We start from the raw sequence: 57671 nt of genomic DNA, 5'->3' as shown, positions 1-57671 counted from the left end.
GCCCGCCGATGATGCGGTCCGCTCGGCAGTGGAATCGCCGCAAGAAAGTGGCGGCCGAATAGTTACGCAAATGATCCGCGCGTCGCGCCGGCCAGAGTTTCGCCGATTAGCTACTGTCCAGTAACATATGTGGGACTTGATGCCATAACGCGCGTGAACACGAGGAGGTCATGGCAGTGGAGGTGCTGGTTACCGGCGGAGACACGGACCTGGGGCGCACGGTGGCCGAGAGCTTCCGCGATGACGGCCACAAAGTGACCCTCGTGGGCGCACGCAAGAGCGAACTGGAGATCGCCGCCAAGGAGCTCGAGGCCGAGGCGATCGTCTGCGACACCACCGATCCGGCCAGCCTCGAAGAGGCCCGTCCCCTGTTCCCGCACCATCTGGACACCATCGTCAACGTGCCGGCCCCCACCTGGGACGCCGGCGACCCGCGCACCTATTCGATCGCCGACACGGCCGGCGCCTGGCGCAATGCCCTTGACGCGACCGTGCTTTCGGCGGTGTTGACCGTGCAGGCCGTGGGTGATCACCTGCGCTCGGGCGGCTCCATCATCAGCCTGGTGCCCGAGAACCCGCCGGCGGGCAGCGCCGACGCCGCCATCAAGGCCACGCTGTCGAACTGGACCGCCGGGCAGGCAGGCATTTTCGGCACCCGCGGAATCACGGTCAACGTGGTGGCGAGTGGGCGCAGCGCGGAGGCCGGCTATGACGGGTTGTCGCGTACGCCGCCGCCGGTGGCCACGGAGGCCGCCCGGTTGGCGCTGTTCCTGACCACGTCGGCGGCCCGCCACATCACCGGCCAGACGCTGCACGTGAGTCACGGCGCGCTGGCTCGTTTCGCCTGAGGCGTAGCGCGCACCCTTCTCCCGGGCGAGACCGATCGCTACGGTAATTCTCGTGGCTATTCGACTCGGTCTGCAGATTCCCAACTTCTCCTACGGCACCGGGGTTGAGCAACTCTTCCCCACCGTCATCGCCCAGGCCCGCGAGGCCGAATCCGCCGGATTCGATTCGGTTTTCGTGATGGACCACTTCTACCAACTGCCGATGCTGGGATCGCCGGATCAGCCGATGCTGGAGGCCTACACCGCCCTGGGGGCGCTGGCCACCGCCACCGAGCGGGTGCAGCTGGGCACGTTGGTCACCGGCAACTCGTACCGCAACCCGTCCCTGCTCGCGAAGACCATCACCACGCTCGACGTGGTGAGCCAGGGCCGGGCGATCCTGGGGATCGGCACCGGCTGGTTCCAGCTCGAGCACGATCAGCTGGGCTTCGAATTCGGCACCTTCACCGACAGGTTCAACCGGCTCGACGAGGCCCTGCAGATCATCCTGCCGATGATCAAGGGCGAGCGGGCCACGTTCTCGGGCAAGTGGTACCAAACCAACGAGGCGTTCGCCAATCCCCGCTTCCGGGAACGCATTCCGCTGATGATCGGCGGCAGCGGCGAGAAGAAGACGATCCCGCTCGCCGCACGGCATTTCGACCACCTCAACGTGATCGCAGGGTTCGACGAGCTGCCACGCAAGCTGGACGCGGTGCGGCGGGCCTGCGACGAGGTGGGCCGCGATCCCGCCAGCCTGGAAACCAGCACGCTGACCACGGTGCTGATCGACGAAAACGCGAGCCTCGACCAGATTCCCGCCGAGATGACGCAGCGCATGGTGGTCGGCACGCCGGATTCGGTCGCCGATCAGATCAAGACCAAGGTGATCGACGCGGGCATCGACGGCGTGATCATCAACCTGCCCTTCTACACCCCCGGCGTCATCGAGGCGGCCGGAGCTGCGCTGCGTCCGCTCGTGGGGCTGTAGGGATTTCGGCACCTTTGCGGACCGGTCGGTCGAACATGACCAGTATCACGTTCAACGACCAGCAGTGATACTGGCGATGTGTTTGATTACACATGTTGCCAGCTAGGTTTGCGGGTATTCGCCTGACTAGCGTGGTGGCTAATCGCAGTCGCGCGTCCAGAAGCCCCCGTCAGGAGCAGCGGAAACATGAGCCCCCAGCCAGGTACCACAGCTGGACCGGAGCGCCGTCACCAGGTTGTCATCATCGGCTCCGGGTTCGGCGGACTGAACGCGGCAAAGAAACTCAGGCACGCCAACGTCGACATCAAACTGATCGCCCGGACGACGCACCACCTCTTCCAGCCGCTGCTCTACCAAGTGGCGACCGGCATTGTGTCCGAAGGCGATATCGCGCCGCCCACCCGCGTCGTGCTCCGCAGGCAGCGCAACGTTCAGGTGCTGCTCGGCGACGTCACCCACGTCGATCTGGAGGGCAAGTTCGTGGTGTCCGACCTGCTCGGGCACACCTACGACACTCCCTACGACAGCCTGATCATCGCCGCCGGCGCCGGCCAGTCGTATTTCGGCAACGACCATTTCGCCGAGTTTGCGCCCGGCATGAAGTCGATCGACGACGCCCTCGAGGTGCGAGGGCGCATCCTCAGCGCGTTCGAACAGGCCGAGCGGTCGCGCGATCCGGAACGGCGGGCCAAGCTGCTGACGTTCACCGTGATCGGGGCCGGCCCCACCGGCGTCGAAATGGCCGGGCAGATCGCGGAATTGGCGAGCTACACGCTGAAGGGCTCCTTCCGCCACATCGACTCGACGAAGGCGCGGGTGATCCTGCTCGATGCCGCGCCTGCCGTGCTGCCGCCGTTCGGCGACAAGCTCGGTCAGCGCGCGGCGGCCCGGCTGGAGAAGATGGGCGTGGAGATCCAGCTGGGTGCGATGGTCACCGATGTCGACCGCAACGGCATCACCGTGAAGGATTCCGACGGCACCGTCCGGCGCATCGAGTCGGCGTGCAAGGTGTGGTCCGCCGGCGTGTCCGCCAGCCCGCTGGGCCGCGACCTCGCGGATCAGTCGTCGGTCGAGCTGGACCGGGCCGGCCGCGTCAAGGTGCTGCCCGACCTGTCGGTCCCCGGCCACCCGAACGTGTTCGTCATCGGCGACCTGGCCGCGGTCGAAGGCGTGCCGGGCGTGGCGCAGGGCGCGATTCAGGGCGCCAAGTACGTCGCGAGCACCATCAAGGCCGAACTCGGCGGCGCCAACCCGGCCGACCGGGAGCCGTTCCAGTACTTCGACAAGGGCTCCATGGCCACGGTGTCGCGGTTCTCCGCGGTGGCCAAGATCGGCCCGGTGGAGTTCAGCGGCCTGTTCGCCTGGTTCGCCTGGCTGGTGTTGCACCTGGTCTACCTGGTCGGGTTCAAGACCAAGATCAGCACGCTGCTGTCCTGGACGGTGACGTTCCTGAGCACCCGCCGCGGCCAGCTGACCATCACCGAGCAGCAGGCGTTCGCCCGGACCCGGCTCGAACAGTTGGCGGTAGTCGCCGCGGAGGCCAAGCGGCCGGCGGCCAGGCGGGCCAGCTAGCCGATCGCCGCGACCAACCTCCAACACGGTTGCCGGACAACGCATTTCACCGCGGCCCCAGGTGGATTGATCAGCCCTCGCGAATTTCGAGATTCTGCAGCCGCACCTGACCGCGGGCGACCACCCGGTCGTCGCCGTCGGTGATGGTGACCAACCACAATTGCTGGCTACGGCCGCGGTGGATCGGCTCGACGGTGCCGTACACCATGCCGGAACCGATCGAGCGCAAAAAATCGGTGTTGTTGTTGACGCCCACCACATTTCCGCCGCCGCGGGTGGCCAGCCACGTGTAGGCGGCCACGCTGGCCATGCTCTCGATCATCGAGCAGTAAACGCCACCGTGAACCAAACCCATCGGCTGCAGCAGCTTGGGCGTGACCTCCAGCTGGGCCCGCGCGCCGTCGGGGCTGAGTTCGGTGAATTGCAGCCCGATCTCGCGGTCGAAGGGTGCGGCGAAGTCCGGCGGGAGGATCGTTTTCTGCGGCTCTGGCACGTCCATGTGTCTACACCATGGCCCCGGCACGCCCTCGCGGCGGATTCTGGACCGGAAAACGGCTGAGCCCCGTGCCTCGAAGGCACGGGGCTCGCCGATCGAGTAGACCGGGGGTCGCTGCAGCCCTCAGGACTCTCACACGGTCCGTTATCGCTCGACCCGATCAGCATAGGCAAGGCTGCCCTAACTTTGCAAGAGGTAGTGTTCTTCTTGTCCGCGGCGGGGCGCGCGGTGGCCGGCACAGTGATTTGTCAGCCTTTCGTACGACCGTCGGTAGTAAGCCGGAGTACGCTTGATTCGACGCTCAGGAGATGAACGAACTATGGCCAAACTGACTCGGCTGGGGGACCTGGAACGGGCCGTCATGGACCACCTCTGGTCCACGCCCGAGCCTCAGACCGTTCGCCAGGTCCATGAGGCGTTGTCGGCGCAGCGTGACCTGGCCTACACCACGATCATGACCGTGCTGCAAAGGTTGGCCAAGAAGAATCTCGTCTCCCAGATCCGCGACGACCGGGCGCACCGGTACGCGCCGGTGCACGGTCGCGACGAGCTGGTCGCCGGACTCATGGTGGACGCGCTGGCCCAGGCCGAGGATTCCGGCGGCCGTCAGGCCGCCCTGGTGCACTTCGTCGAACGCGTCGGGGCCGACGAGGCCGAGGCGCTGCGGCGCGCACTCGCCGAACTGGAAGCCAATCAACGCAATAACTCGCCATCTGCTGGCGCTGCACCGGAGGGCTGAGGGACACTAACTGTGTGTCCGCGCTGGCTTTCATCATTCTCGCGGTGCTACTGACCGGCCCGGTGCCGGCGATGTTGGCACGCGCGCGCTGGCCGCTGCGCGCTCCCCGCGCCGCGATGGTGCTCTGGCAAGCCGTCGCGCTGGCCGCGGTGCTGTCGGCGTTCAGCGCCGGCATCGCGATCGCCACCCGGTTGCTGGTGCCCGGCCGCGACGGGCGCCCCACGACCAGCATCCTCGGCGCCGCTGATCGCCTCGGCTGGCCGCTGTGGACGGTCTACGTCAGCGTTTTCACCCTGACCGTGCTGGTCGGCGCCCGGTTGATGGTCGCGGTGGTCCGGGTGGCCATCGCCAACCGGAAAAGACGGGCCCACCACCGCATGGTGGTGGACCTGGTCGGGGTCGGCCACGGCGCGGCGCTGTCCCAGCCCTGCGCCCGCACGCGCGATCTCCGCGTGCTCGACGTGCCGCAACCGCTCGCCTACTGCCTGCCCGGCGTGCGCAGCCGGGTGGTGGTCAGCGAGGGAACGCTGAAGGCACTCGCCGACGCCGAGGTCGAGGCAATCCTCACCCACGAGCGCGCCCACCTGCGGGCGCGGCACGACCTGGTGCTGGAAGCCTTCACCGCGGTGCATGCCGCTTTCCCGCGGCTGGTCCGCAGCGCCAACGCGCTCGGCGCGGTCCAGCTTCTGGTCGAGTTGCTCGCGGACGACGCGGCGGTCCGCGCCGCGGGTCGCACTCCCCTGGCCAGGGCGCTGGTCGCGTGCGCATCGGGGCGGGCCCCGTCGGGCGCGCTCGCGGCGGGCGGCCCCAGCACGGTGGTCAGAGTGCGCCGCCTGGGCGGACGCGGCAACAGCCCGCTGCTGTCGGCGGCCGCATACCTGGCCGCGGTGGCGGTGTTCGTGGTGCCCACCATCGCGCTGGCCGTGCCGTGGCTCACCGAGCTGGAGCGCTTGTTCAACCTCTGACGCAGCCGCGGGCCGATCACCCCGGACGCCCAACTGTTCGCTGTGCCACAGTGTCACCGAAAGCTTTTCGGAAGAGTTCTCCAAATTGAGAGGCGAAAACATGAGTTCGTCGGATGCCCCCTCGAGTTCCAAGACCGGCACCGCACAGATCGGCGTCACGGGCCTGGCCGTCATGGGATCGAACCTCGCCCGCAACTTCGCCCACCACGGCTACACCGTGGCGCTGCACAACCGCTCGATCGCCAAAACCGATGCGCTGCTCAAAGAGCACGGCGACGAGGGCAACTTCGTCCGCTCCGAGACGATCGAGGAATTTCTGGACGCGCTGGAGAAGCCGCGCCGGGTGATCATCATGGTCAAGGCGGGCGACCCCACCGACGCCGTCATCAACGAGCTCGCCGACGCCATGGAATCCGGCGACATCATCATCGACGGCGGCAACGCGCTCTACACCGACACCATCCGCCGCGAGAAGGCGATCCGCGAGCGGGGCCTGCACTTCGTCGGCGCAGGCATCTCCGGCGGTGAGGAGGGCGCGCTCAACGGCCCGTCGATCATGCCGGGCGGCCCGGCCGAGTCGTACAAATCGCTGGGCCCGCTGCTCGAGGAGATCTCCGCACACGTCGACGGCGTGCCGTGCTGCACCCACATCGGCCCCGACGGCGCAGGTCACTTCGTCAAGATGGTGCACAACGGCATCGAGTACTCCGACATGCAGCTGATCGGCGAGGCCTACCAGCTGTTGCGCGACGGCCTGGGCAAGACCGCTCCCGAGATCGCCGACGTGTTCGCCGAGTGGAACAAGGGCGACCTGGACAGCTTCCTGATCGAGATCACCGCGCAGGTGCTGCGCCAGACCGATGCCAAGACGGGCAAGCCGCTGGTCGACCTCATCCTCGACGAGGCCGAGCAGAAGGGCACGGGACGCTGGACCGTGAAATCGGCGCTCGATCTCGGTGTGCCGGTGACCGGTATCGCCGAGGCGGTGTTCGCCCGCGCGCTGTCCGGCTCGGTCGCCCAGCGCAAGGCCACCACCGGCCTGGCCTCCGGACACCTCGGCGAGAAGCCAAGCGACGCAACCCAATTCATCGACGACGTGAGCAAGGCGCTGTATGCCTCGAAGATCATCGCCTACGCGCAGGGCTTCAACCAGATCCAGGCGGGCAGCGCCGAGTACGACTGGGGCATCACGCCCGGCGACATGGCGACGATCTGGCGCGGCGGGTGCATCATTCGGGCGAAATTCCTCAACCGGATCAAGGAGGCGTTCGACGAGAATCCCGACCTGCCGACCCTGATCGTGGCGCCCTACTTCCGCAGTGCCATCGAGGAATCCATCGACAGCTGGCGTCGCGTGGTGGTGAAGGCCACCGAACTCGGCATCCCGATCCCCGGCTTCGCCTCCGCGCTGTCCTATTACGACGCGCTGCGCACCGAGCGGCTGCCGGCGGCACTCACCCAGGGCTTGCGGGACTTCTTCGGCGCACACACCTACGGCCGCATCGACGACGACCCGGACAAGCGCTTCCACACACTGTGGAGCGGAGACCGCTCCGAAGTGCCCGCGTAGCCGGGCGACACCAGAGGGCGCGAAGGGGGCTTGAGTTGGTGGGGCGACTGCGATGAGGTTTCTCGACGGGCACAGACCCGCATACGACCTGACGTACAACGACGTGTTCGTGATGCCGAACCGCTCGGAGATCGCGTCCCGCTTTGACGTCGACCTGTCCACCGGTGACGGCTCGGGCACCACGATCCCGGTGGTCGTCGCCAACATGACCGCGGTGGCGGGCCGGCGGATGGCCGAAACCGTCGCGCGGCGTGGCGGACTCGTCATCTTGCCGCAGGATCTGCCGATCACCGCGGTGCAGCAGACGGTCGAGTTCGTCAAGAGTCGCGACCTGGTTCTGGACACCCCGGTGGTGCTCGGACCCGACGACTCGGTGTCCGACGCGACGGCCCTGATCCACAAGCGTGCGCACGGTGTCGCGGTGGTCGCCTTCGAGGGCCGTCCCCTGGGCCTGGTGAGCGAATCGTCGTGCCTGGGGGTGGATCGCTTCACCCGCGTGCGCGACGTCGCGATGACCGACTTCGTCACCGCGCCGGTGGGAACCGAGCCGCGCAAGGTCTTCGACCTGCTCGAGCAGTCATCCATCGGTGTCGCGGTCGTGACGAACGCCGACGGCACGCTGGCCGGCGTGCTGACCCGCACCGGCGCCATCCGTGCGGGCCTGTACACCCCGGCCGTCGACGCGCGGGGCCGGCTGCGGATAGGCGCGGCCATCGGCATCAACGGCGACGTCGGGGACAAGGCGCGATCGCTGGTCGAGGCCGGCATCGACCTGCTGGTCATCGACACGGCGCACGGACATCAGGTCAAGACGATCGAGGCGATCCGGACGGTCGCGGGGCTGCAGCTGGGCGTTCCGCTGGCGGCGGGCAACGTCGTCTCGGCGGAGGGCACCCGCGACCTGCTCGGCGCCGGGGCGAACATCGTCAAGGTCGGCGTCGGACCGGGCGCGATGTGCACCACCCGGATGATGACCGGCGTCGGGCGCCCGCAATTCTCCGCTGTCGTCGAATGTTCTTCGGCAGCAAGGGAATTAGGCGGACATGTGTGGGCCGACGGCGGTATCCGGCATCCCCGGGACGTGGCGCTGGCGCTGGCCGCCGGGGCATCCAACGTGATGATCGGGTCGTGGTTCGCCGGCACGTACGAGTCGCCCGGCGACCTGATGCGTGACCGCGAGGACCAGCCGTACAAGGAGAGCTACGGCATGGCCTCCAAACGGGCGGTGGTCGCGCGCAGCGGGGCGGAGACCGCGTTCGATCGGGCTCGCAAGGCGCTGTTCGAGGAAGGCATTTCGACGTCCCGGATGGGGCTGGATCCCGCCCGCGGCGGTGTCGAAGATCTGCTCGACCACATCACCTCGGGCGTGCGCAGCACCTGCACCTATGTCGGCGCGGCCAACCTGGCGCAGCTGTACGACCGGGTCGTGGTCGGCGTGCAGTCCACCGCCGGCTTCGCCGAGGGGCATCCGCTGCCGCAGGGCTGGTGACACGCTGGGGTAAGCCTGCATGCACATTTTCGGCGGGTCGGGATATCTCGTCGATGAGACGCCGCCGGGCTCATGGTGGCGCGACATGAAGCCGGCCCGCGTCGGTGGCGGCACCGACGCGGTGCTGTGGGAGTTGGTGGCAGCCGGGATGGCGCCCGACTACAGCGGCTACGAATCGGTGATCGGCGCCTCGAGCGCGTAGAGCGCCATGCGCCGGTTCGTCGTGTCGTGCTCGCCGAGAAACTTGCATCCGGCGTACTCGCACAGCCGGCGCGCGGTGGTGTTGCGGTGATCGGGGTCGAACATGATCCGCCGGCACCGCGGCTCCGCCGAGAAGACGCTGGCCACGATCCGGGGCAACAGCATCGGGCCCAGGCCGCGGTTCACCAGGTTCAGATCGGCGATGGCGGCGTGCAGCCCCAGGTCATAGGGCTCGGCGTCGTAGTACCGGGATATCAGATCCTTTGCGCCCCAATAGAGTTCGAGGTAGGCGCGCGGTATGCCCCGCAAGCTGCCGAGCAACGGCAGCGAATACGTCCCGTCCAGCTGGGCGCTCAGGTGCTGTCGCCACCGGGGCGCCGGCCAGTCGTATTCCCACGCCTGCGCCAAATGCGGGCGGTTCATCCACTCGGTCACCCTGTCCGCGTCCTCGAGCCGCGCCACGCGCATACCGAACGGTGGATCGAGGGTGGGAACCGGTGGGCGGGGAATGCGCGCTACCTCGTCGGGAATGTCGAAGCGTTCGCGCGGGAGGACCTGAATGGACGGCGTCTGAGCGTCGGGCATAGTGCGCAGAGCGTACCTGAGTAAGGTTAGCCATACTTTAGTTGGCCCGGGTCGGCCGCGGATTCGAACGATCGAGCCCGTAGCCAGGGCCGGGCAGCGCCGCACGCCCGCGGCCCGGGCTAGCATATGACAGCAAAGACGGCCGCAACCGCGGCCGGTCAGCCACCAGGCAGCGAAAGGATCGACGTGCCGCAGGCACCCGTGCCAGCCATCGGCTTGCGGGCGCACGGGCCGTCAGCCGAATCGCCCGATGCGGAGCCTCCTTCCGCGCCGTCTCCGCTCATCAAGCCGTTCCCCTCGGCCGGCCGGCGGCGTCGTTCATGAACGTCACCGTCACCGTGATCAGCGTTGTGGCGATCGCGGTGCTCATCCTCGGCAACGCCGTCTTCGTCGCCGCGGAGTTCTCGCTGACCACCCTGGACCGCAGCGCGGTCGAGGCCAACGCGCGTGGCGGCGGACGCCGCGACCGCTGGATCCGTCACGCGCACCACCGGCTGTCGTTTCAGCTGTCGGGCGCACAGCTGGGTATCTCGATCACCACGCTGGCGGCCGGTTACCTGACCGATCCGATGGTGGAGGACTTGCCGCACCCGTGGCTGGATGCGATCGGCATACCCGACAGGGTCGGCGACGCGATCATGGCCTTCCTGGTGCTGGTGATCGTGACATCGGTGTCGATGGTGTTCGGCGAGCTGGTTCCCAAGTACCTGGCGGTGGCGCGCCCGCTGTCGGCGGCCCGCGCCGTCGTGAGCGCCCAGCTGTTGTTCTCGCTGCTGCTCACGCCGGCGATCCGGCTGACCAACGGGGCGGCGAACTGGATCGTGCGCCGGCTCGGCGTCGAACCGGCCGAAGAGCTGCGCTCGGCCCGGTCCCCGCAGGAGCTGTTGTCGCTGGTGCGTTCGTCGGCGCGCAGCGGCGCCCTGGACGCCGCGACGGCGGCCCTGGTGCGGCGCTCGTTGCAGTTCGGCGCCCTGAGCGCCGAAGAGCTGATGACGCCCCGGTCCAAGATCGTGGCCCTGCAGACCGACGACACGGTCGCCGACCTGGTGACCACGGCCGCCGAGTCCGGGTTTTCCCGCTTCCCGATCGTCGACGGCGACCTCGACGAGACGGTCGGCATCGTGCACGTCAAGCAGGTGTTCGCCATCCCGCGAACCGAACGCGCCCGCACTCGGCTGATCACGGTGGCCCAACCCGTTCCGAACGTGCCGTCAACCCTGGACGGCGACGCGGTGATGGCCGAGATCCGCGCCAACAACCTACAAACCGCGCTGGTCGTCGACGAATACGGCGGCACCGCCGGCATGGTGACCGTCGAGGACCTGATCGAGGAGATCGTGGGCGACGTCCGCGACGAGCACGACGACGCGACTCCGGACGTGGTGCCCGCCGGCTCCGGCTGGCGGGTCTCGGGCCTGCTGCGCATCGACGAGGTGGCCGCGGCCACCGGCTTTCGGGCACCCGAAGGCCCCTACGAGACCATCGGCGGGCTGGTGCTGCGCGAGATCGGTCACATCCCGGTGGCCGGCGACACGGTCAAGCTGCCCGCGCTGGACTCCGACGGCCTACTGGACGCGGTGACGCGTTGGCAGGCAACGGTGATCCGGATGGATGGCCGCCGGATCGACCTGCTCGAGCTGATCGAAGTGGGCAGTCACGGTGACGTTCCCGCGACCGGGGCGCACCGATGAGCGACACCATGGGCCTGCTGGTGGCCTGCCTGTTGATCGGGGTGAACGCGTTCTTCGTCGGGGCGGAGTTCTCGCTGATCTCGGCACGGCGTGACCGCCTCGAGGCGCTGGCCGAACAGGGTAAGGCGGCCGCGGTCACGGTGATCCGCGCGGGAGAGCAACTGCCGGCCATGCTGGCCGGTGCCCAGTTGGGCGTCACCGCCGCGTCCCTGCTGCTCGGGCGGATCGGCGAGTCGGCCGTGTCCAATCTGTTGCGAACGGCGTTGGGGCTCACGGGAATTCACCCGACGCTGCTGCACACGTTGTCGTTCGCAATCGCGCTGGCCATCGTGGTGACGCTGCACGTGCTGCTGGGCGAGATGGTGCCGAAGAACATCGCGCTGGCCGGGCCGGAACGCACCGCGATGCTGCTGGTCCCGCCGTATCTGGCCTACGTGCGGGCGGCCCGGCCGTTCATCGTGTTCTACAACAAGTGCGCCAACCTGGTGGTGCGCGCGTTCGGCGTCGAACCCAAGGAAGAGCTGGAGATCACAGTCTCCCCCGTCGAGCTCAGCGAGATGATCGCCGAATCGGAGTCCGAGGGCTTGCTGGACCGCGAGGAACGCACCCGGCTCACCCGGGCGCTGCAAATTCGCCACCGCGTGGTCGGTGACGTGGCGGTGCCGCTCGCCGGCGTGCACGCGGTACCGGTCGCCGCGGCGGGCTCGGGCCCCACGGTCGGGGCGGTCGAGCAGGCCCTGGCCCAGACCGGCTACTCGCGGTTCCCGGTGGCCAGCGTCGGCGGCGTCTTCCTCGGATATCTGCACATCAAGGACGTGCTGACCCTCGATGACGATCCGCAGACGGTGATCGATCTGGCGAAGGTGCGCCCGCTGCCGCGGCTGTCCCAATCGCTGCCGCTGGCCGATGCCCTGTCCCGGATGCGCCGCAGCAACAGCCATCTGGCGCTGGTGACCGACGAAAACGGGGTGGTGGTGGCCATGGTGGCCATGGAAGACCTGGTTGAAGACCTCGTCGGCACGATGCGCGACGCGTAGCGGCACTGGCCGGCCGGGACGACTATGCGCAGCCCGTATGATCTTTCACGGCTACCAGTTAAGAAAGTGCTGGAGGGCGCGGCACCGTTGGACGCGAAACATGCGTTGCTGGAAACAGATCCCGGTGCTCGCCGCAGCGTCGTTCTTGAAGCTGTCAGCGCGGTCTGACCTGCGCCTGCCGGGTCGGGCGAATAACGCTCACCAGGCTGCGCTCGGTAGGCTTATGGCATTGCCAATCTGGCCCGACGATGGTCCGGTGCGGCCCATGACGGAGGAGAATCATGACTGATCGCGTGTCGGCGGGGAACTTGCGCGTCGCCCGAGTGCTCTATGACTTCGTGAACAACGAGGCCTTGCCCGGCACCGACATCGACCCGGACAGCTTCTGGGCGGGCGTCGACAAGGTGGTCACCGACCTCACCCCCAAGAACCAGGACTTGCTGCGCCGGCGCGACGAGCTGCAGGCCCAGATCGACAAGTGGCACCGGCAGCGTGTCATCGAGCCGCTCGACATCGAGGCGTACCGCGAGTTCCTCACCGAAATCGGTTATCTACAGCCCGAACCCGCGGACTTCACCATCACCACCTCCGGCGTGGACGACGAGATCACCACGACCGCAGGCCCGCAGCTGGTGGTGCCGGTGCTCAACGCGCGGTTCGCGCTGAACGCCGCGAACGCGCGGTGGGGCTCGCTCTACGACGCGCTGTACGGCACCGACGTCATCCCCGAGGATGACGGCGCCGAGAAGGGCACCAGCTACAACCAGGTGCGCGGCGACAAGGTGATCGCCTACGCGCGCAAATTCCTGGACCAGGCCGTGCCGCTGGAATCCGGGTCGTGGGCCGACGCGACGGGACTCAGTGTCGACGACGGACAGCTCAAGGTCGCGACCGCCGACGGCTCCGTCGGCCTGGCCGACCCGGAGAAGTTCGCCGGCTACACCGGCGAGCTCGGCTCCCCCAACTGGTCGGTGTTGCTGGTCAACCACGGCCTGCACATCGAAATCCTGATCGACCCGGAATCGCCGATCGGCAAGACCGACTCCGCGGGCATCAAGGACGTCGTCCTGGAATCGGCGATCACCACGATCATGGACTTCGAGGACTCGGTGGCCGCCGTCGACGCCGACGACAAGGTGCTCGGCTACCGCAACTGGCTCGGGCTGAACAAGGGCGATCTGTCCGAAGACGTCAAAAAGGACGGCAAGACCTTCACCCGGGTGCTCAACGAGGACCGCACCTACACCACACCCGACGGCGAGGGCGAACTGGTTCTGCCCGGCCGTAGCCTGCTGTTCGTCCGCAACGTCGGTCACCTGATGACCAACGACGCGATCGTCTGGAGCGAAGGCGACGAAGAGAAAGAGGTGTTCGAGGGCATCATGGATGCGCTGTTCACCGGCCTGACCGCGATCCACGGGCTCAAGACCGGTGACTCCAACGGCCCGCTGGCCAACAGCCGCACCGGGTCCATCTACATCGTCAAGCCCAAGATGCACGGACCCGACGAGGTCGCCTACACCTGCGAGCTGTTCAGCCGCGTCGAAGACGTGCTCGGGCTGCCGCAGGGCACCCTCAAGGTCGGCATCATGGACGAGGAGCGGCGCACCACCGTCAACCTCAAGGCCTGCATCAAAGCGGCGGCCGACCGCGTCGTGTTCATCAACACCGGCTTCCTGGACCGCACCGGCGACGAAATCCACACCTCGATGGAGGCCGGGCCGATGATCCGCAAGGGTGCGATGAAGAACAGCACCTGGATCAAGGCCTACGAGGACGCCAACGTCGACATCGGTCTGGCGGCCGGCTTCAAGGGCAAGGCCCAGATCGGTAAGGGCATGTGGGCGATGACCGAGCTGATGGCCGACATGGTCGAGCAGAAGATCGGCCAGCCGAAGGCCGGGGCGACCACCGCGTGGGTGCCCTCACCGACGGCGGCCACCCTGCACGCGATGCACTACCACTACGTCGACGTGGGCGCCGTGCAGGAGGAGCTCGCGGGTAAGAAGCGCACCAAGATCGAGGAGTTGCTGACCATCCCGCTGGCCAAGGAGCTGGCCTGGGCTTCCGAGGAGATCCGCGAAGAGGTCGACAACAACTGCCAGTCCATCCTGGGCTACGTGGTGCGCTGGGTCGCCCAGGGCGTCGGCTGCTCGAAGGTGCCCGACATCCACGACGTGGCACTGATGGAAGACCGTGCCACGCTGCGGATCTCGAGCCAGCTGCTGGCCAACTGGCTGCGCCACGGGGTGATCACCGAGCAGGACGTGCGGGCCAGCCTGGAGCGGATGGCCCCACTGGTCGACGAGCAGAACGCCAAGGACGCGGCGTACCTGCCGATGGCGCCGAACTTCGACGACAGCCTGGCCTTCCTGGCCGCACAGGATCTGATCCTGACCGGAACGCAGCAACCCAACGGTTACACCGAGCCGATCCTGCATCGCCGTCGGCGTGAGGCCAAGGCACACGCCGCGCAATCGAATTGAGCCTGCGCTCAAATCGGGTTCGAACGTGTAATAGTGCCGGCGATGACTAAAATCGGCGCCGGGTTAACGATGGATCGACGGAAAGGCCGCGGGCACTGCTATGGGTAGGCACAGTGCGCCCGACCCTGACGACTTCCTTGAGGAGCCATCTCGCGACGACGTCGTCGACGAGCCGTCTCGCGGTGACGATGCGGGACACCGCCACCGGGACGCCGGCGACGAGGAAGCCGACCTGTACTCGGACGAGGGTGACTATTCGGACGAGGGCGACTACTCGGACGAGGGTGACTACGCCGACGAACGTCGCCATCCCGACGACGGGCGATTCACGGCGGACGACGATCTCTACGCGGCCGAGGATTCGTTCGTAGACAGCGCCGCTGACGACTACCCGGAGTTTCCGTCGCGGCCCGCTGCCGCGCCGAGCCCGGAGCCCCCGGCCTCGACACCGTCGCTCTTCCGGGGCGGGCATCGTGGGCTCGCCGATCGGCTGGGTGGTCACCGCAGCGAGGGCGGCCGCCGCGGCGTCAGCATCGGCGTGATCGTGGCGCTGGTCGCGGTCGTCGTCGTGGTGGGATCGGTGATCCTGTGGAGCTTCTTCGGTGACGCGCTGTCCAAGCGATCACACACGGCGGCGGGACGCTGCTCGGGCGGCCAGGAGACGGTGGCCGTCGTCGCAGACCCGTCGATCGCCGATTCCGTTCAGCAATTCGCGGAAAGCTACAACAAATCCGCCGGGCCGATCGGTGACCACTGCATGGTGGTGAGCGTCAAGCCGGCCAACTCCGACGCCGTGCTCAACGGCTTCATCGGCAAGTGGCCCGCGGAATTGGGCGGCCAACCGGCGCTGTGGATTCCGGGCAGCTCGATCTCGGCCGCACGGCTCGCCGGGGCGACGGCGCAGAAGACCGTCACCGAGAGCCATTCGCTGGTCACCTCGCCGGTGGTGCTGGCCATCCGCCCCCAACTCGCCCCGGCCCTGTCCAACCAGAACTGGGCGGCGCTGCCCGGGCTGCAAAACAACCCGAATGCGTTGGCCGGGTTGAACTTACCCGCGTGGGGCTCGTTGCGCCTGGCGCTGCCGATGAGCGGCAACGGTGACGCATCGTTTCTGGCCGGAGAGGCGGTGGCGGCCGCGTCGGTACCGCCCGGCGCGCCGGTGACGCAGGGCACCGGCGCGGTGCGCAGCCTGCTGAGCGGGCAACCCAAGCTGGCCGACAGCTCGCTCAACGAGGCGATGAACACGCTGCTGAAGCCCGGCGACCCCGCGACCGCGCCGGTGCATGCGGTCGTCACCACCGAGCAGCAGCTGTTCCAGCGCGGCCAATCGTTGCCAGACGCCAAGGGCGCCTTGGGGTTCTGGCTGCCACCCGGCTCCGCCGCGGTGGCCGACTACCCCACCGTGCTGCTCAGTGGTTCCTGGCTCAGCCGGGAACAGGCCTCGGCGGCCAGCGAGTTCTCGCGTTTCATGCACAAGTCCGATCAGCTGGCCAAGCTGGCGAAGGCCGGTTTCCGCGTCAACGGGGTCAAACCGCCCAGCAGTCCGGTCACCGACTTCCCGGCGCTGCCGGCCGCGCTGTCGGTGGGCGATGAGCCGATGCGGGCCACCCTCGCCGAGGCGATGGCGAGCCCGTCGAGCGGGCAGGCCACGACCATCATGCTCGACCAGTCGATGCCCGGCCAGGAAGGCGGAAAGTCCCGGCTGGCCAACGTGATCGGGGCGCTGCAGGACAAGATCAAGGCGCTGCCCGGCACCGCCGTGGTCGGGTTGTGGACGTTCGACGGCCACGAGGGCCGCTCCGAGGTGGCGAGCGGGCCGCTGTCCGACGCGGTCAACGGCCAGCCGCGTTCGGCCGCGCTGACCACCGCGCTGGACAAGCAGTACTCGTCGGGCGGCGGCGCGGTGTCCTTCACCACGCTGCGGATGCTCTACCAGGATATGCAGACCAACTACCATGCGGGACAGACGAATTCGATACTGTTGATCACCGCGGGACCGCACACGGACCAGACGCTGGACGGGCCGGGGCTGCAGGACTTCATCCGCAAGAGCGCCGATTCGGCCAAACCCATCGCGGTGAACGTCATCGACTTCGGAGCCGACCCGGACCGGGCGACCTGGGAAGCGGTCGCCCAGCTCAGTGGCGGTAGCTATCAGAATCTCGCGACGTCGGCGTCCCCCGATCTCGCGTCGGCGATCAACGCCTTTCTGAGCTGACGGCGCGAGTCGGCGCCGCCCGGTGTTGACCATGGGCCGGCGCGGTCCGTGATAGGTAAATTGCTTTCGTCTACCGGCGGTGATGGCCCGGCGGTGCCGGACGCTCGCGGAATCTGCAGGTTGGACGCGACGAAAGACACGGCTGCCATGCCGATCCCGACTGAATCTCTCGCCGTCCCTATCAAACGGCGACGGTCTGTGCCAGACTCGACGATAGAAATAGCTTCAATTTCTATCAGGGCGTGGGAAGTGGTCGAGATGTCCGCCGGCGGCGCAACGGGCAGACACCCGAATCCATTCGGGGTCGATCCAGGAAGGCGGCGACGTGGCCCATCCGCTACCCACTGATCCCGAACTCCCACCCGTCCCGCCGGATCGGCGCGCCGAGCGGGCGGACACCGATTCCGTCAACACGTCGTTTCTGGCCGAGGAGATGTCGCCCTGGCTGACCCCGGCCTATGGTGCGGCGAATGTCGTGATGCAGCTGGCGAATGCGGGCGTGGCCTACGGCGTGATGGAGAGCAAGGTCGACAGCGGCAACCTGCATAAGCACCCGTTCAAACGGGCCCGCACCACGTTCACCTACATCGCGGTGGCCATCGGCGGAAATGCCGAGGATCGCAGGGTGTATCGGGAAGCGGTCAACGCCGCACACGTCCCGGTGCGGTCCGGTCCGCAAAGCCCGGTGCGCTACAACGCGTTCGACCCCGCGCTGCAACTCTGGGTGGCGTCCTGCATGGCCGCGGTCTTCGAGGACACCCGCAGGCTGCGGGGCGGCCGGTCCCGCCACGACCCCGAAACGATTCACCGGGCCGCGTCGGTGTTCGCGACCACACTGCAGGTGCCGCCCGAAATGTGGCCCGCCGATCGGGCGGCCGCGGACCGGTACTGGCAGCAGCAACTCGACCGACTCGACTTCGACGAACGCATGCGCGGGTATCTGATCGGCATCGCGCGGCTGAAGTTCCTTCCCGCGCCCATCCCGGCACTGTTCGGCGGCTGGAACCTGTTCATGACGCTCGGCTACCTGCCGGCGCAACTGCGCGACAAGCTCGGATTCGGCTGGTCGGACGTGCAGCAACGCCGATTCGACCGCTGGCAGCGTGTCCTCGGTGTGCTGGACCTGTTCACGCCGCGGTTCTTGATGCGGCTGGGTGTGCAGGCGCTGGTGTGGGACATGCGGTTGCGCCGCATCACCGGGGCAACCGTGGTGTGACCTGAACTCTCGCCATCAAAGGAGGAGCGGCATGACGACGCCGGCGAGTTTCGTACGGGGCATTGGATCCGGTGCGAGGGTGACACCAGACTCGGCGCGCCGCGAATTGGCGGACGACGTCCGGTGGTTCGCGGGCTCGCCCTTGGCGGCGGCATTCGGTCGGCTGGCCCTCGACCAGGTGGCGCACCGGGAGATCGCCGCGGCGGTGGACCGCAGCGGACGGTTCGCCGACAACTTCACCGACCGCGGCATCCGCAGCGCCGCGTTCACCGCCCTGGCCACCTTCGGCGACAGTTCCGACGTGCGGACGTCGCGGGCCGATCTCAAACGATTGCACCGCGATGTGCGGGGCACCGGCAAGGACTCGTTCAGCGATACCCGTTACAGCGCATTGGATCCCGAGGTGTGGATCTGGGTGGCCGTGAGCGGCCTCAACCTCCTGTATCAGGCGTATCTGCGGGTGTGCGGTCGTCGGCTCACCGCGGCCGAGAAGGAGGTGGTCTACCAGACGCTGCGGGCGGAGCTGCAATTCCTGGAGTTGCCCAGTAAGCAGGCGAAGCTGCCGGCGACCCTGCACGACATGCTCGAGTACTACAACGCCGTCGCCGCAGAAGATCTGGCCGACAACGACTTTCTGCAATTCGCCAAACGCAGCTTCGTCGCGCCACCGATCCCGAAGTTGTTGCTGCCCCGGCAGATACGGCCACTGCTGCGGCTGGTATGGCCGGTGATGACGACGTTGGCGTCCCGGCCGGTGGTCGTCTGCTCGGCCGCGGTCGCCCATCCCACGATGCGCGGGCTGCTCGGTGTGCGGTGGGGCACGCGCGAGCAGGTTGAGTTCGCCGTCTACGTTGCCGCCTTGCAGCTGGGCTGGCGATGGTTGCCGCGCCGGCTCACCCTGGAGCCCCTGGCCTACAACCGTTATCAGTACGAGCGGCTGCGCGACCGCTATCGCTCGGTGCTGCTCGATTCGTTCGCCGCGCCGAGCCGAGCCTGATTGGGCAGGATGGATCGGCGCTGCGGCGACGGCACACCCGCAGGAATTGACCGCGCCTGCGGGCGAATACGCTGATACAGCGCAGAATCGACGTGATACCCCGATCGGCTGGAGGCCAGATGGTAGACCCCGCGATGCTGCTGGGCCTGGTGCCCGACGGTCTGGCCACCCTCGATCCGACGGCCCGCACCATCGTCACCGCGGCCCGCACCTGCTTCACCGAGCGCGGCTTCTCCAACACCACCATGCAGGACATCGCCGACACCGCCGGGGTCGGGGTCGCCACGGTCTACCGCCGCTTCCGGCACAAGCGAAACCTGGTGCGGCTGACCATCATGGACGAATCACTGCGGCTGAGCACGCTGGTCTCCGAGGTCGCGGGCCGGGCGGCGACACCGGACGAGGGTATTACGGAGGTCTTCGCGGCCTTCGTCCACGAAGCCTCCGCGCCCAAGCTGCTCACCCGGAGCATCCGCGAATCACCCGCCGCCGGTGAACTGTCCGCATACCTGACCGATGAGAACCTGATCGCCATGACCCGCGGCTACATCGCCACCTGGCTTCGCCGATGGCAGGAACGCGGCGAGGTGTCCGCGGATCTCGACGCCGAGGTGGTCGGCGAGATGATCGGACGGCTGATCATCTCGCTGATCAAGACGCCGAAGTCGGTCATTCCGATCTACAACCTGAACCAGGCCCGCGACTTCGCCCGCCGCTACCTGGTGCCGCTGGTGTTACAAGCCCCGGCGACAGCGCCCGGCTGAGACCCGACCCGCGCGACCGTCAGGCGAACGCCTCCACCGGCGGGCACGAGCAGACCAGATTGCGATCGCCGTAGGCTCCGTCGATGCGACGCACGGGCGGCCACACCTTGGGCCGGAAGTCCTTGCCCAGCGGATAGGCGGCCCGCTCCCGGGTGTACGGGTGGTCCCAGTCGCTGACCACCAGGCATTCGGCCGTGTGTGGTGCGCCCCGCAGCGGGTTGTCGTCGACGGTCCACTCCCCCGCGCCCACCCGGTCGATCTCGCCGCGGATGGCGATCATCGCGTCGCAGAACGCGTCGACTTCGGTCAGGGTCTCGCTCTCGGTGGGTTCCACCATCAGCGTGCCGGCCACCGGGAAACTCATGGTGGGCGCGTGAAATCCGTAGTCCGCCAGGCGCTTTGCCACGTCGTCGACGGTGACGCCGGTGGACTTGGTGATGCCCCGCAGGTCCAGGATGCACTCGTGGGCGACCATGCCGTTCTCGCCCGTGTAGAGCACCGGGAAGTACTCGTCGAGACGCCGGGCGATGTAGTTGGCCGACGCGATCGCGGTGAGCGATGCCTCGCGCAGGCCGTCGGCGCCCATCATCCTGATGTAGGCCCAGCTGATCGGCAGGATCGAGGCCGACCCGTAGGGCGCCGCGGACACCGGATGCCCCTGAGGCAGTTCGGGGGCGTGCGGGTGCCCCGGCAGGAACGCCGCCAGATGCGAGCGCACCGCCACCGGCCCGACACCGGGTCCACCGCCGCCGTGCGGGATGCAGAACGTCTTGTGCAGGTTCAGGTGGCTGACGTCGCCGCCGAACTTGCCCGGCCGCGCCAGCCCGACCAGCGCGTTGAGGTTGGCGCCGTCGACGTACACCTGGCCGCCGGCCTCGTGCACGGCCGCACAGATCTCGGCGATGTCGTGCTCGTACACGCCGTGCGTGGACGGATAGGTGATCATCAGCGTCGACAGCCGGTCGCGGTGCTCGCCGACCTTGGCCCGCAGGTCGTCGAGATCCACGTCGCCGTTGGTGTGGCAGGCCACCACGACCACCCGCATCCCGGCCAGCGCCGCCGACGCCGCGTTGGTCCCGTGCGCACTGGACGGGATGAGGCAGATGTCGCGGTGCGGTTCCCCGCGGCTGGCGTGATAGTCGTGAATGGCCAGCAGGCCGGCGTACTCGCCCTGCGACCCGGCGTTGGGTTGCAGCGAGACGGCGTCGTAGCCGGTGATCTGCACCAGCCAGGTCTCCAGGTCGGCGATCAGACGCCGCAGCCCGGGCGTGTCCGACGCGGGCGCGAAGGGGTGCTGGCGGGCGAACTCCGGCCAGGTGATGGGTTCCATCTCCGCGGCGGCGTTCAGCTTCATGGTGCACGAACCCAACGGAATCATGCTGCGGTCCAAGGCAATATCTTTGTCGGCCAGCGCGCGCAGGTAGCGCATCATCGCGGTCTCGGTGCGGTACTGGGTGAACGCGGGATGGGTGAGGAACTCCGAGGTGCGGGTGATGATGCCGGCACCGGCACCCCCCTGCCCGGCGGCGTGCAGTCCGAATGCCTCGAGCACGGCGGCGACGTGCTCGTCGGTGGTGACCTCGTCGCAGGCCACCGACACGTGGTCGTCGTCGACCCGCCAGAGGTTGATGCCGTGCGCCTTGGCCGCGGCGATCACCTCGGCGGCGCGCCCGGGCACCCGGGCCAGCACGGTGTCGAAGTACGCGTCGTGCACCGACGCGTCGCCGAGGGCGGCGGCGATCGCCTCGGCGTGACCGTGCACCCGGCGCGCGATCGCGGTCAGCCCCTCGGCGCCGTGGTAGCTGGCGTACATCGCCGCCATCACGGCCAGCAGCACCTGCGCGGTACAGATGTTGCTGGTCGCCTTGTCGCGGCGGATGTGCTGCTCGCGGGTCTGCAACGCCAGCCGGTAGGCCGGCGTCCCGTCGGCGTCCAGTGACACACCCACCAGCCGGCCCGGCAGCTGACGCGCGTGGCTGGCATGCACCGCCAGGTAGCCGGCGTGCGGCCCACCGAATCCCATTGGCACACCGAATCTTTGGGTGGTGCCGAAGGCAACGTCGGCGCCGATCTCACCGGGCGGCGTGATCAGCGTCATGGCGAGCAGGTCGGCGCCGACGGCAACCAGCGCGCCCCGGTCATGCGCCTGCTCCACCAGGCCCGTCCAGTCGGTGACCCGACCGCTGGCCCCGGGCAGCTGGGCGATGACGCCGAAGAAGTCGCCGTCCGGCAGCCCGTCCCGCAGGTCGGCGGTGACGATCTCGATGCCCAGCGGCTTGGCCCGGGTGGCCAGGATGGCCGCGGTCTGGGCGAAGACGTCGGCGTCCACCGCCAGGCGGTTGGCCTTCCCGCGCGCCGCGCGGTGCATCAACGTCATGGCCTCGGCCGCCGCGGTGCCCTCGTCGAGCATCGAGGCGTTGGCGACCTCGAGGCCGGTCAGGTCGGCGACCATGGTCTGGAAATTCAGCAGCGCCTCGAGCCGGCCCTGGCTGATCTCGGGCTGGTACGGCGTATAGGCCGTGTACCAGGCCGGGTTCTCCAGGATGTTGCGCAGCAACACCGGTGGCGTGAGCGTGTCGTAGTAGCCCTGCCCGATCATGGACACGGCCACCGTGTTGGCCTCGGCAAGTGACCGCAGCTCGGATAGCGCCTCGGTCTCGGTGGCGGCCGGCGGCAGCTGGTCGAGACCGGGCGCGGCGCCACCGGCGGTCAAGCGGTCCAGGATGCCGGCCGGAAGCGCCTTGGCGGCCAGTTCGTCCAGCGAGTCGACGCCGATGACGGCGAGCATGGCCGCGACGGCCTGGCCGTCCGGGCCGATGTGCCGAGCCGCGAAAGTGTGTTGATCGGACACTGGAAACTCCTGAGTAGGCGGGCGAAGACATATCAAGGCAGAGGACTAACGGCCCTCCCCCTCTGTCTTCACCCGTTCGCCGGGCGCCTGAGAGATTCGGTGCCCGATGCTGCCTGAGCGCCTTTCCCCATCGGCGGGCGGAGACCACAGGGTCCTCGCCGCTTTCCAGAGGCATCATGATTTCGCGCGGTCCGGGTGCCTGAGAGGTTGACGGAGAGGTGTTGCTCCTTCGGCGCCCGTGGCTGGCAGCCACGGAACTCTCCCGCTCGAATGCGATGCGCAGCCCAGTTTACTCGGCCCCTCGGGGCGGAGTCGCGGGCGCGCCGCTCAGCCGATCTTGCGGTCGCGGTGCTTGCGCCGGTTCGCCAGCTCGTCCTCGGGCTCGGCGATCGATTCGCCGCCGTCGGCCCGCTCGCCGGGGAAGTCCGCGATGACGCCGGTCAGCTCGCGCATGGCGCCCGACACGGCGATGCCGAAGACGCCCTGCCCGCCCTGCAGCAGGTCGACGACCTCTTCGGCCGACGTGCACTCGTAAACGGTGGTGCCGTCGGAGAACAGGGTGATGTTGGCCAGATCCTGCACACCACGCTGACGCAGGTGATCGACCGCGACGCGGATGTTGTGCAACGAGATCCCGGTGTCCAGCAACCGCTTGACGATCTTGAGGACCAGGATGTCCTTGAACGAGTAGAGCCGCTGACTGCCGGAACCGGCCGCGCTGCGGATCGACGGGACCACCAGCGAGGTGCGCGCCCAGTAGTCCAGCTGCCGGTACGTGATGCCGGCGATCTGGCAGGCGCTCGGACCGCGGTAGCCGACCAACTCGTCGGGCACGGAATCATCCGGGAAAAGTCCGGGTTGCACGGGTGCGCTGGCTACGGTGACGGGGCGGTCACTGGCCGCCTGGGTACCGCTGTCGGCTAAGTTGAGCTGCTCTTGGCGTGGCTGCTCGCTCACGGTGGTTCCTCTCCGCGATCGCGCTCTCGTCGTTAGCTGCGTCTGTGGCTGCATGACATTGCAGCCACGTTTGCTCAGGCCCGAGTGCTAGTAGAGCTTACGCTTTCTGATAGCCGCCGCGCCTGTAGTCGCGATCAAAGTATGGCCGCCGCGGGGCCAAGTGGGCGGGCTATCCGCCAGCGTGTCGACATCACGGTGTGGTTTGAGATTGATCCGTGATGTCGCCATCCAGGCTAAACCAGCCGGCCCGCCGTTCCCAAGCGCTGGTGGTAGCGCGTGTGCGCCGGGCCAGACTGCCCCTCAGGTGGCCTTGAAATCGTCCGGGGACACGCTGTCGAGAAATTCTTTGAACTTCTCCACCTCGTCCTCCCGGACGGCGGTGCCACCTTCCTCGTCGCTCTCGTCGGGAATCAGCAGGCCGGCCTGGGCAAGCACGCCTTCCTCGACGTAGATCGGGACGCCGACCCGCAGCGCGATCGCCACCGAGTCCGAGGGCCGCGCCGACACGGTGATGTTGCGGTCGAACACCAGGTCGGCGTAGAAAGTGCCCTCTTGCAGATCGACGATCCGCACCTCTTTCAGCGAATGCCCAAGCGCGGCAATGACATCCCTGATCAGATCGTGCGTCAACGGGCGCGGGGGCTCAACGCCTTGCTGCTCGAGGGCGATGGCGGCGGCCTCCGACTGACCGATCCAGATCGGAAGGTAACGGTCACCGTTGGTTTCGCGCAGCAACAACACCGGCTGGTTCTGCGGCTGCTCTACGCGAATGCCGACAACACGAACTTCACCCATCTGTGTCTGCCCTCCGCATTAGTGGCGCCGGTTGGATTGGTACCCGCCAGTGGACCGCGAGGTGAAATATCCGCCCTGCTGCCGAAAACCAAGCTGTCGACCGAAGTCTAGTCCTCAGCGATCCAGAACGTCGCGAACGGCGGATTTGATCAACGACGTGTGCAACGTGATCGCGAGCGCCGCGACCTCGCGCGCCAAATCGTCTGCGCGATCGCGCGCACCGGCCTTGCCGGCTTTGACTACCGGCCCGGCGATTTGGGCGATCAGGTCCGACTGGCGATCGGCGGCCGAGCGGAAAGCGCGCAGATGCCGCGGCTCGACGCCGTAATCGGACAGCGCCCGCGCGCACTGCAGGATGACGACGGCGTGCTCGTCGAAAAAACCGGCGGGCCCGGTGGTGATGACCCCGGCCTTGAGCAGCGCGATCAGCAGGTCGTCCCGCACGCCCGCCCGGTTGAGCAGCTCTTCGCGGCTCAGCCGGACGTGGCTGGGAGCCACCGCCGAGGTGTCGGAGCCCGTGTCCGCGCCGGCGGCTTCCCCGGTGCCCGCCACGGACACCAGGCGTGGGACGGAGTACGGGCCCTTTGCGGGCGGCAGCTCACCGTCGGGCTGGGCGTCCAGTTGCGCCCTGATGACCTTCAGCGGCAGGTAGTGATCACGTTGCGCGGTAAGGATGAACCGCAACCGCGCGCAGTCATAGGCGGTGAACCTTCGATACCCCGACGCGGCCCGTTGCGGCGTCACCAGCCCCTCGGCCTCCAAGAAGCGGATCTTGGAGATGGTGACATCGGGGAAGTCCGGCCTCAGTAGTTCCAGGACCGCCCCAATCGACATCCCGGCCAGTGCCGAGCTATCGGGTGCGCTCACTAGCCTGAAGATCCTCCATCCTCACCCTGCTTGGGTCCGGTCAGAAACACCAAGCGGAACTTGCCGATCTGCACTTCGTCACCGTTGGCGAGCACCGCGGAGTCAACGGGCTCACGATTGACGTAAGTGCCGTTGAGACTACCAACGTCGACCACGCTGAATTCGTTGTTTTCCAACCTGAATTCGGCGTGCCGGCGGCTGACGGTCACGTCGTCGAGGAAAATGTCGCTGTCGGGGTGCCGACCAGCGGACGTGGTGGGCTGGTCCAGCAAAAACCGCGAGCCCGCATTCGGTCCACGCTTGACGACCAGCAACGCCGAGCCGGCGGGGAGCCCTTCGACTCCGGATACCGCGCTCTCGGTTCCCGCCTGTGCGGGAGCGTCCAGCTCGTTGAGGAAGTCGGCACGGAAGACTGAAGTCGTCTCTACCGTGACTTCGTCCGAATTCTGGTCGTTGTCCATGTCCGTCACGCGCTGCTCCTCACTGGCTGCTGTGGCGTTGTCTGTCCGGGCCGCTCGGCCGGCTTGTGCAACAGGTTTGTTTGCCCGGAATGCCGATTACTGCCGTTTCGTACGTTCAAGAGTCTTTCACGTGTCTTTCAGCGATCTTCGAGAGACTTCAAAGGTCGATGTGTCGACGGTACCGCGCACCGGCTTGCAATGCGCCCACCACCTGACGATCCGAAACTTCGATTTCCCCGCACCCTGGCTGCACCGCGCGCTGGCCGCGCGGGGCTGCAGGGACATTAGCAATCGTCATTCGGTGAGCGTTCCGCGGTAGGCCTCAGCGTCGAGCAGCGAAGAAATGGCCGACTCCAATTCGCCGACGTCGGATACCTGCACATCCAGCAACCAACCGCCCCCGTACGGGTCGGAGTTCACCAGTTGCGGACTGCCGTCCAGATCGCTGTTGACCGCGGACACTTTGCCCGACACCGGGGCGTACAGGTCCGACACCGATTTCGTCGATTCGACCTCACCGAACGATTCGCCCGCGGTCAGTTCGGTGCCCACGTCGGGCAGCTGAACGAAAACGACATCGCCCAACGCCGACTGCGCAAAATCGGTGATGCCCACGCGCACGGTGTCATCCCCACTTCGGCGAACCCATTCGTGTTCGGCTGTGTAGCGCAGATCGGGCGGGATATCGCTCACGGGTGATCCTGTTCTGTTCGGGTGGTGCTCACTTGACGGGCTGAGCGTATTGGTGCGGTTTTGGTTGCCGCAAGGTGGTGACGTCCACGCGGTCCGCCTGCTGAACGGACATTCGCGCACCGACGCGCTTGACCGCGTCCTGCGCGCCGCCCGGAATGTTCATGGCCGCGGCCAGGGTGGGTGGATCGCCAATCGCCAGAATCGAATACGACGGCGACAGGGTCTTGGAGTCGATGGTCAGCGACCCAGGCATACCCACCACCCAGGTGTCGACACCGACCCGCACCGATTGGTGTGCGTCGTTGACTTCGATCGCCTCGGCGCCGGCGGCGCGCAACTCGTTTATCACGTCCAGCATCGCCTCGGGCGAAACCCCGGGTCCGGGGTCCTCGATCGTGATGGTGACGCCGGGGCCGGTGGCGCCGACCGCCCCGACCAGAATGGACAGCGCCGCCAGCCTGGACTGCGCGGATTGGATGGCGGCCTGGTCGTTGTTGCCGGACGCCTGCAACGAATTCAGCGTGTTCTGTAGCTCGTTCACCTCGGTGTTGAGCGTGCCTTCGCGCTGTCGCAACGAATCCAGCAGCACCAGAAGGTCTGCGGGGCGGGCCGTCTCCAGCGCGTCACCCGATTCGGTCTGGCGAACCTGCGTGACGATCGCCAGGCCCAGCAGCAGGCACAGCATCGCGGCCAGCGTCCCGAACGCCATCCGGGACCGACCGCCACGCACCATGCCGGACAACCCGGTGCGATGCAGCGGGCCGATCTCCGGGCGGGGGCTCTTCGCGGCCAGTTCGTGACGGCCGCGCGGCGCGCCCTGTTCCGGAGTCGCACCGGCGGCCCCGGCGCGCCCGGACCCGGTTGCCCCGTCACCACTTTGGCCGCCGGCGTTGCGGTCTTTCGGATCCTGGCTCACGTTGACCTCAAGTGCCTCACGCCCCGAACAGCCTGCGGCGCAGGGCGGCGGCATTGCCGAAGATGCGGATGCCCAGCACGACGATGATGGCCGTGGACAACTGCGTACCCACGCCCAACTGGTCGCCGACGTAAACGATCAGGGCGGCCACGAAGACGTTGAACACGAAGGAGATGACGAAGACCTTCGGATCGAAAATCCGCTCCAGGTATGCACGTAACCCGCCGAACACCGCGTCAAGCGCCGCGACCACCGCGATCGGCAGATAGGGCTGGACGACTTCGGGCACCGAGGGGTGAAAAACCAGGCCGAGCACGATGCCGATCGCCAGTGCTGCGATACCGATCATGCTTCTTGGTTTCCCGTCCGCGTCTCACACAGGGGAATGTGTCTGTTCGGGACTTTTCTCACTGTGGCCCAATCTGCTTGGCAAACTTGACATCCCGCGTCGATCCCGCAGGAAGCGTCAGTCCGTCGGCGACGTCCACCGTAACCACGACGGCATAGGAGATCTGCAGCAGCCTCAGTCGCTGCATGCCCGGGCTGTTGTCGAAGACATCGCGCATCGCGCGCGGCGGCCCGATCGCCAGCACCGTGTACGGACTGCTGGTCGGGTTGTTGTCGACCAGGATCGCGCCGCCGGCCTGCCGGATGGTGACGTTCGGCCCGATCCGCACACCGCCGACGGAAATCGCCTCGGCACCGCTCGCCCACAACGAGTTGACCAGCAGCTGCAGGTCGCGGTCCAGGATGATCTGCCGGCTGCCGCTGACCCGCTGCTTGGACACGTCGGAAAGGTTCGGGCTGGCACCGGGTTCGGTCACGGTCACCTTCAGGCCGGGCCCGATGATCGCCGTGCTGGCCGCCGCCAGGCTGAGCGCGTCGAGGCGTTTCAGCAGCCGTTGCCCCTCGGCGTCGTCGGCCAGGGCGTGCCGCTGCACGTCGTCGACTCGCGTCGCCAGCTCGCTGCGGCGCTGGCTGAGCTTGCTCGCGGAGCCCTCCGTCGACCGCACATTGCCCAGCAGCAGCTCCTGCTCGGACCGCACCCCGGGCGCCACCGAGCGAGCCTGGGCGACCGCTGCGGCGAAGACCGTCGCGATCAGCAGCGCCGCCAGCGCCTGCCAGAGCCACCCGAATACGCGGCGGCGTTCGCTGTGCGGCGCGTCGGCGACACGCCTGGCCGCCGCTGCGGCGTAGCCGGGGTCGAGGTGCTCGGACAGCAGCGCGCGCAACAGCGACGGCACCGGGATGTGTTTGGGCCGCGACGCCACATGCGCGCCGTGGCCGGCATTGGGGTCGTAGCCACCGAGCAGGCGGTCGGTGTCAGCCATGGTCGGCCACCTTCGCCGCGGCCGACGGCCGAGAAGCGCGGTCGACCTTGGGCATGCGTCGCACCACGAGAATCATCTGCACCGCGTACTGCACGAACGCCCACAGGTAGGCATACATGCCCCAGATCAGGAAGGCCCACCCGCAGGCGCCGATCACGCGGCTCCACAACGCGTCCCAGGTGCCCAGCAGCACCAGCGGAAAACCGGACATCAGCGCGAACGTCGCGGCCTTGCCGATGTAGGTCACCGGCAGCGCCGACAGTCCGCGGCTCCACAACAGCGGCAGCGTCGCCGCCAACAGCCCGTCGCGCGCGAGCAGGACGATGACGAACCACCACGGCACGATTCCGCTGATTGCCAGCACGATGGGCACCGTCACCATGTAGAGGCGGTCGACCGCGGGGTCGAGCAGCACACCGAGCCGGGAGGACTGATTCAGTAGCCGGGCGATCTTGCCGTCGGCCCAGTCCGAGGCGCCGCTGAACATGAGAATCGCGACGGCCCACCCATTGGCGTGCGCGACCAGCAGCGCGTAGACGAACACCGGGATCAGCGCCAGGCGCACAGCGCTGAGCACGTTGGGCACCGTCAGCACCCGGTTGGGTGGAAGCACCGGCTCCATGAGCCGTGACATTAGCCCAACGGCGGTTGCGCGGCTTGCCGCGCACTCGGGCTCAGCGGAAGACCCCGGGCAGGCTCAGGGTGGTCAGCGTGTCGTCCGACAGCGGGTTGTCGTTGACCATGTAGGTCCACGTCGACGTCGGGCGCGCCAGCTTGGACAGGTCCAGCCCGGGCTCCTCTTCGAGCACGTTCGCGGTTTCGAACGTCTGCTGCGCCGCCTCGATCGCGTCCGCGGCCAGCGACGCGAACGCGTCGACCGCCAACCGGTGGAACTCGTCCAGCGGATTCTGCCGACCCAGCGCCCGCAGGTGGATGCTCTCGCGGATGTCGGCCAGATACGCCAGATGGTCGGCCCAGCCGCGGTCCAGGTGATACAGCATGATCTGCCGGCAGATCGTCTCCAGGCGCTCTTCGGAGATTCCTTCGGTCTCGGCCAGCTCCTCGTAGCGCTTGGGCGCCAGCTCGGCAAGTTCCTCGCGCGCGGTGGCGTTGCGCAGCAACGTGTTACGTCGATCAACGATGATGGCCCGCTGCTGGGCGATCAACTGGTTGTACCGCCAGGTGTTCGCGTGCACGTCCAGCATGCGGCCCTCGGCCACGCGCTGGGCGTGGTCGAGCAGGCCCGCCGCCTTCGGGCTGACGATCCTGCCGTCCTCGTCGGTCTGGGTCGGCAGCTTGTTGTGGTCGAGGTTGGCGGCGACGACGTCGTCTTCCCAACTGGAGAAGAAGACGGACGACCCCGGGTCGCCCTGACGGCCGGCGCGGCCGCGCAGCTGGTTGTCCAGGCGCTGGGTGTGGTGCCGCCCGGTTCCGACGACGTGCAGCCCGCCCAGCTCGGCGACCCGGTCGTGGTCGGCTTCATCGGAGCCACCGAGGCGGATGTCCGTGCCGCGCCCGGCCATCTGCGTCGAGACGGTGACCACGCCGAACTTGCCTGCCTCGGCGATCACCTGGGCTTCCTCGGCGTCGTTTTTCGCGTTCAGCACCACCGCGGGCACGCCGCGGCGCAGCAGCCGCTCGTGCAGCTCCTCGGATTCGGCCACGTCGCGGGTGCCCACCAGCACCGGCTGCCCGGTCTCGTTCACCTCGGCGATGTGCGCGACGATCGCGTCGTTCTTGGCCGCGGCGGTGATGTACACCCGGTCCGACTCGTCTTCGCGAATGTTGGGCTCATTCGGCGGAATCGGTGAGACGCCGAGCTTGTAGAACTGGCGCAGCTGCTCGCCGGCCGCCAGCGCCGTGCCGGTCATGCCGCAGACCGTCGCGTAGCGGTTGATCAGCGCCTGCACCGTGATGGTGTCCAGCACCTCGCCCGTTTCGGTGGTCTCGATGCCCTCCTTGGCCTCGACCGCGGCCTGCAGACCGTCCGGCCAGCGCTGCAGCTGCGCGATGCGCCCGCGCGCGGCGTTGATCAGGTGCACCGCGTCGTCGCGGACGATGTAGTGCACGTCGCGCTGCAGCAGCACGTGCGCGTGCAGCGCGACGTTGATCTCGGTCAGGGTGGTGACGACGTGTTCCTCGGAGTACAGGTCGATGCCGCCGAGCGCCTTTTCGACCTTGCGGGCACCGACCTCGGTCAGGTGCACGTTGCGGCTGTCGGCGTCGGTGTCGTAATCGGTGGCGGCCTCCAGCTGGCCGGCCAGCTCGATGATCTCCAGCCGCGGCGTCTCGCGGTGCGTGGTGCCCGCCAGCACCAGCGGCACCAGCGCCTCGTCGACCAGCACCGAGTCGGCCTCGTCGATCAGGGCCACGTCGGGGTTGGGCGACACCAGGTCGGCGACGTCGGTCACCAGCTGATCGCGCAGCACGTCGAAGCCGATCTCGTTGACCGAGGCGTAGGTGACGTCGCAGCCGTAGGCGGCCCGGCGTTCCTCGCTGGTGGACTCGGCGGTGATCCAGCCGACGGTCAGGCCCATGGCCTCGATGACGGGGCCCATCCATTCCGCGTCGCGGCGGGCCAGATAGTCGTTGATGGTCACGACGTGCACGTGCCGCCCGGCCAGCGCGTACCCGGCCGCGGCGATCGCGCCCGCGAGGGTCTTGCCCTCACCGGTGGCCATCTCGATGACGTCGCCGGCCAGCATCCGTAACGCGCCCAGCAGCTGCACATCGAACGGCCGCAGCCCGCTGGCCCGCTCGGCCGCCTCGCGCGCGATGGCGAGGAACTGCGGGGAGTCCTCGGAATCCGCCAGGTCCTCGAGGTTGAGCAGCCCGGCCGCCTTGCGTAGCTGCTCGTCGGTCAGCCCGGCCGCCTCGTCGTTGTACTCCGACGAGTCGCTGACCTGGGTGAGGGAGCGGCTGCGGTCCTTTTCGGTGCTGGCGCCGAGCAGCTTCCAAAAGCGGCTGCTCAGCCGGCCGGGTTGAGCGCGGGTCGTCTTAGGCACAGGTCAACGGTACGCGGTGACTTCCCGCGCGGGCTCAAGCCAGTGGGCGACACCGCGGGCCGCACGCGCTCAGGCGAGGTTCGAGCGGCGTGGATATGCGACGTCGGGGTCGGTGAGCACATTGACGACGGCGGGCAGCCCGCTGGCGAGGGCGCGTTCCAGCGCGGGCCGCAGTTCGCCGGGCGCGGAGACCAGTTCGCCGTGGCCGCCCAGGGCGCGCGCCACCTCGTCGTAGCGCGTCCCCGGGCGCAGCTCGGCCACCACCGAATAGCCGTAGAGAGCTTTCATCGGGTGGTGTTCGAGCCCCCAGATGCCGTTGTTGCCGATCACGGACACGACGGGCACGTTGTGCCGGACCAGGGTGTCCCATTCCATGCCGCTGAAGCCGAAGGCGCCGTCGCCCTGCAGCAGCACCACCTGACGGTCCGGGTGGGCCAGCTTGGCGGCCAGCGCGTAGCCGGGGCCCGACCCCAGGCAGCCGAAGGGGCCGCTGTCCAGCCAGCACCCCGGTAGATAGCTGTCGATCACCCGCCCCGCGTACGACCCGAAATCACCGGCGTCGATCACGATGATCGCGTCGCGATCCAGCATGGGTGCGAGCTCCGCATACACCCGCATGGGATGCAGCGGGATCCGGTCGTCGGCCAGCTCGGCCTTCTCTTTGGCGCGCGACGCGGTCTCGGCGGTTCGCAGTTCGCCGATCCAGTCCCGGTGGTCGGTCCCCGTCGCGGGGGCCAGGGCCGCGAGGATCGTCAACAGGTCGCCGTAGAGCTCGGCCTGCACCGGCCGCGGATGGCGGCGTTCGGGCTCGACCCGGTCCGCCACGATGAGCTGGGTCTGCTCCCCGAACACCGCGCCGAAGCCGAGCCGGAAATCCATCGGCACCCCGACGATCAGCGCAACGTCGGCCTCCCCCAACGCTTTTCCGCGAACGCGGGAGAACGCCAACGGATGATCGGCGGGAACGGCACCGCGCGCCATCCCGTTCATCAGCACCGGGATCTGGAGTTCCTCGGCAAGGCGCAGCAGGGCCGCTTCCCCGCGCCCCCACCAGACGTTGGTGCCTGCCATGATCACCGGCCGCTGCGCCGCGGACAGCAGCGCGGCGGCGCGGCCCAGCGCTTGGCCGTCGGGTGCCGGGCCCGGCGGCAGGTCGACGAGGGCGCCGGGCCGGCCGTCGTCGTCGGACATGGAGAACGCGTGGTCCATCGGGAAGTCGACGAACCCCACGCCCGACGGCGCCCCGACCGCCGCGCGCAGCGCGTCGTCGACGAGCCGGCCGGCGTCGTCGGCCGACTGCGCGGTGGCGGCGAAGCGGGCCAGCGGTGCCACGAACGGCACGTGGTCGATCTCCTGCAGCGAGCCCATGCCCCAGCGCTGCGCCGGTGCCCGTCCACCCAGCACCACCAGCGGCGATTGGTTCTGCTGCGCCGCCGCCATCGCGCTCATCCCATTGGTGATGCCAGGTCCCGCGGTCAGCGCGGCCACGCCCGGCGACCGCGTCACCTTCGACCATCCCTCGGCGGCGAACGTCGCGGTCTGCTCATGACGCGTGTCGATCAGCCGGATGCCCTCGGCGCGGCACCCGTCGTAGATGGAGAACAGGTGGCCGCCGGACAGCGTGAAGACGGTGTCGACGCCGCTGGCCCGCAGGCGCCGCGCGACAAGTCGGCCGGCGTGCAATGTTTGTGCGGGGATGGCGTCGGTAGTCATGACCGCAGCCTAACCAGATCCGTCGGGTACCTTCGCCGAAGGATTTGAAGTTGAGGAGAGTCCGACCACCGCCTCGTTAAGGAGGGACCGACCGTGGGTCCGAAGCCGTTCACGCCATCGATCGACTGGTCGGCGGCAACCATGGATTCGTTGCGGTGGCTGGCCATCGCGTGGGTGATCGGCGCCGTCTGCCTCCTGGTTGTGCTGGTCGCCTTGCGCTACCTCACCCCGTGGGGTCAGCAGTTCTGGCGGATCACCCGGGGATACTTCGTCGGCTCGGCGAGCATCAAGGTCTGGCTGATGCTCGGTGTCTTGCTGTTCTCGGTGGTCCTGTCCGTGCGCCTCAATGTGTTACTCAGCTATCAGTCCAACGACTTGAGCACGGCGGTGCAGATAGCGGTGCAAGGCATGGCCGCGGGCGATGACAAAGTCAAACAGTCTGGGGTTCATGGCTTTTGGGTGTCGATCGCGATCTTCATCCTGCTCGCGACGATATTCGTTATCCGGGTCATGGCGGACATCTACCTGACCCAGCGCTTCGTGATCGCCTGGCGGGTCTGGCTGACCGGCAACCTCACCGACGACTGGCTCGGTGGCAGGGCGTACTACCGGGACCTGTTCATCGACAACACCATCGACAACCCCGACCAGCGCATCCAGCAGGACATCGACATCTTCACCGCCAACGCCGGTGGCACTCCGAACGCCCCGACCAACGGTACGACCAACACGTTGCTCTTCGGAGCCGTCAACGCGATGGCCTCGGTGATCTCGTTCGCCGCGATCCTGTGGAATCTGTCCGGCGACCTGACCGTTGCCGGCGTCAACCTGCCGCGTGCCATGTTCTGGGTGGTGTTGGTCTACGTGCTGGTGGCCACGGTGGTCGCTTTCTGGCTCGGGCGGCCGTTGATCTGGCTCAGCTTCAACAACGAGAAGCTCAATGCGGCATTCCGTTACGCGCTGGTCCGCTTGCGCGATGCGGCCGAGGCGGTCGGCTTCTACCGCGGTGAACGGGTCGAGCGCCGACAGCTGTGGCGCCGGTTCACGCCGATCATCGACAACTACCGCAAATTCGTTCGCCGGACCATCATCTTCAACGGATGGAACTGGTCGATGACCCAGGCGATCGTTCCGCTGCCCTGGGTGATTCAGGCGCCGCGGTTGTTCGCCGGCCGGATTCACTTCGGCGATGTCACCCAGACCGCGGTGGCCTTCGGGCAGATCGAGGAGTCGTTGTCGTTCTTCCGCAACAACTACGACGCGTTCGCCTCCTTCCGGGCCGCGATCATCCGATTGCACGGGCTGGTGGACGCCAACAGCAAGGGCCGCGCGCTGCCGGCCATTCTCGTCAAACCCAGTGAAGAGACGGCGGTCGAACTTCGCGGCATCGAGGTGCGCACGCCGGAGGGCGACCAACTGGTCGACTCGCTGGACATCCAGCTCGACGACGGCGACACGCTGGTGATCACCGGCCGCTCCGGGGCCGGCAAGACGACGCTGCTGCGCAGCCTGGCCGAACTGTGGCCGTACGCCTCGGGAACCCTGTGCCGCCCGGACGGCGAGAACGCGACGATGTTCTTGTCACAGCTGCCGTATGTGCCGCTCGGCAACCTGCGCACCGTGGTGGCCTATCCGAATTCGCCGGACGACATTTCCGATGAGCAGTTGCACGACGTGCTCACCAAGGTTGCGCTGGCGCCGCTGACAAACCGGCTGGACGAAGACCACGATTGGGCCAAGGTGCTGTCGCCCGGCGAGCAGCAGCGCGTCGCCTTCGCGCGCATCCTGCTCACCAAACCGAAGGCGGTCTTCCTCGACGAGGCCACCTCCGCGTTGGACGAAGGCCTGGAATTCGCGCTGTATCAATTGGTTCGGTCCGAGCTGCCGGAGTGTGTCATGGTCAGCGTGAGCCACCGGCCCACCGTCGAGCAGCACCACGAGCAGCAGCTGCACCTGCTGGGCGGCGGCCCCTGGCAATTGGGCCCGGTCGAGAAGGAACCCGCGCAGGTCTAGCGCCTACGCTCCCCCGGCCCGCTTGGCCGCGTGCGCTCCGGCGCGACGCCCGAAGAAGGACCCCTCGCCCAGCTGTGTCCCGCTGGCGTACCCCTTGCCGTCCTGGGCGAGGTTGGACGCGCAGGCGCCCGCGGCGTACAAACCGGGCACCACGCTGCCGTCGGCCCGCTGCACCTCGCCGTCGACGGTCACCGCCAGGCCGCCGATGGTGAATCCCGAGTACATCGCCCGTCCCAGCGACAGGTCGAACACCGCCCAGGGGCCATTATCTTGGGGCGCAAGGAATTCCGGCTGCTTATGGAAATCGGGATCCTCGCCCGCGGCGGCGTGCTTGTTGTAGCGATCCAGCGTGGCCGCGAGGTTGCCCTCCGGAATGCCAAGCGCCGCTTCCATTTCCGCGATGGTCTCGTACCCGTCGAGGAATCGGATCAGCGGCATGGCCGGCATCTCGGTGTGCGCCTCGTCGACGATCAGGTACGCCGTCTGCTCGGGCTGCTCCAGCACGAAAGCCGAAGTGCGCGAGTGGTAGGAGTCCTCGGTGACGAACCGCTGGCCGTCCTTGTTGACGATCACACCGGTCAGCAGAACCTCGGGCGGGTAGGCCGCGGCGGTGATGAACAGCTCGTCCATGTTTTTGGTCGCGCCGCCCGCCGACACGCCCATCCGGATGCCCAGCCCGTCGTCGTTGGGATTGCCCAGGATGTAGGGCGCCACCATGCCGTGATGTTTGGTGCGTCGCTCCTGGCCCAGCGCGGGCGTGTGCTCGGCGACCATCTCCGGGTTCATCGCGAATCCGCCCGCCGCGATGATGACGGACTTGGCCTTGATGGCACCGGTTTCGGTGAAATGCTTCCACGCGACGCCGATAACGGCGCCGTCGTCGTCGGTGACCAGGTTGGTGACCCCGGTCTCGTAGCGGATCTGCACGCCCAGGGTGTCGGCGCGCTTGAGGAGCAGGTCGACGACCATGCTGGCGCCACCCAATTCGCCGGGCACCGGCACCGAATGCCCGCGCGGTGCGGGCTTGGCCTTCTCGCAGAAGGGCCAGACCTTTTCATTGCCGGTGTAGCTCAGCCCCTCGGTGCCCGGCGGGACGACGACTTTGCCCGGGTAATAGCTGCGCTCGAACTGGAAACCCAGGTCTTCCAGCCAATTGAAATGCTCGACGCTGCCGTCGCAATAGGCGCGGATCTTGTCGAGTTCGGGTTCACGCGACACCTCGACGAGATACTTGTACATCTCCTCGGCGGAATCATCTTGACCCGTTGCCTGCTGCACCGCGGTCCCGCCACCGAGGTAGAAGTGGCCCCCGGCAAGCGAAGTGGTGCCGCCCGCCGCGGCCGCGCGTTCGAGCACCAGCACCCGCGCGCCGGCCGCCGCCGCGCTCACTGCGGCGCAGCCGCCGGCGATGCCGAACCCGATCACCACGACGTCGGCGTCGTCCGACCACGTGGTCACGCCGTCCGCACTGACTGTTGCCGGTATCTCCGTGCTCATTGGCGCCACTCCTCCTCATCGCCGCGGTCCGCGTCTTGTCCGACGCGGCTCACCGCTGCTCCTGTTTGATGTAGTCGTAAAACGCCCTCATTTCGGGCGAAACGTACGCGAGCTCCACATACGGCACGCCCGCCTGCGGCGCCGATAGGTAGACGAATTGGATACCGCCGGGCATCACGCCTCGCTGCACCACCGCGGCGCCCCGCTCGGCGGCCTCGGTCACCGCTGCCTCCAGTCGCTCGGGGCTTTCGACCTCCATGCAGATGTGGTGCAAACCCGGCCCGCATTCGGACAAAAAGTCACTATAGATGTTCTCGCCGCGGACCGGCTGGATCAGTTCCAACTGCATGTCGCCGAGGTAGCTCAGCGAGATGCTGGCAAAGAAGTCGGCGGGCCGGCCATGGTAGCTGCACGCGTCCGGAGCAAAGTGCACATCGGGTATGCGCACCCACTTCCGCACACCTAACAGGCCGGTGAGGGCCGTTTCAGTGGCATCGAGGTCGGCGGTGACCCAGGCGATCTGCGTCGGCGATTGAACGGGAAGCGTCATCGCCTCGCAGAATAGTCCAGTCGCGGGGCCGCCAGAAAGGGCCCGAATAACTTTGCCATGACGAGCCCTTCCGGTCGGCGAACAGCCGGGTGAACACGTTCTAATTTGTTACGCCCGCAGCCGCCGTGAGCCATCAATGCTGGGTCAGGACATCCACCAGCAGCCGCAACTGGGCGTCGAAGACGGTTTCCGGGTCGGTCAGCGTGTCGGCGCCGTACTGCCCGAACACCTCGAGGCTGATCGCACCCAGCACTCCCGCCCAGAGCAAAAAGCACTTGGCGAGCACCCGGTCATCACCGGGGAACCCGAACTCGTGACGAATCCGTTCGAAGTCGGATGACATCGGTTGCGGGGCAAAGTCATTCGTCAGCCGAATATCGCCGGTGGCGATTCCGGCCGCCACCGCGTCGAACAACGCCGCGACCACCCGGGTCCCCACCGCGACCGTGCGCTCGGGCGGCGCGTGATATCCGGGGACGGGACTGCCGTACAGCAGGGCCCAGCACGCCGGGTGTGCGACGGCCCAGCCCCGGGTCGCCCGCGCGATGGCGACGACGTCGTCGCTCCACAGGTCGCCGACCTTCTCGCGGGCGCGCTCCACGGCATCGGCCAGGTCGGAGTAGGCGTCGACCAGCAGCAGGGTCAGCAGTTCGTCGCGGCTGGACACGTAGCGGTACACCGCCGAGGACACCATGCCCAGGTCGCGGGCTATCGCCCGCACCGACAACCCGGCCGCGCCGCGCTCCACCAGCTGGCGGTGACCGAGCTCGATGATGCGTGCCTCGATCTGCTCCCGGGATTCCTGGCGTTTGCCCACGCGGCCAGTCTGACACAACCGAGAACACCGCTCTTGCTTTCGGCGGCGGGTTGTGGCAGCGTGTTCAAATCAGAGAGCACCGCTCTCTCAAGTTTGACCAGGATTCGCTGAGAGGCCACATCATGTCCACCCGCTATGAAGAACCGAACCGGGTTGCCCGAGCCGCCAACGGGGTCATCCGCTGGCTCGCCGAGGCGGGAATCAGCATCGCCGGGACCCGGGCGCTGCGCGTCCGTGGCCGCAAAACCGGGAAGCAACGCGCGGTGGTGATCAACCTGCTGACCGTCGACGGCGTGGAGTACCTGGTCTCGCCGCGCGGCAATACCCAGTGGGCGCGCAATGTCCGGGCGGCGTCCGTCGTCGAGGTGGGTCCGCGCTGGCACCGGCGACGCGTACGGGCCGACGAGGTCGACGACGCGGCCAAGCCCGACCTGCTGCGGCGCTACCTGGCCAGATGGTATTGGCAGGTCAAGGGTTACGTGGCGGGGTTGACCCCGGACAGCACCGACGAGCAGTTCCGCGCCGCCGCACCCTCGATTCCGGTGTTCGCGCTGACCCCGGTGGGCTGACCGCCCCTAATGCGCGTTGTCGCGCACTCCGAGGTCCTCACGGACCTCCTCCGAAGTGGCCCCCCACGACACCGCCGCCGGGAAGTCGCCCCACACGCTGTTGAAGATCCCGACGATCTGTCCGGGGCCGCCACTGGGCGCCAGATACACCGGTCCGCCCGAATCGCCGTTATGGCTCTGCACGCCGTGCGACATGGTGAACCAACCGTTGTTCACGCTCTCCACCGTCCCGCAGGTTTCCCCGGTGATCACGCCGAAATGGCAGACCGGCTGCCCGGGCGCAAGCGTCAGGCCGGGATCGGAGACCAGCGGCCGGCCGCCCGGCAGGATGTTGTTCGCCATGACGCTGTTGTCCAGCACGATCGCTTCGTAGTCGTTGATCACCTGGCTGGTGGATACCGTGGTTCCGCTGGGGGTGTTGTCCCGGAACGCCGCCATCCGGCCGATCACGGCACCGCCCCGATCCGTCACCACACCGCTGCCGCCACCCCGGCAGTGTCCCGCGGTGAACGCGATTTTCAGGCCGGGATCGACGTATCCCAGCGTGCAGACGCGGTTGTCCTGGCGTATTTCCATGCCCGGATACACCACGACGTCGGCTTTGGCCGGCGCGGCCGGCACAAAGGAGGCGAGGGCCACGACCGTAGCCGACGCGGCGAACGTGCGCGTTGCCAGACGATGCACCATGGACTCCGATCCATCGGGCCGATACCGACGGGAGGGCGAGGTTACGGCGTAACCGTTCCTCCACGCTCAGCTTTTCGCGCCGGCCTGCGCAAATGTTACAGGGAGGTCACGGCCGGGGCGCCGGCCTCGACGGGACGGGCCGCTCGCGGCAGCCAGCCGGGCGGGCCGAACACGTAACCCAGCCGATCGCGCAGGCGCGTCGCCGCTCGCCAGTCGCGGGCGATCGCGACGTATTCGCGTGTCTGCAACGTCCAGATGTTGAACGTGTCCACGCGCTTCGTCAGGCCGTAATGCGGCCGGAACAGCTCGGCCTGGAAGGTTCCGAAGACCCGGTCCCAGACGATGAAGATGCCGCCATAGTTCTTGTCGAGGTAGACCTTGTCCATCCCGTGGTGCACCCGGTGATGCGACGGCGTGTTGAACAGGAACTCGAACGGCCGCGGCAGCTTGTCGATCCGCTCGGTGTGAATCCAAAACTGGTAGATCAGGTTCACCGAGAAGCTGAAGAACACCATCCATGGTGGAATTCCCAACAGCGGCAACGGGATCCACATCAGTATCTCGCCGCTGTTGTTCCACTTCTGGCGCAGCGCCGTGGCGAAGTTGTAGTACTCGCTGGAGTGATGGGCCTGGTGGGTTGCCCAGATCAATCGCACCCGGTGCGCGATCCGGTGATAGGCGTAATAGAGCAGGTCCACTCCGAGAATCGCGACGACCCAGGTGTACCAATGCGTCGGCGACAGGTGCCAGGGCGCCACGTAGGCATAGATCGCGGCGTAGCCGAGCAGCGCCAGGGTCTTCCAGCCGGCCGTGGTGGCCACCGAAACCAGCCCCATCGAGATGCTCGCCACCGAATCGCGGGTCAGGTGCGCCCCCGACGCCGGCCGCGCCGCATCGGCGGCCTCGGCCGTGAGGTGTTCCAGCTTCCGGGCCGCGGTCCATTCGAGGGTCAACAACAGCAGGAAGAACGGGATGGCGACCAGCACCGGATCCCGCATCTGCGGAGGCAGGGCGGACAGGAAGCCTGACAGGGCACTCACACAGGTAAGACTACGACGAGCGCGGCAGTATCCATCCGCCCTCAGCGACGATCGTCGGACTGCGCTTCGTCCCCGGCATACCACTGCACCGCGCGGACGCCGGGCAGCAGCGACAGTTCGGCCACCAGCCGCTCCAGGCGGGCCGGGGCGTCGCCGTTCATCAGCAGGTGGGCGGTCAGGGTGACCTCGTCGCCGTCCGGGTTGCCGGTGTGGATTCCGCGAAGCGTGATGTCGTTGCTGCCGGCGTGCTGGACGATCTGGGCCCGCGCGTACTTCTCGTGCTTCGGACGGCAGACCACCTGCACGAGGTAGGGCACCAGGCTCTCGTCCTCTTCGGCGCTGTTGTCGCGGTCGATGAGCCGGCCCAGCGGGCGCCCCAGCAGGTGGATGCCGATGACGGTGCCGGTGCCGATCAGCGCGAACACCAGATGCCCGGAAGCGGCCAGCACTCCGATCGCCGCCGAGCACCACAGGGTGGCGGCGGTGTTGAGGCCCCGGACGTTGACGCCCTCCCGCAGGATCACGCCACCACCGAGGAACCCGATGCCGGACACGACATAGGAAGCGACCCGGGTGGGGCTGGTGTCGGAGGTGGCCGCCGCGTAGAGCACGAACAGTGTCGCTCCGCCGGCCACCAGTGCGTTGGTGCGTAGGCCTGCGCGCCGCGCCCGCCACTGGCGTTCCAGCCCGATGAGGGCGCCGCAGCCCACGCCGACGCCCAGCCGGAGCACGAAATCGAGAGCGCTCAGCGTCTCCAACGACTCACTCCTTTCCCTGGACCCGTTGTTGAGTATCCCCGGCCGCACCGGGCGATTCTGGTTGCGGCCCCGGCGTGGTGCCGGTTGGCGCAGCTAAACACGTGGAAGTGAACGGCAGATGGACCCGAGCCGAATCGGGTCCGAGGCGGTCGCATCGGCGAAACCTGCGCGCCGTCAATTGGTTGCGCCGCGGTCACCGAGTGCGGCGGTGCCGGACGACCGGGCTACCGTCGGTTAAGTTGCTGCGGGCAATAGTATTTCGCCGCGATCGCCAAGAACGATGTTGCGTGATCGTTGGTGAGGCCGGGGTTTTCGCTCTTCAGCTCGTCAAGCATTTGAGGGCCGAACTCGCCGTTGCCCATCGACGCGCACACCGCCTTGGCGAACTTGATCGCCCCGTCGGGGGACGAGTAGGTGATGCCCGCACTCCGCAGGGAGGCAAGGAAACCGGCCTCGTCGACTCCGGGTGTCCCCGGATCACCATGCGCGAGCGGGCCCATTCCGATCGCGGCCGCAACGCCGACGCTCAGCGCCAGCAGCAGTCTCATGACCGGTGATTGTCCCATGTCGCGGCGATGCCCGCAGCGGCGGGCGATGCTTGGCAGATCCATTGCGCAGCAGGGTATTCGAGTTCGACGGCCCGAGCCGTTACCACCCGCCCGCCGCGGCTCACGCCTTGGAGAGCTGCTGGGGGCAGTAGTACTTCGCGGAAAGCACGGCGAAGTTCGACGCCATATCCATGTCCATCCCGGGGTTGCGAGCTTTCACGTCGTGAACCACCTCCAGGCCCGACTCGCCGTTGTTCAGGCAGGAACACACCGCCCTGCCGGCGGCGACGGCCGAGCCCGGGCTGTTGAAGCTGAACCCGGCTTGCTGCAGCGCGGCGACGAAGCCGCCGTCGTCACCGTCCGGCACAGGCGGTGGTCCCGCATATGCCGGTGCGGCAAGGCCGATCATCGCCGACACGCCAAACAGCGCCAGAAGTGTCTTCATCTCTGCCACCCTTTCCGGTTGTTCCGAATAATGCCGAGCCAGGCTGAGTTGCCTTGGCCGTCAACCCGACTGGGCATCAGCGGGTATGACTTTCGACTTGTCGCCCTTCTTCAGGTGCACCGCATGGATGCCCGGCTTCTTGGCCAGCTGCTCGAGGAGCGCGTCGAGATTCTCCTGATCGACGTTGTGGTGCTGCACGGTTTCGGGCTTCTCCGAGATTTGCGCGACGAGGCGCTTCAGCTGTTCCGGCGATTGCTTGTCTTTGAGGTCCTTGATCGGAGTCATCCGGTTACGCACGCCCGCCCGCGCCACGGTGGGCCCACCGGACCCTGTGGCGCTACCCAGCATCCCGGCCATCCCCATCGAATTGAACAGACTCCCCTGGCCCAGCGCGGCCGCCGGCACGGCCTCGGTTCCTGCGGCCGACAGCGCGGCGGCGACAGTCCGAATGGATGGGGTGGACGTCGCCCAGCTCGGCGGGATCGACAGCCTGCCGACCAGGCTGCCCGCGTTGCCCATGCCGGCGATCGGGCTGATCGAGCTGTACAAGGTGCCGCGACCGAAACCCAGCGCCCCCAGGCCGGCGCCCAGCGCATCTTTCGGCAGCGCCCCATACCCGATAGGCGGGGTGAACTTGAGCCACTGCGACAGCGGGAAGTTGATTAGCAACCCGATGTCGTTGAACTGCGTGGTCAGGCCCAGCGGCACCTTCACCGCGTTGTATAAGCCGGTGTAGAAGCTCGATCCGCCCGGAAGCCCGTTCAGGAGACCGGTGACGAACTGGTTGTAGAGGTAAGCGAGGTTCGCCGGGAGGGAGAAGGCCCCGCTGTACGGCAGGGTGGTGGTCGCCGCCGACGCCGCCGTGTTGGCGACGTTGGCGGCCGGGGTGCTGGCCGCCGAACTGACCGCGGCGGCCTGCATCGGCTCGGCGGCCTCGTTGGTGGTCTTGGGCGCCGGGCTGAATTCCGTCAGGTTGTTGGATGCGGTCGCCGACGAGGCGAAGTAGGTGTCCATCGCCGTGGCGTCCTGCGCCCAGAACTCGCCGTACTGGGCCTCGTTCGCGGCGATCGCCGACGTGTTCTGGCCGAACAGGTTGGTCGCCACCAGCTGCGCGAGCAGGGCTCGATTCTCCGCGATCACCGCGGGCGGCACGTGGGCGGCGAATGCCGTCTCGTAGGCGCTGGCCGCCGCAGTGGCCTGCGTCGCAGATTGTGCGGCCTGCGCGGCGGTTTGCTGCATCCAGGCCACGTACGGCGCGGCCGCGCTCGCCATGGCGATCGAAGACGGACCCACCCAGGGGCCGGCCGTCAGGCTGGAGAGCACCGACGAATACGACGTTGCGGTGGACTGCAATTCGGTGGCCAGGTTCTGCCACGCCGTCGCCGCGGCCACCAAGGACCCCGCTCCCGGACCGCTGTACATCCGGCCCGAGTTGAACTCCGGCGGAAAGGCTCCGTAAAACAACTTTCGTACCCCCTACCTGGCTGCCAGAGTCGGCAACGGTTGGCTGCCATACGGTTTGGTCATCGCGGTCACTCCTCGATGTACGGGATCACGATGATGGTGGCCGCGGCCGGATCGGCTTCGGCGGCAACGCCGCCCAGCGCGCCCGCCGCCGCGGCGGCGCCGCCGGCAGGCCGGGTTGCGGCGGCCGCGACGGCGCGACCGGCAAGGCTGGACAGGGCCATCTGACTGAAAACGCCCTCCTCGCCGGCCAACGCGGCCGGCGCCGCCGCCATGCTGGTCGGCAACGCCTGGGACAGCGTTCGGATCGCCGGCGCCGCTTCCGTCCAGCCCTGCGGCACCGACATGCCGCCCACCAGAGCGGCTTTGCCCATCGACCCCGACGCCTGCCCTGCGCCGACAGCTGAGCTCAGCATCGGCTGGACGGCGTTGGCGCCACTGGCCAGCGGCGCCAACGCCCCGGAAATGGCTTTCGGCCCAGCCATATACGCGGCCACGCCCTGGCCGTTCTGCCCCCAGGCATAGGCCTGACCGAACGACAGGAACGGACCGCCGGGGATGGAGCTCCACGACTGCGGGGAGTAGGGCCCGGTGAGCACCGACCAGAATTCGTTCCAGTTCGTTATTGCGCTTGGCAGGGTAAGGGTCGTTCCGGATGTTGACGTGGTGGTTGAGCCGGCGTTCGTCACCGCCTGTGCCGCCGGCTGCACCGTGGTGCTCAGCTGGGACAGCTGGCTGACGGTATTCGCGCTGGACTGCCCGGTGCTCTGGGCGACCGCGGCGGCTTGCGTCGGACCGGCCGAGTCGTTGGTGGTCTGGGGTGGCTCGGCGAACGGGGTCAGCGCAGAGGCGCCCGCCGACGCCGCCGTGTACGCGTACATAGCGGCGGCGTCCTGCGCCCACATCTCCATGTAGTGGGCTTCGGTGGCGGCGATCGCCGGGGTGTTCTGGCCGAGGATGTTGGTGGCGACCAGGGTCGCGAGCAGCGAGCGGTTGGCGGCGATCACCGGCGGCGGAACCGTCGCCGCGAAGGCGGCCTCGTAGGCGCCGGCCGCGAGTTTGGCCTGGGCGCCTGCCTGCTCGGCTTGCGCGCCGGTGGCGTGGATCCACGCCACATACGGCGCTGCCGCGGCGGCCATCGCGATGGATGAGGGGCCCGTCCACGGACCCGTCGCGAGAGTTTCGATCGTCGAGCTGTACGACGCCCCAGTGCTTTGCAGCTCCGCGGCCAATTCGTCCCATGCGGCAGCAGCGGCCAGCAGTGGCCCCGAACCCGCCCCGACATACATCCGCCCCGAGTTGTATTCCGGCGGATAAGCCCCGAAATCCAACATCTAAAACCTCCGGTCCCTCATCTGGCGGCCATAGTAGGCACCGCATCGCGACCCCGGCACCGACAAAGTCGCGGCTCTAAGGGAATTCATGAAATCCACTGCGAGATACATGTGCGGATTCCATGTGTTACAGACAACAAAACCATGCTGCTCCTAGCTCTGAATCGGCGCCTGAATGGCGTGCGAACGAGTAGTCAAGCCACGCTGCTTTTGCACCGACGATGCTGCCTATCGCTTATTTCATCAGGCGTTGCCGCCAGGTAAACATTTGTAAAACAAATATGCTCACAACGTCTTGACCTGTGTGAGAAGGACGCATAGCGAGCGCGGATTTAGTGGTGTAAATCACGTAATGAAGTGCATGTGGGCAGCGTTGAGTGACGGATCAAAACAATTAATCCGTGGATCCGTCGATTGGTCGGATTCTGATACGAAGATCGGCAGCTTTGCCGACCTTGTAGACTAACTCAGAAGCAACCGCCATTCTGTCTGGTTGCGAATCTCGACAACCTCCCATATCGGTTTTAACAAATTATTGAGCCGTACATTTGCGGCCGGCCGGAATCGCATCTCAGGTTTTGGTAACACCATCGCCTGCGGTGAATTCACCGGATGCATTTCGGCACTGCTGCGGAATGTAACCGAACCGTTCGTCCGCGGGAGCGGGCCTACTGGTAGCGCCGCAGTCGGCACATCACGAACGACTGCCCGATGCCCAGGTTCCGAGGGTGCGGCCCGGGCGCGGCTCAGTGCGTCATGAGCGGCTACATCGCCGAACTGGTAATTGATCGTCACACCGTTCTCCTGAAGTTCCCTCATACGAGTAGACGCGGTTACTCTGCCCTGGCACTGATTAGCTACTGACAGTTTCCTGAAAGGCCATTTTCTGCTGATCACTGCCACTTTCCCGCTCCACTCCCCACGCCGATAACAAAGTTTGGGACGTTGCCGAACAGCCCGAATTCGTGGATTCGTGTGGATGGAAAGGAGATTGACCACCAGACCGCCGAGTTCTCACAGAGCTGATTGCGTCGTGTGAGGGGATTCGGCACGCCAACCGCGTCAAGTGACATGCCATCCGACGTCGTTTTTTCGACGGTCCGAGAAGGTGACCGTTGCCGTGTGAGATGACGGTCACGTGCGGACTCGATTCTCCGGCCTCCGATTTGACCGTTAGCCACTGCTTTGCGGATTTGTTCCGCCATCGCTGGTGGACAGCCGGTCGGGGCAGTAGACGCTGGCCGCGGCCTGGACGAACTCGGCGGCTTTACCCATGGTGAACGCCGGATTCAGCTCGTGCAGATCCTTGACGATGTCAGCCTCTGTGGTGCCTGACTTGGCCAGGTCGCACACCTTCTGGCCCGCTTTTATGGCGCGGTCCGGGCTCTGATAGGTGATACCGGCCTTATTGAGGGCGGCGAGGAACGCATCGTCATCGGAGTCGGCGTCCGCTGGTACTGCCATCCCGATCAAGGCAACGGCGGTGGCCAGAAACGGTAGGAACCTCATGTCGCGAGTTCCCTGTCCCTAGCCGGCGGCCGGCGGGCGACCCATGATGCGCAGGCGGAACCCGTACATCGGCTCAGAGAACTCGTCCTCATGCCCACCGGGGACGCCCGCCAGGGGCACACCCGGCATGCCCACTGCCCCAGCCTCTTCCATCACCATCGGGGTCGCGGAGCCGAAGCCGTGGTAGGCCCCGAGGCCGACCTGAGTCGTCGCCGCCACTGGCGTGATCGCCGCTCCGGTTGCGCCCCAGGCGGGCGGAACCGACAGGGCCCCAACCAGACTCGCCTGCCCTACGCCCGCCGCCGCTGCCGCGCCGGGTGCGGTCACCGACGCCAGGTTCGCGGTACCCCCAAGGCCGGCGGCCAGAACTCCCAGTCCCGACGTGGTTGAGTCGACTGCGTTCAAGGAGGAGATGGAGTTCATATTGACCGCCGAATCGATGAACGACGTCGGGTTCAGCAGCCCGCTGGTGGTAAAGGCGTTGGAGAAGTTGGCGACCGAGGCGTTGTTGAGGAAGCTTCCCAACAGTGACCCGTTGCTCCCATCCAGGTAGTTCATCAACCCGGCAAGCCCCGTGGTGGAGGTATTCGTATTGGGCGCGAGGCCGAGCCACTCCAGCAGACTCTCTCCCGAAGAGGTACTCGAGCTGGTCGAGGCGCCATTGGCGGCGTTGACAACTGCGGCGGTTTGTAGGGCCGTTCCGTCGCTGGTGGTAGCGGACTGCGGTTGTTGGAACGGCGTCATTTCGGTTGCCGCGCGCGAGGCGCTGCTGTAGCTGGTCATCGCGGACGCGTCTTGAGCCCACATCTCGCCGTATTGGGCCTCGTTGGCCGCGATCAACCCGGTGTTCTGGCCGAAAACATTGCTCGCCACCAAGTTCGTCAGCTGGGTGCGGTTGGCCGTGACGACGGCCGGCGGCACGGTCGCGGCAAACGCGGCCTCGTAGGCAGCCGCCGCCGCGTTGGCTTGTGTGCCGGCCTGCTCGGCCTGCGCGGCGGTGGTGTTGAGCCACTCGACGAAAGGTGCGACCGCAGCCGACATTTTGGTCGAGGACGGTCCGAACCAACCTTCGCCGGTAAGCGCTGCGATCACAGTTTCATAATTGGTTGCAGCGGTGTGCATTTCAGCAGAGATAGCATTCCACGCGGCCGCAGCGGCCAGCATAGATTCAGAGCCTGGGCCCGAATACATTCTGGCCGAGTTGATTTCCGGCGGCAATCCCGCATACAGCGACATGACATCTTCTCCAGAGTTCTATCAGCCGGCGGCCGGCGGACGTGGCATGACGACGGGTCGAAACCCGTATTTGGGGATGGCGCGGCGCGCTCGCCTGCCGGTACCGCCCATCGGCCCTGCGACGCCTCCCGGTCCGCCTGCCGCCGGTGCGGCCCCCGTGTCAGTGAGACCGGTGACGCCGGTGGCCTGCACGGCCGTTTGACCGGGGGCGATATTGGCGGCCGACGCCCAACTCTGCGGCACCGACATCGACCCGACCAGATGCGCGTTCCCTATCTCGGCAGATGCGCCGCCGAGGCCGGCCGACCCAACCGTGTTCGATGCCAGGTCAGCAGTCGCGGCGCCCTCGGCGTCGGCGGCGAAGTCCCCCAGGCCCCCCAGTGTCGTGGCGTGCTGCGCTGCCAGGACGCCCTGGAGCGATGCGATGATGAATTGCGGGTTGAACGGCCCACCGGCGAGAGCACCGTTCACCACCGCGGTACTGAAGAAGTTGCCATTCGTGAAGGTGCCGAAGGCCGAATTGTCCGAGCCGCTCAGCAGGCCCGCCAGATACGACGACACCGACCCTGGGGAGGAGGAGGTGGAACCGCCAACTGCCGACGACAGGTTCGACTGCACGGCACCGGCCGGCGTCTGAGCCACCTGAGCCACCGCGTTGGTTTGGCCGGCCACACCGTCGGCGTTGGTGTTCGACTGCGGCGTGGCCAACGGCGTGAATTGTGCCGCCGCACTCGATGCAGTGGCATACCCGTTCATCGCGCCCGCGTCCTGAGCCCACATCTCGGCATACTGCGCTTCGGTGGCGGCGATTGCCGGGGTGTTTTGACCAAGAATGTTGGTAGCAACCAGCATCGCCAATTGAGCGCGATTGGCCGCGACGACCGCCGGGGGCACCGTCATCGCGAACGCCGACTCGTACGCGGTCGCGGCGGCGAACGCCTGACCGCCGACCTCCTCGGCCTGGGTGGCGGTGCCATCCAGCCAAGCCAGATAGGGTGCCGCCGCGGCCAACATCGACATCGATGAAGGACCCAGCCAACCCGAACCGGTGAGTTCGGTCACCACCGATCCGTAAGAGGCTGCTGCGGAACGCAACTCAGCAGCCATGGTGTTCCAGGCCGCAGCAGCGGCCAACATCGGCCCCGATCCCGGGCCGGAATACATTCTGGTCGAGTTGATTTCCGGCGGCAGCGCCGCAAAGTCCAACATGGTCCCCCCTTTGGGGCTCAGCGGGCCGCGACGGCGTTGGCCGCCTCGGTGGCCGCATACGATCCGGCGCTGGTCTGCAAGGTGGTCACGAAGTTTTCGTGTATCGCCGCGGCTTGGGCGCTCAGCGCCTGAAATGTCTGACCGTGCCGTGCGAACTGCGCAGCGGTCAGCAGTGACACCTCGTCGGCGGCGGCGGGCACCACTCCCGTCATCGGAACGGCCATGGCCGAGTTCTGGGCGGTCAGGGTCGAACCGATCTCTTGCAGCCGGCCGGCGGCAATGCTCAGCGATTCCGGCTGTGCGGTAACAAAGTTCATCACAAATCTCCCCACGAGGAAGTCGGCATACCAGAGATTCTGGCCAGCCGCGGGCGCGCGCCTACGCCACACGTCAGTGAGCGCGCGTGCTACGAAAATCGGCTAAATGCAAGCCAATTCAGGAAAATACGATGCCGAGGTCGGATCGACGCGAAATGGTCAACGATCTGGCATATGGACTGTCATCGGGACTAATTCGCTCTCACCTCCTCCAGGCCAGGGCACGCGGGGATGCCACATACTGCACACGGGGAGTAACAACCAGGCGAAACAGCCGGTTGCGGCACCCCTCTCGTCAGAGCTTCGGCACCACACGGCGTATCCGGCCAACCAAAGCCGAAAGCCACTTGGGCTCAACCCTTAATCCGGGAGGAGCTGTCCTGACCCTGGGCGTCTTTCGACGTTCGAGGTCAGTGGCCTGTGTCCGTGCAGACGCCTCACCTAGCGAGGTGCTTGCATTGGCAATGGTGGCACTCGACCTGCGCTGAGTCAAGCTGACATACAACGCATTCCCAGCGGTTCACCCCGCCGTCACCTGCAGTGCACCCGCGCGGGCCGCGGCGGGGCGGGTACGCGGACCCGGCAAGTACGGTTCAGTCCGCCTTTTTCTCGGCGACCGCCGCGCTGAGGCCCTCGGCGAGATCCTCTTGGGTCAGTTCCTTGAAACGCAGCAGTTGCCGCTCGCTGAACTCGGTCACGTCGCTGGACAGCACCGCATCCAGGTCTTCGTCGTCCAGACGGAAACTGCGGTGATCGCGGGCTTTCTCAACCACGTTGCGCACGAACCCGGCATTGCCGAGAGTATCGATGCCGCGGATGAGATCGCCGTCCTCCGAATAACTTTCGTCGAGGTAGAACTTCGTGTACGACGGCAAAAGCGCCTGCGCCGATTCGTCGGTGATGACGTCTTCGTTCTCCTGGCCCATCAACCGGGTCAGCGCCACCAGCTCGTCGGGGGTGTAGCTGAAAAACTCGATGACGGTCGAAAAGCGCCGCCGCAGACCCTGATTCACTTCGAGCATCTTGTCCATGGCCTTTGCGTAGCCGGCGCCGAAAACCACCAGCTCGTCGCGATGATTCTCCATGTACAACAGCAGCGTGTTGATGATCGCGTTGCCGTAAGGGTCGCCCTGCTGATAGCCCTTCTCGTGCAGCGTGTGCATCTCATCGAAGAAGACCGCGCCGCCCAGGGCGCCCTCCAGGAGCTCCTCGGTGTTCTTCTCCGCGTCGGCCATGTAGCGGCCTAGCAGCTTGGTGCGGCTGGTTTCCACCACCACGGGCTTGCGCAGCACGGTCAACCCGCACAGCTGCTTGCTGAAAGCCCTTGCCACGGAAGTCTTTCCGGTGCCGGGCGGGCCCAGCAACAACGTGTGGCGCGAAGTGACCGGCACCGGCAGGCCCATCTTGGCGCGCGCGAGGTTCACCTTGGTGGTCGACTTGATGAGCTTGATCTCGCGCTTGGCGCGCTCCATGCCGAGCATGGCGTTAAGCTCGGCGTCGCCTTCGGCCAGGTACTTCGCCGCCTCTTCGGCGTGGCGGGCGGCCTCCGCCTCGGCCCGGGTCGGCGCGCTGTCCGGGTCCCACGGGTCGGTCCGGGCCTCGATCGTCTCCGGATCCGTCAGGACCAGCCGGAAGTTCGGGTTGTCCAGCGCTTCGCGGGCCGGTGTGAACTTCGGATCCCGCGAGTACACCCGGCGCAGCAGCTCGACGGCCTCGTCCTCGCGGCCCAGATGCCGCAAGCACATCCCCTGCGTGTACAGGGCGATGTTGGCCGCGCCCGGCACCTGGTCGCCCTCGATGGCATCCTGACCCCGGCGCAACGCCTCCTCGAACACACCCAGTGAGGCCAGCGCCGTGGTGGCCATCGCCGCGCCGGCGGCCTTCAGCTCGGGCTGCCGCCAGGTCTTCCCCTCGGCGAACTGGTTCAGCACATCCGGCCAGCGAGCCGTGCGGAAATACAGCACGCCGCGCACGTAGCTGACCAGTTCCTCATCGACCGGCTGACGGGGTTCGACGCCGTCGATCAGTTTCGCGGCTTCCTCATAGCGCTTCGCTTCGGCGAGGACCGCGGCGTACGCACACGCCAACGTTTCCACGCTGGTGACGGCCAGCCGCAGGAACAACCCGTCGGAAACGTCGGGCCGGAACTGCAACTCGGTCACCCCGAGGCGGCGGGTCTCCCAACCGAACGTCCGGATCGAGGACCACGCACCGGACAGCACGTCGATGCTCTGCTCCCCCGCCAGGATCCGCGCCAACCAGGCGTCGCACATTCCCGGATCCAGGTTGGTCGCGGTGGTGAACATCTGCGACGCAACCTGCGGATTGTGGCTGGGCTGCAGCCCGTTGACCGAGACGCCCGAGGCCAGCAGGCCGGCGACCATCGCGTTACGGGCACCTTCAGCGGTTGAGTGCGACCTCGTCATTGCGCTACAGGTACGCCCGCCGAGCTCCCTCGCAGCTGGCCGACGGATAGCGCAAGATCGTCATCGTCGGCGCGCAATGGACGGCTCGGCACGGCCAGCAGGGGGCGCGCCGTCGGGGCGGGCAGGCTGGCTCGCACCGCGGCCAGCTGGCGTCCGGTGAGACGGTTGAGGCCCGACGAGACGTTACGGCGCAACCGCTTTTCGGTGTGGTACCGCACCCAGGCCGACATCTGCGGCCGGCCACCGCGCGAGGTGAGCCGGATGGTCAGCACGGTGGCCACGGTCTCGTCCTCCCACAGCTCGTCCAGCTTGTCGGTGGTGATGTCGGACGGCGACAACCACAGGCTGGTGACGAACCCGTTGAAGTGCTTGAGGCGGCGCCAGCCGGGGCGGCTCCAGGTCGGTTCCAGATCGGCCAGCACCGCACGGTCGACCTCGGCCAGCTCCTCCGCGGTCAGCGGCCGGGCCGCACAGGTCAGCCCGTCGAGGTCCTGGGCGAGCCGTTCGGTGGCGGCCACCAAGGTCGAAGCCAGCGAATCGCGGGCCGCGACGGCGGCGACGTTGCGCTGCGGGTTCATCCGCAACACCAGCCAGGTGCGGCGAATGTACGAGGTGGGCTCGTCGTTGGCCACCTCCCACTCGTTGGGGCCCCAGTCGTCCAGCTTGGACAACTCGGCGGCGTTGCCGCCACGGCGGACCTTCACCGACACGATGTCGACGTGATCGAGGTGGACGTCGAACTGGCGCAGGCCCGAAGCGACGGCCGACACCAGCAGTGTGGGCGCCGAGTGCCGGTGACGAAGGCGCGAGGGCGAGTCGTCGTCACCGCCGTTGATAGCGATCACCGTGACCAGCCGGCCGTCGTGCTGCCGCACCCCGACCTTGTCGCGCCCGTACTTGCGCTGATAGTCGAGGGCCGGCGTGCAGCCCGCGGCCAGCGCGGAGCCCGGGTCGGCGGACCAATCCCACAGCCAGGTGGCCAGCCCCGACGTGACGGTCAGGCCGTGGTAGGTGACCAGCGACAGCAGCGTCACCAGCAAGGCCAGGCCGACACCGACCCAGAACGCGATCCGGTAGGTGCCCTGCCATGACTCGGGGCAGTGGCTCGCTACCACCATGATCAGGACGTCGACCAAAAACACGGTGGTCAGCCGCGGCCACGACAAAGACAACCCGAACCTGCGCTGACGCTTCATGAAAGCTGCTCCGCCCCTATTGCTCTTTCCGCGATCGCTTCATCAGCATCGCCGTACCGAAGACTCCGCCGCCGATGAGTAGCGCCCCGAGCAAGCCGCCGGCGGCCACCCACACTGGCACCATATCGCGGTGTGGCGCGGGTTTTGGAATGTTCAGCGGTGCCGAAAGTTGCTGCGGCGGTTTCACCGGACCGTCGGGTACATCCCAGGTCAGTGCCGCTACCGGGTCGACGACGCCGTGACCGACCTGGTTGTCCACGCCGCGAGCCGGCGCACGGGCGGTCCGGGTCAGCCGGTTGATGACCTGATACGCCGACAGCTGCGGGAACTTGGCCCGCACGAGTGCCGCGACGCCGGACACGATCGCCGCCGAGAAGCTGGTGCCGGCCGGAACCAGCAGCGTGTTGTCGGGTCCGTCGATCGCGTTGATCAGGCCGTCGTCCCGCGGCGACAGTCCGATGACGTCGGTGCCGGGCGCGGCGATCCCGACCCATGGCCCGGCCACGCTCGTCGACGCCTGGCCCTGGTTGCCCTGGCTCAGCGGGCGGCCATCGGTGTCGACCGCGCCGACCGTCAGGACGTAGTCGCTGAACCAGGACGGCGTCACGACCGTGGTGACCGCGTTCCAGTTGCGAGGGTCGTTGGGCTGCAACGGATCATGCGGCGGGTTCTGCTTGCAGTCCTTCTTGCTGGTGTCGCCGGCGGCGGCCACGATGACGGCGTTCTTGTCGACCGCCGCGTAGCGCACCGCCGCGCCCAGCGAACGCTGGTCGATGATGTTGCGCGCGCTCATGCAGGTCACATCTGAGATGTTGATGACCTGAGCGCCCATGTTGGCGGCGTGCACGATCGCCCGCGCCATCGTCTGTACGTTGTCGATCTTCGCCGACGTCTGCGGATCCTCGTCACCGGTGTAAGCGTCCTTGAGGCCGAAGGCTTGGCTGGACTGCCGGATGGCGATGATGTCGACATCCGGGGCCACCCCGCTGAACGCGTCCGGACCGGCCTTCGGCGGCGGGGGCGGCGGTGGTGGCGGCGGCGGGTCAAGCGGGCGCGGGCCGCGCAGGTTGTCGACGTTGGCCACGCGCCCGCCACCGGCGTAGCCGGGGATGGTCACCGTGCCGCCGCCGTGGCTGGACGCCGGCGCTTGCCCGTTGGGGCCCTGGCCACCCGGTTGCGGTCCCGGGGGCGGACCCGCAGGCTGCGGAGCCGCAGGCTGCGGAGCCGCCGGTTGCGCCGGCGGCGCGCCGAAGGGCCCCGGGGGCGGCGCCTGTTCCTGAGACTGCGGCGGCGGGGGGACCATCGTCACGGTCTGCGGCAGCGGTGACAGCGTCACCGTCTGCGGCGGTGGCGCCTTCGGGGGCGGCTCGGTGGTGGGGATGGTGACCGGTTTGCGCGGTGCCGCCGGCGGCACGCCCGCCCCGTTGGCCGACGCCGCACCGATCATCGACGCCACGATGGTGCCGTGGGCATCGCAGTCGGACAGGCCGTCCCCGGACATGATGTAGTCACCGCCGGGAATCAGGTGCGGAAACCTGGGGTGCGGCGTCACGCCGGTGTCGATGACGGCCACCTTCACGCCGGCACCCCGACCGAACTGCCACGCCTCCTGCAGATTCAGCATGTCCATGTACTTGGGCTGTAGCCGGAAATCCGTCCCGGGCAGCACACCGACCTCGGTGCAGTACGAGTTCTGCTTCATCGGAGCCCCCGGCCCCGGCGTACCGTCCGGCGGGACCGCACCGGCGTCGATCGTGGGGGGTGAGATCGCGTACGCGGGCGGCAGGCCGGCTAAGGCGCCCGACGCGAGAAGCGTGGCGGCGATGGTCGCGGCGGACGCGCGACCACGCCACACCTTGCCGTTAGCGATAGCGGATTGCTGCATAGACATTCATCAACCACAATGCCAGCGGGAAAATTGGCATCAGGCAGAGGTATTCAATCCATTCCACGAATTTGCGGAATAGCGGGCTGTAGACGGTGTTCGGCACGACGGCCGCCGATGTCAGTCCCGCCGCGGGCAGCAGAACCAGGATCGCCGCGCTGATCGAGACCGCGAGGGGCGACTGCAGCACCAGCGCGTAGCGCAGCACCACCGCACCGACGATCAGCACAGCCGTCCCGGCCAGGGTGATCGCCTGCCAGCGGTCGACGTAGGAGCGGCCGCGCAGCATCAGGAATCCCGCGCTGAAGCCGGCCAGCAAGAGCGGCAGCCAGCGCTGGCCGGTGTGCGGATCCGACAGCGCGGTCAGGGAGACGATCATCAGCACGCCGAGACCGATCAGCAAACCAGACAGGAAGGAGCGGGCGCGTTCGGCCTGGGTCAGCACGTCGCGGACCGAAGCGGGCCCCTCCAGGACCGGCGGGCCACCGTCGGAGCGCACCACCGTGGTGGGCAGGTCGGGCCGGGCCTCGAACACCCACCGGCTGGTCGCCGACGGGAAGACGGGCAGCCGGATGCCGGCCAGTCGCCGCGAGATCGCCGGCGCACTCTGGTAGATCATCACGGACACCAGCACGACGCAGGTGAACAGCGTGACGGCGCTCGTCATCGCGACCATGCGCGCAAGTGCGGCCACCGACGCGATCAGGCCGACGGTGACGATGGCGGTGTAGATCGCCAGTCGGCGTCCGGTGAACCTGAGGGCGAGGATCGCCGCGATGGTGAGGACCCCGAAACCCAGTACCGCGTGCGGTGATCCGACGCCGCCGGGCGGCGCCGACGCCGCCGCGATCGCCAACGGCGCGAGGCTGCTCAGCAGCATGGTGTCGGCGACGCGCCGTTCCTGCTGGGTGTGCGCCCGCATCAACAACAGAAGCGAAACACCCAGCGCCACCGCGCCGATCACGCCCGCATACACGGTCGGAAGCCACGAGTTGTGGTGCCACCGCCACCAGCCGAGCAGGCCGGCCGCGGTCGTCACGCCGACGGCCACCATCGACGCACCGACCTGCACCGCGATGACGGGGTCGATGGCGGCGAAGCGCTTGCTGAGGTCCGCCGCGACGGCGGTGGAGATGTGCTCGATGACCTGCGAGCGGTGCTCGGTGTCCGGGATGAACCGAATCCACAACCGGTCGCCGTCGTAGACGTCCTGCTCGCTCAGCGATTGGGTGGCCCGCAGCGGCGAGCCATCCACCAGGCACAACGCCCAGCGGCCCCGGCCCGAGGCCTCCAGTGGAGCCTCACCGAGCTCGCGCAGCCTGCTGTTGACCACCTTCAGCAACGGGTCGGTCATCACCGAGACGGGGGCGTTGGCGTCCAGCAGGACGCCGATCTGGACACCCGCGCCGGCCATCACGCCGACGACGACTGCCTGAGGCTGCGAGATTCCCTCTACGTCAGGCTGTGGTACTTCAACTACCGCAGTCATCGCCCTGTACTCCCTATCGTGATGAAGGTGTGAGCCCGTGCCGCCAGTCGCGCGCGGGGGTGCGCCGGTGTACTCGTCGAGGTGCTGCGGCCCCCCGCAAAGTGCATTCCGACTAATTGGAATTCCATCTGCCTCGCCTTGCGATTAAGAGTTGTCGTCGACACCGGTTTGAGATTTGCTGATGCCTTGAGAGAAGTATGCCGTGTTCGCAGCTCAACCGCATGTTGAGTGCAAAGACATTGGTGAACTCTGCGTTTCGCGCGAATGTCAGACCCTGCTGTGTGTTTTCCACTCGCCATAGGGAAGTGTGTCCAGCACCGTTTTGACGCCCACCTGCACGAGCTGCGGGGTGGCCGGACAGATGGCCAGCCATGCCTCCCCCGAACCGGCGGTGCGGGCCTGCTGGTAGAGCGCGATGCGACCGCCGGAGCCGTCCTTGAGTGACAGCACCGAGGCGCTCGGGCCTTTGGCGTCGTCCTGGTACTGGCGGGCGTACACCGCGACCTCGGCGGCGGGGTCGGACAGCGCCTGACCCAGCGCGGCCACCGTCGCGGCGCTGATTCCCATCCGGCGCAGGTCTCCCCCGGAGAACACGTTGAAGCCCGACTCCTGCCAGGACTTCGTCGCTTCCAGCATCTCCTCCAGCGGCACGTTGACGGCGTTGATCGCGGCCGGCTCGGCGTGGTGGATTGACTCGAGCGCGTCGATCACCAGTGAAGCGATCGAGGCGCTGTCCGCGACAGCGACGTCGTCGACGGTGATCTCGCCGCCCACCCGGACCGCCGACACCCAGTGCTGGCCGCGCCGAGCCAGGACCACCCGAAATTCGTTGTCGGGGATGTCGCGCGAGCCCGGGGGCTGATTTTCGTCATCGAGGACGCCGTAGGCCAGCTTGCCTCGGGACAACAGGGCGACAACTTCGAGGTCGGGCGCGGCGAGCACTTTCATCCGCGCGGCCACATGCTCGTTCACCTGGTCGTTCTCGACTATGCCCTGTTCGCGCATCACCGCCATTCCGGGATGCTCGTTGAGCCAGTCGCTCGAATCGGTAGACACATATGGCCGGCACCGCAGCTCCGGCGCGACGTGCCTGATGTCCAGCAATGCCTGGAGCATCCAGAAGCCGTCGACGTTGACAGTGATGTCGGTGCGGGTGCTCTGTTGGTCCATCAAATCCCCAATTGGTCCCTAGTTACCTCAAGCCAAACTGCACGGTAACCGCAGGACGCGGCAGCACACCACCCGTCGG

Annotated in this window: 49 protein-coding genes, 2 pseudogenes and 2 riboswitches; of the genes and pseudogenes, 17 read left to right on the top strand and 34 right to left on the bottom strand. The window is 67.4% G+C overall.

Going from position 1 to position 57671, the window contains the following annotated elements:
• Positions 1-170: 170 nt before the first annotated feature.
• The 3 genes from A5708_RS13935 to A5708_RS13925 all read left to right on the top strand — a co-directional run bounded on the left by A5708_RS13935 (position 171) and on the right by A5708_RS13925 (position 3390).
• Complete coding sequence (locus A5708_RS13935) at positions 171-848, top strand: SDR family oxidoreductase (protein ID WP_065029192.1); 678 nt, start codon at positions 171-173, stop codon at positions 846-848.
• Positions 849-900: 52 nt separating this feature from the next.
• The gene (locus A5708_RS13930) at positions 901-1818 is read left to right on the top strand and encodes an LLM class F420-dependent oxidoreductase (RefSeq protein WP_065029191.1); all 918 of its coding nucleotides are present in this window, start codon (positions 901-903) and stop codon (positions 1816-1818) included.
• Positions 1819-2004: 186 nt separating this feature from the next.
• Complete coding sequence (locus A5708_RS13925) at positions 2005-3390, top strand: NAD(P)/FAD-dependent oxidoreductase (protein ID WP_065029190.1); 1386 nt, start codon at positions 2005-2007, stop codon at positions 3388-3390.
• A 70-nt stretch (positions 3391-3460) separates the two neighbouring features.
• On the opposite strand, the gene A5708_RS13920 is transcribed toward A5708_RS13925, so the two are convergent.
• On the bottom strand, positions 3461-3889 hold the full coding sequence (locus A5708_RS13920; protein ID WP_419538328.1) for a PaaI family thioesterase: 429 nt from the start codon (positions 3887-3889) through the stop codon (positions 3461-3463).
• Between the two features lie 316 nt (positions 3890-4205).
• Between A5708_RS13920 and A5708_RS13915 the strand changes: the two genes are divergently transcribed.
• The 5 genes and pseudogenes from A5708_RS13915 to A5708_RS26825 form a co-directional block, all read left to right on the top strand.
• The gene (locus A5708_RS13915; RefSeq protein ID WP_007771350.1) at positions 4206-4625 is read left to right on the top strand and encodes a BlaI/MecI/CopY family transcriptional regulator; all 420 of its coding nucleotides are present in this window, start codon (positions 4206-4208) and stop codon (positions 4623-4625) included.
• Positions 4626-4639: 14 nt separating this feature from the next.
• Positions 4640-5590: a M56 family metallopeptidase gene (locus tag A5708_RS13910; RefSeq protein ID WP_065029189.1), complete on the top strand. Its 951-nt coding sequence runs from the start codon at positions 4640-4642 to the stop codon at positions 5588-5590.
• 100 nt (positions 5591-5690) lie between these two features.
• The gene (gene gndA, locus A5708_RS13905; protein ID WP_065029188.1) at positions 5691-7160 is read left to right on the top strand and encodes an NADP-dependent phosphogluconate dehydrogenase; all 1470 of its coding nucleotides are present in this window, start codon (positions 5691-5693) and stop codon (positions 7158-7160) included.
• 52 nt (positions 7161-7212) lie between these two features.
• Positions 7213-8649: a GuaB1 family IMP dehydrogenase-related protein gene (locus A5708_RS13900; RefSeq protein ID WP_065029187.1), complete on the top strand. Its 1437-nt coding sequence runs from the start codon at positions 7213-7215 to the stop codon at positions 8647-8649.
• Positions 8650-8665: 16 nt separating this feature from the next.
• A pseudogene (locus A5708_RS26825) lies at positions 8666-8851 on the top strand (acyl-CoA dehydrogenase family protein); the annotation flags it as partial.
• On the opposite strand, the gene A5708_RS13890 reads toward A5708_RS26825, so the two are convergent.
• A complete protein-coding gene (locus A5708_RS13890; protein WP_065029185.1) occupies positions 8818-9435 on the bottom strand; it encodes a GNAT family N-acetyltransferase in 618 nt (205 codons plus the stop codon). The pseudogene A5708_RS26825 and the gene A5708_RS13890 overlap by 34 nt on opposite strands.
• Before the next feature lie 320 nt (positions 9436-9755).
• On the opposite strand from A5708_RS13890, the gene A5708_RS13885 reads away from it, so the two are divergent.
• The 7 genes from A5708_RS13885 (at position 9756) to A5708_RS13855 (ending at position 19844) form a co-directional block, all read left to right on the top strand.
• Positions 9756-11126 (top strand): hemolysin family protein, encoded by a 1371-nt coding sequence (locus A5708_RS13885; protein ID WP_065029184.1) that lies wholly within the window; start codon positions 9756-9758, stop codon positions 11124-11126.
• Positions 11123-12163, top strand: a complete 1041-nt coding sequence (locus tag A5708_RS13880) for a hemolysin family protein (protein WP_065029183.1) — start codon at positions 11123-11125, stop codon at positions 12161-12163. The genes A5708_RS13885 and A5708_RS13880 overlap by 4 nt, the downstream gene beginning before the upstream one ends.
• A gap of 281 nt (positions 12164-12444) precedes the next feature.
• Complete coding sequence (locus A5708_RS13875) at positions 12445-14649, top strand: malate synthase G (RefSeq protein ID WP_065029182.1); 2205 nt, start codon at positions 12445-12447, stop codon at positions 14647-14649.
• Positions 14650-14749: 100 nt separating this feature from the next.
• Positions 14750-16867 (top strand): substrate-binding domain-containing protein, encoded by a 2118-nt coding sequence (locus A5708_RS13870; protein ID WP_065029181.1) that lies wholly within the window; start codon positions 14750-14752, stop codon positions 16865-16867.
• A gap of 325 nt (positions 16868-17192) precedes the next feature.
• Positions 17193-18083 (top strand): oxygenase MpaB family protein, encoded by an 891-nt coding sequence (locus A5708_RS13865; protein ID WP_065029180.1) that lies wholly within the window; start codon positions 17193-17195, stop codon positions 18081-18083.
• Between the two features lie 31 nt (positions 18084-18114).
• Positions 18115-19080: an oxygenase MpaB family protein gene (locus A5708_RS13860; protein WP_065029179.1), complete on the top strand. Its 966-nt coding sequence runs from the start codon at positions 18115-18117 to the stop codon at positions 19078-19080.
• 119 nt (positions 19081-19199) lie between these two features.
• Positions 19200-19844 (top strand): TetR/AcrR family transcriptional regulator, encoded by a 645-nt coding sequence (locus A5708_RS13855; RefSeq protein WP_065029178.1) that lies wholly within the window; start codon positions 19200-19202, stop codon positions 19842-19844.
• 19 nt (positions 19845-19863) lie between these two features.
• On the opposite strand, the gene gcvP is transcribed toward A5708_RS13855, so the two are convergent.
• From gcvP to A5708_RS13795, 12 genes are all read right to left on the bottom strand, one after another.
• Positions 19864-22695 (bottom strand): aminomethyl-transferring glycine dehydrogenase, encoded by a 2832-nt coding sequence (gcvP, locus tag A5708_RS13850; protein ID WP_065029177.1) that lies wholly within the window; start codon positions 22693-22695, stop codon positions 19864-19866.
• 177 nt (positions 22696-22872) lie between these two features.
• Positions 22873-22970: riboswitch (glycine riboswitch) on the bottom strand.
• A 52-nt stretch (positions 22971-23022) separates the two neighbouring features.
• Positions 23023-23652: a MerR family transcriptional regulator gene (locus A5708_RS13845; RefSeq protein ID WP_065029176.1), complete on the bottom strand. Its 630-nt coding sequence runs from the start codon at positions 23650-23652 to the stop codon at positions 23023-23025.
• A gap of 300 nt (positions 23653-23952) precedes the next feature.
• Positions 23953-24447: a bifunctional nuclease family protein gene (locus A5708_RS13840; RefSeq protein ID WP_007771374.1), complete on the bottom strand. Its 495-nt coding sequence runs from the start codon at positions 24445-24447 to the stop codon at positions 23953-23955.
• Between the two features lie 114 nt (positions 24448-24561).
• Positions 24562-25314, bottom strand: a complete 753-nt coding sequence (locus A5708_RS13835; RefSeq protein WP_065029175.1) for a MerR family transcriptional regulator — start codon at positions 25312-25314, stop codon at positions 24562-24564.
• Positions 25314-25775 (bottom strand): glycogen accumulation regulator GarA, encoded by a 462-nt coding sequence (gene garA, locus A5708_RS13830; RefSeq protein ID WP_007771376.1) that lies wholly within the window; start codon positions 25773-25775, stop codon positions 25314-25316. The genes A5708_RS13835 and garA overlap by 1 nt, the downstream gene beginning before the upstream one ends.
• A gap of 294 nt (positions 25776-26069) precedes the next feature.
• Positions 26070-26468 carry a glycine cleavage system protein GcvH gene (gene gcvH / locus A5708_RS13825; protein ID WP_064881083.1) on the bottom strand — a complete coding sequence of 133 codons (399 nt, stop codon included), beginning with the start codon at positions 26466-26468 and terminating at the stop codon, positions 26070-26072.
• Between the two features lie 28 nt (positions 26469-26496).
• Positions 26497-27384 (bottom strand): DUF881 domain-containing protein, encoded by an 888-nt coding sequence (locus A5708_RS13820; RefSeq protein WP_081292953.1) that lies wholly within the window; start codon positions 27382-27384, stop codon positions 26497-26499.
• A 16-nt stretch (positions 27385-27400) separates the two neighbouring features.
• Complete coding sequence (locus tag A5708_RS13815; RefSeq protein ID WP_003876504.1) at positions 27401-27733, bottom strand: small basic family protein; 333 nt, start codon at positions 27731-27733, stop codon at positions 27401-27403.
• 58 nt (positions 27734-27791) lie between these two features.
• On the bottom strand, positions 27792-28715 hold the full coding sequence (locus A5708_RS13810; RefSeq protein WP_065029174.1) for a DUF881 domain-containing protein: 924 nt from the start codon (positions 28713-28715) through the stop codon (positions 27792-27794).
• Positions 28708-29337: a CDP-alcohol phosphatidyltransferase family protein gene (locus A5708_RS13805; protein ID WP_065029173.1), complete on the bottom strand. Its 630-nt coding sequence runs from the start codon at positions 29335-29337 to the stop codon at positions 28708-28710. The genes A5708_RS13810 and A5708_RS13805 overlap by 8 nt, the downstream gene beginning before the upstream one ends.
• A gap of 52 nt (positions 29338-29389) precedes the next feature.
• Entirely contained in the window at positions 29390-31720 is a 2331-nt protein-coding gene (gene secA2 / locus A5708_RS13800) for an accessory Sec system translocase SecA2 (protein WP_065029172.1), read from the bottom strand.
• A 69-nt stretch (positions 31721-31789) separates the two neighbouring features.
• Positions 31790-33433, bottom strand: coding sequence for an acetolactate synthase (locus A5708_RS13795; RefSeq protein ID WP_065029171.1), 1644 nt, complete (start codon positions 33431-33433; stop codon positions 31790-31792).
• 93 nt (positions 33434-33526) lie between these two features.
• On the opposite strand from A5708_RS13795, the gene A5708_RS13790 reads away from it, so the two are divergent.
• Positions 33527-35446 (top strand): ABC transporter ATP-binding protein/permease, encoded by a 1920-nt coding sequence (locus tag A5708_RS13790; protein WP_065029170.1) that lies wholly within the window; start codon positions 33527-33529, stop codon positions 35444-35446.
• 3 nt (positions 35447-35449) lie between these two features.
• Here the strand turns inward: A5708_RS13790 and A5708_RS13785 are convergent, their stop codons facing one another.
• The 3 genes from A5708_RS13785 to A5708_RS13775 all read right to left on the bottom strand — a co-directional run bounded on the left by A5708_RS13785 (position 35450) and on the right by A5708_RS13775 (position 38310).
• Positions 35450-36943 (bottom strand): FAD-binding protein, encoded by a 1494-nt coding sequence (locus tag A5708_RS13785; protein WP_065029169.1) that lies wholly within the window; start codon positions 36941-36943, stop codon positions 35450-35452.
• A 49-nt stretch (positions 36944-36992) separates the two neighbouring features.
• Complete coding sequence (locus tag A5708_RS13780; RefSeq protein WP_065029168.1) at positions 36993-37493, bottom strand: VOC family protein; 501 nt, start codon at positions 37491-37493, stop codon at positions 36993-36995.
• Between the two features lie 133 nt (positions 37494-37626).
• Positions 37627-38310 carry a TetR/AcrR family transcriptional regulator gene (locus tag A5708_RS13775; RefSeq protein ID WP_196772630.1) on the bottom strand — a complete coding sequence of 228 codons (684 nt, stop codon included), beginning with the start codon at positions 38308-38310 and terminating at the stop codon, positions 37627-37629.
• Between the two features lie 122 nt (positions 38311-38432).
• On the opposite strand from A5708_RS13775, the gene A5708_RS13770 reads away from it, so the two are divergent.
• Entirely contained in the window at positions 38433-38879 is a 447-nt protein-coding gene (locus A5708_RS13770) for a nitroreductase/quinone reductase family protein (RefSeq protein ID WP_065029166.1), read from the top strand.
• A gap of 6 nt (positions 38880-38885) precedes the next feature.
• Here A5708_RS13770 and A5708_RS13765 read toward each other — a convergent pair whose 3' ends face one another.
• The 17 genes and pseudogenes from A5708_RS13765 to A5708_RS13690 all read right to left on the bottom strand — a co-directional run bounded on the left by A5708_RS13765 (position 38886) and on the right by A5708_RS13690 (position 57592).
• The gene (locus tag A5708_RS13765) at positions 38886-39566 is read right to left on the bottom strand and encodes a hypothetical protein (protein ID WP_065029165.1); all 681 of its coding nucleotides are present in this window, start codon (positions 39564-39566) and stop codon (positions 38886-38888) included.
• Between the two features lie 95 nt (positions 39567-39661).
• Complete coding sequence (locus tag A5708_RS13760) at positions 39662-40606, bottom strand: sterol desaturase family protein (RefSeq protein WP_065029164.1); 945 nt, start codon at positions 40604-40606, stop codon at positions 39662-39664.
• 41 nt (positions 40607-40647) lie between these two features.
• Positions 40648-41364, bottom strand: a complete 717-nt coding sequence (locus A5708_RS13755; RefSeq protein WP_065029163.1) for an MgtC/SapB family protein — start codon at positions 41362-41364, stop codon at positions 40648-40650.
• Between the two features lie 224 nt (positions 41365-41588).
• Positions 41589-41912 (bottom strand): DUF732 domain-containing protein, encoded by a 324-nt coding sequence (locus A5708_RS13750; protein WP_065029203.1) that lies wholly within the window; start codon positions 41910-41912, stop codon positions 41589-41591.
• Positions 41913-42033: 121 nt separating this feature from the next.
• Positions 42034-42357, bottom strand: a complete 324-nt coding sequence (locus A5708_RS13745; RefSeq protein WP_065029162.1) for a DUF732 domain-containing protein — start codon at positions 42355-42357, stop codon at positions 42034-42036.
• Between the two features lie 60 nt (positions 42358-42417).
• Positions 42418-43821 (bottom strand): PPE family protein, encoded by a 1404-nt coding sequence (locus tag A5708_RS13740; protein WP_065029161.1) that lies wholly within the window; start codon positions 43819-43821, stop codon positions 42418-42420.
• A gap of 68 nt (positions 43822-43889) precedes the next feature.
• Positions 43890-45155, bottom strand: a complete 1266-nt coding sequence (locus A5708_RS13735) for a PPE family protein (RefSeq protein WP_065029160.1) — start codon at positions 45153-45155, stop codon at positions 43890-43892.
• Positions 45156-45836: 681 nt separating this feature from the next.
• A pseudogene (locus A5708_RS27565) lies at positions 45837-45950 on the bottom strand (type VII secretion protein EsxI); the annotation flags it as partial.
• A gap of 378 nt (positions 45951-46328) precedes the next feature.
• Positions 46329-46664 (bottom strand): DUF732 domain-containing protein, encoded by a 336-nt coding sequence (locus A5708_RS13730; protein WP_065029159.1) that lies wholly within the window; start codon positions 46662-46664, stop codon positions 46329-46331.
• Positions 46665-46682: 18 nt separating this feature from the next.
• Complete coding sequence (locus A5708_RS13725) at positions 46683-47900, bottom strand: PPE family protein (RefSeq protein WP_065029158.1); 1218 nt, start codon at positions 47898-47900, stop codon at positions 46683-46685.
• Positions 47901-47921: 21 nt separating this feature from the next.
• Positions 47922-49109: a PPE family protein gene (locus A5708_RS13720; protein WP_065029157.1), complete on the bottom strand. Its 1188-nt coding sequence runs from the start codon at positions 49107-49109 to the stop codon at positions 47922-47924.
• Positions 49110-49126: 17 nt separating this feature from the next.
• Positions 49127-49426 (bottom strand): PE family protein, encoded by a 300-nt coding sequence (locus A5708_RS13715; RefSeq protein WP_065029156.1) that lies wholly within the window; start codon positions 49424-49426, stop codon positions 49127-49129.
• A 280-nt stretch (positions 49427-49706) separates the two neighbouring features.
• A riboswitch (M-box (ykoK) riboswitch) is annotated at positions 49707-49882 on the bottom strand.
• A gap of 137 nt (positions 49883-50019) precedes the next feature.
• Positions 50020-51852 (bottom strand): type VII secretion system ESX-5 AAA family ATPase EccA5, encoded by a 1833-nt coding sequence (gene eccA5 / locus A5708_RS13710; RefSeq protein ID WP_065029155.1) that lies wholly within the window; start codon positions 51850-51852, stop codon positions 50020-50022.
• Complete coding sequence (eccE, locus tag A5708_RS13705; RefSeq protein WP_065029154.1) at positions 51849-53048, bottom strand: type VII secretion protein EccE; 1200 nt, start codon at positions 53046-53048, stop codon at positions 51849-51851. Before eccE ends, eccA5 begins: the two co-directional genes overlap by 4 nt.
• 16 nt (positions 53049-53064) lie before the next feature.
• The gene (locus A5708_RS13700) at positions 53065-54933 is read right to left on the bottom strand and encodes a S8 family serine peptidase (RefSeq protein ID WP_065029153.1); all 1869 of its coding nucleotides are present in this window, start codon (positions 54931-54933) and stop codon (positions 53065-53067) included.
• Positions 54911-56422, bottom strand: a complete 1512-nt coding sequence (eccD, locus tag A5708_RS13695) for a type VII secretion integral membrane protein EccD (RefSeq protein ID WP_065029152.1) — start codon at positions 56420-56422, stop codon at positions 54911-54913. Before eccD ends, A5708_RS13700 begins: the two co-directional genes overlap by 23 nt.
• Before the next feature lie 267 nt (positions 56423-56689).
• Positions 56690-57592, bottom strand: coding sequence for an ESX secretion-associated protein EspG (locus A5708_RS13690; protein WP_007771416.1), 903 nt, complete (start codon positions 57590-57592; stop codon positions 56690-56692).
• Positions 57593-57671: the final 79 nt, after the last annotated feature.

The organism is Mycobacterium colombiense (assembly GCF_001672755.1).
Classification (GTDB): domain Bacteria; phylum Actinomycetota; class Actinomycetes; order Mycobacteriales; family Mycobacteriaceae; genus Mycobacterium; species Mycobacterium colombiense_C.
Note: the sequence above shows the minus strand (reverse complement) of the source record. Positions and strands in the feature narration are given on the sequence as shown.

Excerpts from the sequence above, each read along its gene's own strand:
- A5708_RS13700 (WP_065029153.1), bottom strand. The coding sequence starts at position 54,933 with ATGCAGCAATCCGCTATCGCTAACGGCAAGGTGTGGCGTGGTCGCGCG.
- A5708_RS13805 (WP_065029173.1), bottom strand. The coding sequence starts at position 29,337 with ATGGAGCCGGTGCTTCCACCCAACCGGGTGCTGACGGTGCCCAACGTG.
- A5708_RS13730 (WP_065029159.1), bottom strand. The coding sequence starts at position 46,664 with ATGAGGTTCCTACCGTTTCTGGCCACCGCCGTTGCCTTGATCGGGATG.
- A5708_RS13785 (WP_065029169.1), bottom strand. The coding sequence starts at position 36,943 with ATGAGCACGGAGATACCGGCAACAGTCAGTGCGGACGGCGTGACCACG.
- A5708_RS13750 (WP_065029203.1), bottom strand. The coding sequence starts at position 41,912 with ATGAGACTGCTGCTGGCGCTGAGCGTCGGCGTTGCGGCCGCGATCGGA.
- A5708_RS13780 (WP_065029168.1), bottom strand. The coding sequence starts at position 37,493 with ATGACGCTTCCCGTTCAATCGCCGACGCAGATCGCCTGGGTCACCGCC.
- A5708_RS13770 (WP_065029166.1), top strand. The coding sequence starts at position 38,433 with ATGTCCACCCGCTATGAAGAACCGAACCGGGTTGCCCGAGCCGCCAAC.
- A5708_RS13810 (WP_065029174.1), bottom strand. The coding sequence starts at position 28,715 with ATGGCTGACACCGACCGCCTGCTCGGTGGCTACGACCCCAATGCCGGC.
- A5708_RS13920 (WP_419538328.1), bottom strand. The coding sequence starts at position 3,889 with ATGGACGTGCCAGAGCCGCAGAAAACGATCCTCCCGCCGGACTTCGCC.
- eccD (WP_065029152.1), bottom strand. The coding sequence starts at position 56,422 with ATGACTGCGGTAGTTGAAGTACCACAGCCTGACGTAGAGGGAATCTCG.
- eccE (WP_065029154.1), bottom strand. The coding sequence starts at position 53,048 with ATGAAGCGTCAGCGCAGGTTCGGGTTGTCTTTGTCGTGGCCGCGGCTG.
- A5708_RS13690 (WP_007771416.1), bottom strand. The coding sequence starts at position 57,592 with ATGGACCAACAGAGCACCCGCACCGACATCACTGTCAACGTCGACGGC.
- A5708_RS13900 (WP_065029187.1), top strand. The coding sequence starts at position 7,213 with ATGAGGTTTCTCGACGGGCACAGACCCGCATACGACCTGACGTACAAC.
- A5708_RS13915 (WP_007771350.1), top strand. The coding sequence starts at position 4,206 with ATGGCCAAACTGACTCGGCTGGGGGACCTGGAACGGGCCGTCATGGAC.
- A5708_RS13870 (WP_065029181.1), top strand. The coding sequence starts at position 14,750 with ATGGGTAGGCACAGTGCGCCCGACCCTGACGACTTCCTTGAGGAGCCA.
- A5708_RS13925 (WP_065029190.1), top strand. The coding sequence starts at position 2,005 with ATGAGCCCCCAGCCAGGTACCACAGCTGGACCGGAGCGCCGTCACCAG.
- A5708_RS13725 (WP_065029158.1), bottom strand. The coding sequence starts at position 47,900 with ATGTCGCTGTATGCGGGATTGCCGCCGGAAATCAACTCGGCCAGAATG.
- A5708_RS13840 (WP_007771374.1), bottom strand. The coding sequence starts at position 24,447 with ATGGGTGAAGTTCGTGTTGTCGGCATTCGCGTAGAGCAGCCGCAGAAC.
- A5708_RS13855 (WP_065029178.1), top strand. The coding sequence starts at position 19,200 with ATGGTAGACCCCGCGATGCTGCTGGGCCTGGTGCCCGACGGTCTGGCC.
- A5708_RS13885 (WP_065029184.1), top strand. The coding sequence starts at position 9,756 with ATGAACGTCACCGTCACCGTGATCAGCGTTGTGGCGATCGCGGTGCTC.
- gndA (WP_065029188.1), top strand. The coding sequence starts at position 5,691 with ATGAGTTCGTCGGATGCCCCCTCGAGTTCCAAGACCGGCACCGCACAG.
- A5708_RS13935 (WP_065029192.1), top strand. The coding sequence starts at position 171 with ATGGCAGTGGAGGTGCTGGTTACCGGCGGAGACACGGACCTGGGGCGC.
- garA (WP_007771376.1), bottom strand. The coding sequence starts at position 25,775 with ATGGACAACGACCAGAATTCGGACGAAGTCACGGTAGAGACGACTTCA.
- A5708_RS13715 (WP_065029156.1), bottom strand. The coding sequence starts at position 49,426 with ATGAACTTTGTTACCGCACAGCCGGAATCGCTGAGCATTGCCGCCGGC.
- A5708_RS13875 (WP_065029182.1), top strand. The coding sequence starts at position 12,445 with ATGACTGATCGCGTGTCGGCGGGGAACTTGCGCGTCGCCCGAGTGCTC.
- A5708_RS13890 (WP_065029185.1), bottom strand. The coding sequence starts at position 9,435 with ATGCCCGACGCTCAGACGCCGTCCATTCAGGTCCTCCCGCGCGAACGC.
- A5708_RS13815 (WP_003876504.1), bottom strand. The coding sequence starts at position 27,733 with ATGATCGGTATCGCAGCACTGGCGATCGGCATCGTGCTCGGCCTGGTT.
- eccA5 (WP_065029155.1), bottom strand. The coding sequence starts at position 51,852 with ATGACGAGGTCGCACTCAACCGCTGAAGGTGCCCGTAACGCGATGGTC.
- A5708_RS13880 (WP_065029183.1), top strand. The coding sequence starts at position 11,123 with ATGAGCGACACCATGGGCCTGCTGGTGGCCTGCCTGTTGATCGGGGTG.
- A5708_RS13765 (WP_065029165.1), bottom strand. The coding sequence starts at position 39,566 with ATGGTGCATCGTCTGGCAACGCGCACGTTCGCCGCGTCGGCTACGGTC.
- A5708_RS13735 (WP_065029160.1), bottom strand. The coding sequence starts at position 45,155 with ATGTTGGATTTCGGGGCTTATCCGCCGGAATACAACTCGGGGCGGATG.
- A5708_RS13860 (WP_065029179.1), top strand. The coding sequence starts at position 18,115 with ATGACGACGCCGGCGAGTTTCGTACGGGGCATTGGATCCGGTGCGAGG.
- A5708_RS13720 (WP_065029157.1), bottom strand. The coding sequence starts at position 49,109 with ATGTTGGACTTTGCGGCGCTGCCGCCGGAAATCAACTCGACCAGAATG.
- A5708_RS13745 (WP_065029162.1), bottom strand. The coding sequence starts at position 42,357 with ATGAAGACACTTCTGGCGCTGTTTGGCGTGTCGGCGATGATCGGCCTT.
- A5708_RS13795 (WP_065029171.1), bottom strand. The coding sequence starts at position 33,433 with ATGACTACCGACGCCATCCCCGCACAAACATTGCACGCCGGCCGACTT.